Annotated in this window: 43 protein-coding genes (1 of these 43 running past the window's edge); 37 read left to right on the forward strand and 6 right to left on the reverse strand. The window is 52.0% G+C overall.

All coding sequences use genetic code 11. The features are described 5' to 3' along the window. Window positions 1-222 precede the first annotated feature (222 nt). The 12 genes from ACFQ2I_RS16475 (at window position 223) to ACFQ2I_RS16530 (ending at window position 15790) form a co-directional block, all read left to right on the forward strand. Window positions 223-1296: an AI-2E family transporter gene (locus tag ACFQ2I_RS16475; RefSeq protein WP_377566105.1), complete on the forward strand. Its 1074-nt coding sequence runs from the start codon at window positions 223-225 to the stop codon at window positions 1294-1296. Window positions 1297-1668: 372 nt separating this feature from the next. Continuing rightward, entirely contained in the window at window positions 1669-4302 is a 2634-nt protein-coding gene (gene alaS / locus ACFQ2I_RS16480) for an alanine--tRNA ligase (protein ID WP_377566107.1), read from the forward strand. A 53-nt stretch (window positions 4303-4355) separates the two neighbouring features. Further along, entirely contained in the window at window positions 4356-4619 is a 264-nt protein-coding gene (locus ACFQ2I_RS16485) for an IreB family regulatory phosphoprotein (RefSeq protein WP_377566110.1), read from the forward strand. A gap of 18 nt (window positions 4620-4637) precedes the next feature. Next, complete coding sequence (gene ruvX, locus ACFQ2I_RS16490; protein ID WP_377566112.1) at window positions 4638-5054, forward strand: Holliday junction resolvase RuvX; 417 nt, start codon at window positions 4638-4640, stop codon at window positions 5052-5054. An 8-nt stretch (window positions 5055-5062) separates the two neighbouring features. Then, the gene (locus ACFQ2I_RS16495; RefSeq protein ID WP_377566115.1) at window positions 5063-5359 is read left to right on the forward strand and encodes a DUF1292 domain-containing protein; all 297 of its coding nucleotides are present in this window, start codon (window positions 5063-5065) and stop codon (window positions 5357-5359) included. Continuing rightward, complete coding sequence (locus ACFQ2I_RS16500) at window positions 5359-5673, forward strand: DUF1292 domain-containing protein (RefSeq protein WP_377566118.1); 315 nt, start codon at window positions 5359-5361, stop codon at window positions 5671-5673. The genes ACFQ2I_RS16495 and ACFQ2I_RS16500 overlap by 1 nt, the downstream gene beginning before the upstream one ends. Window positions 5674-5814: 141 nt before the next feature. Then, window positions 5815-6933, forward strand: coding sequence for an endolytic transglycosylase MltG (mltG, locus tag ACFQ2I_RS16505; RefSeq protein WP_377566216.1), 1119 nt, complete (start codon window positions 5815-5817; stop codon window positions 6931-6933). A 26-nt stretch (window positions 6934-6959) separates the two neighbouring features. Continuing rightward, window positions 6960-7892 carry a peptidase U32 family protein gene (locus ACFQ2I_RS16510; protein WP_377566121.1) on the forward strand — a complete coding sequence of 311 codons (933 nt, stop codon included), beginning with the start codon at window positions 6960-6962 and terminating at the stop codon, window positions 7890-7892. A 38-nt stretch (window positions 7893-7930) separates the two neighbouring features. Further along, window positions 7931-9181 (forward strand): peptidase U32 family protein, encoded by a 1251-nt coding sequence (locus tag ACFQ2I_RS16515; RefSeq protein ID WP_377566218.1) that lies wholly within the window; start codon window positions 7931-7933, stop codon window positions 9179-9181. 95 nt (window positions 9182-9276) lie between these two features. Further along, window positions 9277-11352, forward strand: a complete 2076-nt coding sequence (locus tag ACFQ2I_RS16520) for a methyl-accepting chemotaxis protein (protein ID WP_377566124.1) — start codon at window positions 9277-9279, stop codon at window positions 11350-11352. A gap of 309 nt (window positions 11353-11661) precedes the next feature. Further along, window positions 11662-13758, forward strand: a complete 2097-nt coding sequence (locus ACFQ2I_RS16525; protein WP_377566127.1) for a methyl-accepting chemotaxis protein — start codon at window positions 11662-11664, stop codon at window positions 13756-13758. 154 nt (window positions 13759-13912) lie between these two features. Then, window positions 13913-15790: a peptidoglycan D,D-transpeptidase FtsI family protein gene (locus ACFQ2I_RS16530; protein WP_377566130.1), complete on the forward strand. Its 1878-nt coding sequence runs from the start codon at window positions 13913-13915 to the stop codon at window positions 15788-15790. On the opposite strand, the gene ytvI is transcribed toward ACFQ2I_RS16530, so the two are convergent. Then, on the reverse strand, window positions 15777-16919 hold the full coding sequence (gene ytvI, locus ACFQ2I_RS16535; protein WP_377566133.1) for a sporulation integral membrane protein YtvI: 1143 nt from the start codon (window positions 16917-16919) through the stop codon (window positions 15777-15779). The genes ACFQ2I_RS16530 and ytvI overlap by 14 nt on opposite strands. Window positions 16920-17073: 154 nt before the next feature. On the opposite strand from ytvI, the gene ACFQ2I_RS16540 reads away from it, so the two are divergent. Beyond that, complete coding sequence (locus tag ACFQ2I_RS16540) at window positions 17074-18486, forward strand: polysaccharide deacetylase family protein (protein WP_377566136.1); 1413 nt, start codon at window positions 17074-17076, stop codon at window positions 18484-18486. Between the two features lie 74 nt (window positions 18487-18560). On the opposite strand, the gene ilvD is transcribed toward ACFQ2I_RS16540, so the two are convergent. Continuing rightward, a complete protein-coding gene (ilvD, locus tag ACFQ2I_RS16545; protein WP_377566139.1) occupies window positions 18561-20246 on the reverse strand; it encodes a dihydroxy-acid dehydratase in 1686 nt (561 codons plus the stop codon). A 299-nt stretch (window positions 20247-20545) separates the two neighbouring features. Between ilvD and ACFQ2I_RS16550 the strand changes: the two genes are divergently transcribed. From ACFQ2I_RS16550 to ACFQ2I_RS16585, 8 genes are all read left to right on the forward strand, one after another. After that, a complete protein-coding gene (locus ACFQ2I_RS16550; protein ID WP_377566142.1) occupies window positions 20546-21250 on the forward strand; it encodes a response regulator transcription factor in 705 nt (234 codons plus the stop codon). Continuing rightward, on the forward strand, window positions 21240-22355 hold the full coding sequence (locus ACFQ2I_RS16555) for a sensor histidine kinase (RefSeq protein ID WP_377566145.1): 1116 nt from the start codon (window positions 21240-21242) through the stop codon (window positions 22353-22355). Before ACFQ2I_RS16550 ends, ACFQ2I_RS16555 begins: the two co-directional genes overlap by 11 nt. Before the next feature lie 107 nt (window positions 22356-22462). After that, complete coding sequence (locus ACFQ2I_RS16560; RefSeq protein ID WP_377566148.1) at window positions 22463-22933, forward strand: MarR family transcriptional regulator; 471 nt, start codon at window positions 22463-22465, stop codon at window positions 22931-22933. 195 nt (window positions 22934-23128) lie between these two features. Next, on the forward strand, window positions 23129-24196 hold the full coding sequence (locus tag ACFQ2I_RS16565) for a BMP family lipoprotein (protein WP_377566150.1): 1068 nt from the start codon (window positions 23129-23131) through the stop codon (window positions 24194-24196). Between the two features lie 67 nt (window positions 24197-24263). Further along, entirely contained in the window at window positions 24264-25763 is a 1500-nt protein-coding gene (locus ACFQ2I_RS16570) for an ABC transporter ATP-binding protein (protein ID WP_377566152.1), read from the forward strand. After that, window positions 25756-26829, forward strand: coding sequence for an ABC transporter permease (locus ACFQ2I_RS16575; RefSeq protein WP_377566154.1), 1074 nt, complete (start codon window positions 25756-25758; stop codon window positions 26827-26829). Before ACFQ2I_RS16570 ends, ACFQ2I_RS16575 begins: the two co-directional genes overlap by 8 nt. Then, entirely contained in the window at window positions 26813-27736 is a 924-nt protein-coding gene (locus ACFQ2I_RS16580) for an ABC transporter permease (RefSeq protein WP_377566156.1), read from the forward strand. Before ACFQ2I_RS16575 ends, ACFQ2I_RS16580 begins: the two co-directional genes overlap by 17 nt. A gap of 32 nt (window positions 27737-27768) precedes the next feature. Next, a complete protein-coding gene (locus tag ACFQ2I_RS16585) occupies window positions 27769-28494 on the forward strand; it encodes a nucleoside phosphorylase (protein WP_377566158.1) in 726 nt (241 codons plus the stop codon). Window positions 28495-28625: 131 nt separating this feature from the next. Here ACFQ2I_RS16585 and ACFQ2I_RS16590 read toward each other — a convergent pair whose 3' ends face one another. Next, window positions 28626-29246, reverse strand: a complete 621-nt coding sequence (locus ACFQ2I_RS16590; protein WP_377566160.1) for a 3'-5' exonuclease — start codon at window positions 29244-29246, stop codon at window positions 28626-28628. Between the two features lie 557 nt (window positions 29247-29803). Between ACFQ2I_RS16590 and ACFQ2I_RS16595 the strand changes: the two genes are divergently transcribed. The 10 genes from ACFQ2I_RS16595 to ACFQ2I_RS16640 all read left to right on the forward strand — a co-directional run bounded on the left by ACFQ2I_RS16595 (window position 29804) and on the right by ACFQ2I_RS16640 (window position 44168). Beyond that, window positions 29804-30487: a hypothetical protein gene (locus tag ACFQ2I_RS16595; RefSeq protein WP_377566162.1), complete on the forward strand. Its 684-nt coding sequence runs from the start codon at window positions 29804-29806 to the stop codon at window positions 30485-30487. A 623-nt stretch (window positions 30488-31110) separates the two neighbouring features. Beyond that, window positions 31111-32394, forward strand: a complete 1284-nt coding sequence (locus ACFQ2I_RS16600; RefSeq protein WP_377566164.1) for a DUF445 domain-containing protein — start codon at window positions 31111-31113, stop codon at window positions 32392-32394. Window positions 32395-32401: 7 nt separating this feature from the next. Beyond that, on the forward strand, window positions 32402-33739 hold the full coding sequence (locus tag ACFQ2I_RS16605) for a DUF445 domain-containing protein (protein WP_377566166.1): 1338 nt from the start codon (window positions 32402-32404) through the stop codon (window positions 33737-33739). A gap of 229 nt (window positions 33740-33968) precedes the next feature. Next, window positions 33969-35564, forward strand: coding sequence for a sensor histidine kinase (locus tag ACFQ2I_RS16610; protein ID WP_377566168.1), 1596 nt, complete (start codon window positions 33969-33971; stop codon window positions 35562-35564). A gap of 33 nt (window positions 35565-35597) precedes the next feature. Continuing rightward, window positions 35598-37907, forward strand: coding sequence for a response regulator (locus ACFQ2I_RS16615; protein ID WP_377566170.1), 2310 nt, complete (start codon window positions 35598-35600; stop codon window positions 37905-37907). A gap of 3 nt (window positions 37908-37910) precedes the next feature. Then, window positions 37911-38300 (forward strand): response regulator, encoded by a 390-nt coding sequence (locus tag ACFQ2I_RS16620; RefSeq protein WP_377566172.1) that lies wholly within the window; start codon window positions 37911-37913, stop codon window positions 38298-38300. A 30-nt stretch (window positions 38301-38330) separates the two neighbouring features. Beyond that, window positions 38331-39392, forward strand: coding sequence for an HD domain-containing phosphohydrolase (locus tag ACFQ2I_RS16625; RefSeq protein ID WP_377566174.1), 1062 nt, complete (start codon window positions 38331-38333; stop codon window positions 39390-39392). Window positions 39393-39493: 101 nt separating this feature from the next. Next, window positions 39494-41719, forward strand: coding sequence for a right-handed parallel beta-helix repeat-containing protein (locus ACFQ2I_RS16630; protein ID WP_377566176.1), 2226 nt, complete (start codon window positions 39494-39496; stop codon window positions 41717-41719). Window positions 41720-41854: 135 nt separating this feature from the next. Then, window positions 41855-42793: a VanW family protein gene (locus ACFQ2I_RS16635; RefSeq protein WP_377566178.1), complete on the forward strand. Its 939-nt coding sequence runs from the start codon at window positions 41855-41857 to the stop codon at window positions 42791-42793. A gap of 166 nt (window positions 42794-42959) precedes the next feature. After that, complete coding sequence (locus ACFQ2I_RS16640) at window positions 42960-44168, forward strand: YecA family protein (protein WP_377566180.1); 1209 nt, start codon at window positions 42960-42962, stop codon at window positions 44166-44168. Between the two features lie 100 nt (window positions 44169-44268). On the opposite strand, the gene ACFQ2I_RS16645 is transcribed toward ACFQ2I_RS16640, so the two are convergent. Then, window positions 44269-45354, reverse strand: coding sequence for a Gfo/Idh/MocA family protein (locus ACFQ2I_RS16645; protein ID WP_377566182.1), 1086 nt, complete (start codon window positions 45352-45354; stop codon window positions 44269-44271). 205 nt (window positions 45355-45559) lie between these two features. Here ACFQ2I_RS16645 and ACFQ2I_RS16650 point away from each other — a divergent pair, with 205 nt between their 5' ends. Both ACFQ2I_RS16650 and ACFQ2I_RS16655 read left to right on the forward strand, forming a co-directional pair. Then, entirely contained in the window at window positions 45560-46849 is a 1290-nt protein-coding gene (locus ACFQ2I_RS16650; RefSeq protein WP_377566184.1) for a class II aldolase/adducin family protein, read from the forward strand. A gap of 273 nt (window positions 46850-47122) precedes the next feature. Beyond that, window positions 47123-49684 (forward strand): glycosyl hydrolase, encoded by a 2562-nt coding sequence (locus ACFQ2I_RS16655; protein ID WP_377566186.1) that lies wholly within the window; start codon window positions 47123-47125, stop codon window positions 49682-49684. 173 nt (window positions 49685-49857) lie between these two features. Here the strand turns inward: ACFQ2I_RS16655 and ACFQ2I_RS16660 are convergent, their stop codons facing one another. Together ACFQ2I_RS16660 and ACFQ2I_RS16665 are read right to left on the reverse strand one after the other, a co-directional pair. Beyond that, window positions 49858-50796: an SGNH/GDSL hydrolase family protein gene (locus ACFQ2I_RS16660; protein ID WP_377566188.1), complete on the reverse strand. Its 939-nt coding sequence runs from the start codon at window positions 50794-50796 to the stop codon at window positions 49858-49860. Window positions 50797-50814: 18 nt separating this feature from the next. Next, the gene (locus ACFQ2I_RS16665; protein WP_377566190.1) at window positions 50815-51147 is read right to left on the reverse strand and encodes a hypothetical protein; all 333 of its coding nucleotides are present in this window, start codon (window positions 51145-51147) and stop codon (window positions 50815-50817) included. Window positions 51148-51309: 162 nt separating this feature from the next. On the opposite strand from ACFQ2I_RS16665, the gene ACFQ2I_RS16670 reads away from it, so the two are divergent. The 4 genes from ACFQ2I_RS16670 to ACFQ2I_RS16685 form a co-directional block, all read left to right on the forward strand. Beyond that, the gene (locus ACFQ2I_RS16670; RefSeq protein WP_377566192.1) at window positions 51310-52680 is read left to right on the forward strand and encodes a glycoside hydrolase family 140 protein; all 1371 of its coding nucleotides are present in this window, start codon (window positions 51310-51312) and stop codon (window positions 52678-52680) included. 23 nt (window positions 52681-52703) lie between these two features. Beyond that, on the forward strand, window positions 52704-54146 hold the full coding sequence (locus ACFQ2I_RS16675) for an L-arabinose isomerase family protein (protein ID WP_377566194.1): 1443 nt from the start codon (window positions 52704-52706) through the stop codon (window positions 54144-54146). Between the two features lie 13 nt (window positions 54147-54159). Continuing rightward, on the forward strand, window positions 54160-56622 hold the full coding sequence (locus tag ACFQ2I_RS16680; protein ID WP_377566196.1) for a hypothetical protein: 2463 nt from the start codon (window positions 54160-54162) through the stop codon (window positions 56620-56622). Window positions 56623-56708: 86 nt separating this feature from the next. Continuing rightward, window positions 56709-57671: the beginning of a glycoside hydrolase family 2 protein gene (locus ACFQ2I_RS16685; RefSeq protein WP_377566198.1), read on the forward strand. 1275 nt of this gene lie beyond the right edge of the window; 963 of the gene's 2238 nt are visible here — the first part of the coding sequence; its start codon is at window positions 56709-56711; its stop codon lies off the right edge, out of view.

Here is a 57671-nt window from a genome sequence, read left to right on the forward strand (position 1 = left end):
CTTGCTCATGATGTAATCCCCTCCATTGCTTGTTCCAGTATACAAAAAGGTACCCACAGTCCGCACACCTTTTTTCAAAGTGTCCAGTCTATGGGTACCAGTGTAGCAAGAGCCGTCTTCTTTTTTTTTGGATGATTCCCCTTGCATGTACATATAATGAAGAAAGTCTTGGGTCGTCGATGCCTGGAGCGGACTTATTGTGTGGGATTTGGGGGTGGTGAAATGGAGCGTTTTACGGACAAGCGATTGTTTGTATTGCTCATATATGTCATATTGTGTCTCATTGCAGTCTATTTCCTGTATATGCTCAAGCCGCTAATCGTGTCCGTTTATGTTTTTTTGAAGGCGGTGCTTGGGCCTTTCATTATTGCCATGATTATCTCCTATGTGCTGAATCCCGTCGTTACGCTTCTTCATGAGAGGAAAGTTCCGCGTACGATTGCTGTACTGCTCATCTATGCCGTGTTCTGTGTGGTCATTACCGTACTGCTTGTCAATATGATTCCGATGTTCATTGATCAAGTTCAGCAGTTGAACCGTCACTTGCCGGAGCTGAGCATGCGCGCTGAGAACTTCGTATCCGATATGAACAACACCTCATTCCTGCCTGACAGCTTCCGGGATGGCGTGAACAGATCGCTGGCGGCGATCGAGAAGCGGATATCGGAGACGCTGTTCCAATTCGTCAACAATATCGGCAATATGCTTGGCGCTGTCTTCATTGCGTTCATCATTCCATTCCTGGCTTTTTATATACTGAAAGATTTCGAAGTGTTCGAGCGGGCGATTATTACGTACTTGCCCAAGTCCCACCGGCAGAATACCGTCCGTTTGATGAAGGATATTGACCATGCGCTGGGCAGTTATATTCGAGGGCAATTTCTCGTCTGTCTTATCGTTGGCATACTGGCATATATCGGTTATCTGCTGATTGGGATGCCTTACGCGCTGCTGCTGGCGGGCATTGTCGCCGTGACCAATGTGATTCCTTATCTGGGACCGTTCTTCGGGGCCGCCCCGGCGCTGCTGATGGCATCCACCGTATCATTGAAGATGATGATATTGGTCGCTATTGTTAATACAACTTGTCAAATTCTTGAAGGGAATGTCATCTCACCTCAAGTGGTGGGCCGAACACTGCATTTGCATCCACTGCTTATTATCTTCGCCTTGCTCGTGGGAGGGGAGATCGCCGGTATTGTCGGCATGATTTTGGCTGTGCCGATCTTCGCCGCTTGCAAAGTCATTGTTCAGCATATGTTCGCCTATTATGTGCGCAGGAGAATCATTCGGTAGAAGGTGAAAAGAGATTTGACACGCTGCCGACCGCAGAGATATAATCTGAACATATATGTTAAAGCGTTGATGAAAACAAGTAGACCAAAGCCCGTCAGCCAGAGAGAGAGCTTCTTCGCGGGACACGCAAGTCCGTTCAGGACTTATGCGGCCGGCGTCGGTTGAGAAAGCTGTCATGTCGAAGGTTGGTCGAAAGCTCTTTTCGGAGTGTGAACGAACTTCATCGGCTGGACCCGTTATCGTCCTGCAAGGAGATTGTGCCCATCAGGGCCCAATAACCAGGGTGGTACCGCGAACTTTCATTCGTCCCTGTCGTTGACAGGGCTTTTTTTATGTCCATTTGTTTGCCTAATCAGAAGGAGGAAGACGTTTATGAATGCAAGTGAAATTCGTAAGAAATGGCTGGCGTTTTTTGAGAGTAAAGGACACAAAATTGAAGCAAGCGCATCGCTTGTGCCGCACAACGATCCGTCTCTGTTATGGATAAATGCGGGAATGGCGCCACTCAAGCCTTATTTTGACGGCAGGGTGAAGCCGGACAATCCGCGCATCGCCAATTCTCAGAAGTGTATTCGTACGAACGATATTGAGAATGTGGGTAAGACGAAGCGGCATCACACGTTCTTCGAAATGCTGGGCAACTTCTCCATCGGCGATTACTTCAAGGAAGAGACGATAAAGTGGGCTTGGGAATTCCTGACTGACAAGAAGTGGATCGGCTTCGATCCCGACAGATTGTCGGTAACGGTCTATCCGGAGGACGAAGAAGCGTTCAAGCTGTGGAACGAGGTGATCGGTCTGCCGGAAGAACGCATCTATAAGTTGGAGGAGAACTTCTGGGACATCGGTGAGGGACCTTGCGGCCCATGTACGGAGATCTTCTACGACCGCGGTGAGAAGTATGGGGATCTCTCCGATCCGGAGTGCTGGCCGGGTGGGGAGAACGAGCGCTTCCTGGAAGTGTGGAATCTCGTATTCTCCCAATTCAATCATAACAAGGACGGCAGCTACACGCCGCTGCCGAACAAGAACATTGATACGGGAGCCGGACTGGAGCGGTTCGCTTCCATTCTGCAGGATGTGGATTCCAACTTTGATACGGATCTGTTCCTTCCGATCATTAACCGGACATGTCAGCTCGCAGGCGTGACTTATCATCACAATGCGGAGCATGATGTCGCTCTTAAGGTCATTGCCGACCATATCCGTACAGTCGTCTTCTCCGTAGGCGACGGAGTAATGCCGTCCAACGAAGGGCGGGGCTACATTATAAGAAGGCTTCTGCGCCGTGCGGTGCGTTACGGCAAGTCGCTTGGCGTAGACCGTCCCTTCCTGCACGAGCTTACTCCTGTCGTGGGAGAAGTGATGGGCGTCTACTATCCGGAAGTGGTGGAGAAGAAGGAATTCATTGAACGCGTTATCCGCACGGAAGAGGAACGCTTCCATGAGACGCTGTCCGACGGCCTGGTGTTGCTGTCTCAGCTGGCGGAACAAGCGAAGCAATCGGGTTCAGCCGTCATCGGAGGCGATGACGCCTTCAAGCTGTACGACACCTACGGCTTCCCGTTCGACTTGACGGAGGATTATGCAGCGGAGCATGGCATGACCGTAGACCGCGACGGCTTCGACGCCGCCATGGAAGCTCAGCGCGAGCGCGCTCGCGCCGCCCGTCAAGATACGGGAAGCATGAACGTACAGGGCGGTCCGCTCGCTGATATAACGGATAAAAGCGAATTTGTTGGCTATAATGAATTGGTAACAGACTGTGAAATTAAGGCGATTGTGCTGGAGGATGCCACTGCTGAGTTAGCGGGCGAGGGCAGCCGCGTCGCGCTTATACTGGACCGCACGCCGTTCTACGCGGAAAGCGGCGGACAGATCGGCGACAAAGGCAAGATAGAAGGTGACGGATTCACAATTCAGGTAGAGGACGTCACGAAGGCGCCGAACGGGCAAAATCTGCACCATGCCGTCGTCGTCAGCGGAACCGTATCGACGGGGGCCGCGGCGAAGGCTATCGTGGATCGTACTGTGCGCGAGGATATTATTAAAAATCATACCGCTACGCATCTTCTGCACAAAGCGCTCAAGGAAGTGCTCGGCGAACATGTTAACCAGGCCGGCTCGCTAGTGGAAGCGGAGCGCTTGCGCTTCGACTTCTCGCACTTCGGGTCCATTACGGACGAGGAGCTGGCGGCGATCGAGCGCAAGGTGAACGAGCAGATCTGGCTTGGCACCGATGTGGACATTAGCCTGCGGTCGCTGGACGAGGCCAAGGCGATGGGAGCGATGGCGCTGTTCGGTGAGAAGTACGGCGACATCGTGCGGGTCGTGAAGGTCGGCGATTACAGCCTGGAGCTGTGCGGCGGCTGTCATGTAGGCAACACTTCACAGATCGGACAATTCAAGCTGCTCTCCGAGAGCGGCATTGGCTCTGGCGTCAGACGGATCGAGGCTGTAAGCGGGAAGCAAGCTTACAGCTACTACGAAGAACAGCTGGAGCTACTGAAGCAAGCGGCGTCCTTGCTCAAGTCCAATATCGCCGATGTTCCGAAGCGTCTGGAATCGCTGCTCGGGCAAGTGAAAGAGCTGTCGCGCGACAATGAATCGCTGCAAGCGAAGCTTAGCCGTATTGAAGCGGGCTCGTTGCTGTCCGCGGCAGTAAAGGCGGGAGACATCACGGTATTGTGCGCCAAGGTTAGCGCCCCTTCCATGGAGGCGCTCCGTGGCATAGTCGATGAGCTGAAGCCTCAGCTTGGACCAAGCGTGATTGTGCTCGGCGCTGTAGAAGGAGACAAAGTGAACCTGGCTGCGGCCGTCTCACAGGATTTGGTGAAGAAAGGTTATCATGCTGGAAAAATCATTAAAGAAGCGGCCCAGCATTGCGGAGGCAACGGCGGAGGACGTCCCGATATGGCGCAAGCGGGAGGGAAAGACGCTTCCAAGCTCGATGAAGCATTGAAACTTGTTCAAGAACTGGTGACGGGCGGAGCAAGTGTGATATAGTAGTGATATGTAACCAAAGTTAGAATGCGTTGTGGAAAGCGAGGTGCTGCCTGATGAGTGCAATGGACCAAACGATGAAGTTTAATGTGAAGGCGGAAGCGGAAGAGACATCTTCGGAAGACATACTGCTGAAGGTGCATGAAGCGCTGCTGGAGAAGGAGTATCATCCCATTAATCAGATTGTCGGTTATTTGTTGTCCGGTGACCCTGCGTATATTCCGCGTCACAACAACGCCAGAAGCCTGATCCGCAAGAAGGAGCGGGACGAGCTGATTGAGGAACTGGTCCGTTTCTATCTGCAGCACAAGAATCAATGACGCAAGGGGCCTACCGGGATGAGGATCATGGGATTGGATTACGGTGACCGCAAGATTGGCGTTGCGGTTAGCGACGAGCTGCGATGGACGGCACAAGGCCTTACCGTTGTCGAGCGGAGACGGGACAGCGGAGAGCTGGACCGATTGGCGGAGCTGGTTCGGGAGCATGAGGTGTCGGAGATCGTAGTGGGCTTGCCGAAGAATATGAACGGCACGATTGGTCCGCGCGGCGAGATAACGATTGCCTTTGCTGAGCAACTCGGCCAGCAACTGGATTTACCTGTTCACCTTTGGGATGAAAGGCTGACGACGGTAGCCGCAGAGCGGACACTGCTGGAAGCCGATGTAAGCCGCAAGAAGCGAAAGCGGGTTGTGGACAAAATGGCGGCAACGCTTATTTTGCAAAATTATCTCGATTCTATAACGAAAAGGTGAGGGTAAACATGACAAACGAAGAACTGAATTACGAAGAGCCGGAAATTATCTACATTCCGGACGATGAGGGCAATGAGGAAGAGTTCGAAGTCATCATGAAATTCGAGATGGATGATTCCGATAAGAAATATATGATGGTCGTCCCTCTCATTAGCGACAATGAAGAAGAGGACGAAGTATACGCGTTCCGTTACGAGGAAGACGGCGATGACTTGAAGCTGTACACCATCGAAGATGAAGAAGAGTGGAACATCGTGGAAGAGACGTTCAACACGTTGCTTGGAGAGATGGAGGAGCAGGACTAATGGTCCGTGAAGGACAAGCGGCGTTATTTCCTGCAGGAAGCGTTCTGAAGGACACCTTCGGCAACGAAGTGGAGTTGCACAGTGAAGACGGCTCAGCGCTTGTATTCCGCATTAAAGCGGAGTTACTGCTGGGAGCTGTCCGCTATGCCGCGCTACAGCGGGAGGATAAGCAGGACGAAGATGAGGTGGAGTTTTTTCGCATCGATCTCTCCGGCTCTGAGCCGGCACTGGAAAGCATTGGGGACGATGAAGAGTGGGAAGCGGTCTCGGAAGCGTACGACGATTTGTTTTTTGCAGACGATGCAAGACCTTGAATGGTCACAATTGTATACGCAAATGACAAGAGGGCGGCTGACAACCGCTCTTTTTGTCGAAATACGTCCTTTCCTCCGGGAAACCTGTTCATTGTTCCGGTGTGGTGAAACTTGAAGAAGAGGTGTGGAAAGTTGGATAAAGTGGAAGAGAAGGAGACACCGAAAAAGAAAAAAAAGAGCAAAGCAAAGAGGGGGCCAAGAGCATGGGTTGTGTCCTTCTGGGTCGCCCTTAGTCTGCTCGGCATTATCGCATTAGCGGCATGTGCCGTGCTGTTCTATTTGTGGAGCAATTTGCAGCCTTTGCCCGAAGGCGATCCGAAGAAGGTAACGATATCGCGAGGGATGTCTGCCAATCGTGTAGCGGATGCATTAGAAGAAAATGGAATTATAAAAAATGGGTTTTTATTCGGCTATTATTTACAGCTTAAAGATGAAGGCGCAAGATTCCAGGCGGGGGTCTACGAATTCCATCCCGGCATGGATAACGCTACGATTATCAATATGCTGAACACGGGTGATGTCGTGGAGGCGGAGACAGTGCAATTCACTATTCCTGAGGGATATACCGTGGAGCAGATTGCACAGAAGCTGGCTCAGGAAGGGCTGGTTGATTCCGCCAAGTTCCTTCAGCTTGCGGGCGAAGACCGCACATGGGGCGAAGCGGAGGCGGTATTGTCCATCCCGAAGGAAATGGAAGGAACCATACAGCGTCTAGAAGGGTATATGTTCCCCGAGACGTATGCGATGAAGAAGGACAGTACGGAAGAAGCGATCATTCAGCGCATGCTGCAAGAGACGGACCGCAAGCTGGAATCGCTGCCGGAGGGTTGGCAGGAGGTGCTGGGAGAATCAGGGCGTTCGCTTCATGAGATTATGACCATCGCATCTCTGGTGGAACGCGAGGTGGTCGTTGATGAAGAGAGGCCGATTGTCGCCAGCGTCATATATAACCGTCTGAAGCAGCCGATGCGGCTGCAGATAGACGCTACTGTGCAGTATGCGTTAGGGAAGCAGAAGGAGCGTCTGCTGCATAAGGATTTGGAGATTGACAGTCCTTATAATACGTACAAAATCGACGGCTTGCCACCGGGACCGATCGCGAGCCCGAGCATTGCTTCCATTGAAGCGGCGCTGTATCCCGCGGATACGGATTACTTGTTCTATGTCACGAAGAAAGACGGCACGCAGTCGCATCTGTTCGCCAAAACCTATAAAGAGCATCAGCGCAATATTGCCGCCAGCGAGAAAACGGCGGAGTAACGTCAGTGAAAGGAGGAGTCTTGCATATGAGCTACAAACCGGAACTGCTTGCCACAGCTTCCTCGCTGGAGGAGTTGAAGCGGTTAATGGCCGCCGGAGCCGACGCCTTCGTCATCGGGGAGTCGAAATATGCTACCAGGCCTGCAGGTGAATTCACCCAAGAGATGATCAAGGCTGCAGTCGAACTGGCTAAGCCGAACGGCGTTCGCATCTACGTCTTGATGAACCACTTGATCGACAATGCGTCTCTGGCGGACATGCCTGCTTACATCGCCTTTCTGCACGAGATTGGCGTGGATGCTATCGTATTCGGAGATCCCGCTGTCTTGATAGCCGCCAGAACGCATGCTCCGGGCATGGACCTGCATTGGAATACAGAAATGACCTCAACGAATTATATGACGGCAGACTATTGGGGTCGCAGGGGGGCGACCCGCTATGTACTTGCCCGGGAGCTGAATATGGAGCAAGTAGTGGAGACGAAGGAGCATACGAATCTTGAAGTGCAGGTGCAGGTGCACGGGATGACCAATATTTATCATTCCAAGCGTTCGCTGCTCCACAGCTATATGGATCATCAGTCGGAAGGCGGCAGGCTGGAAGGCTATGAGAAGGAGCTGGGCCTTTACTTGAAGGAAGCGGAACGACCAGATGAGCAGTATCCCATCTATGAGGATCTCAGCGGAACCCATATTATGAGCTCGGACGATATCTGCATGCTGGAGAATTTGCACGAGCTGCTGGATGCCAAGGTGGACAGCCTGAAGATCGAAGGCATCTTGAAGTCCGTCGACTATAACGAAGTGGTCGTTCGGACCTATCGTCGCATCATTGATACGTATATGGCCGACCCCGACAATTACGAGTTTCAGGACGAATGGCTGGAGCCTGTCGCTGCCGTGCAAGACCCCGACAGGGAGCTCAGCTTCGGATTTTTCTATAAAGAGCAAGTGTATTAATCGATAGAAGGCTAAGGAGGTGCAGCAAGATGAGCAACATGACGAAGGAGGCTCCGCGCTACAAGGGCAAGCGGCATCGGCTGGAACGGCCGGAGCTGCTTGCGCCCGCAGGCAATCTGGAGAAGCTGAAGTTCGCCATCCATTACGGTGCGGATGCTGTCTACATTGGCGGACAGAAATACGGCCTACGCTCCAACGCGGACAATTTCAGCTTCGAAGAGATGAGAGAAGGCGTAGAGTTCGCGAATCAGTACGGAGCGAAAGTGTTCGTCGCTACGAACATTTATGCGCATAACGAGGACATCGGCGATGAGTTGGAGCACTATCTGCGCAAGCTGGAAGAGGTGGGCATCGCGGCAATTATTGCGGCGGATCCGATCATTATTGAGACCGCTCAGCGCGTGGCGCCCAAGCTGGAAGTTCACCTCAGCACACAGCAGTCGACGATGAATTGGCAGACGGTGCAATTCTGGAAGGAAGAAGGATTGCCGCGCGTCGTGCTGGCCCGTGAGACGAGCTTCCAGGAGATCGCGGAGATCAAGCAGCATGTCGATATCGAGATCGAGGCGTTCATTCATGGCGCCATGTGCTCCTCGTATTCAGGTCGTTGTGTGTTGTCCAATCACTTTACGGACCGGGATTCCAACCGGGGAGGCTGCTGCCAGTCGTGTCGCTGGAAGTATGATCTGTTCCTCAACGACGCTCCCATGTATGAAGAAGATACAGACCAATTTACTATGGGCTCGAAGGATCTGTGCATGATTGAATATTTACCGGAGCTGATCGAGGTGGGCGTGGACAGCTTTAAGATTGAAGGACGGATGAAGAGCATTCATTACGTCGCCACCGTCGTGAATGCCTATCGGCAGGCGATCGACGCTTATTTCGCTGATCCGGAGAACTTCGTGCTGAAGCAGGAGTGGGTCGACGAGGTTCATAAAGCGGCCAATCGTCCGCTCAATACAGGATTTTTTCTTGACACGCCAGGAGCGGAGGATCACATCTATGGCCCCGAGGACAAGGCGGCGCCTTATGATTTTGCGGCGGTCGTATTGGATTATGACGAGGCGAGTGGGTTTGCTACAATTCAGCAGCGCAACCATTTCAGACCGGGGCAAGAGGTGGAATTCGTTGGTCCCGGTGGCAGGTTTTTTAAACAGACGGTGACTGAACTCCAGGATATGGACGGCAATAAGCTGGATGCCGCTAGACATCCTATGCAGCATTTGCGTATTCGAACTTTAAATCCGGTGAAGAAGATGGACATGATGCGAAAGAAGATTGGATAATATCGTTCAAAAGTCCTTAAAAAGACTAGCCTCTATGCCGATAATACGGAGAGGATAGTCTTTTTTTCTCATTCTAACAGGAGGCGGTGTGTATCATGAAGTTTGTCAATAAATCGGTTGTAAGCGCAACCACATCTATTCATCCGTTCAAATCTGTCGGGATGAAGCTATTTTTGATTATATTCGGAAGTATTCTGGCGTGCGTCATCACGATCGGCATGCTGGCATATTCCAAGACGAAGGATATCGTGGAGATGAAAGTGTCGGATGCCAGCTTTCAGACGATCAATCAAGTCGCGGATAATCTGAATAATGTATTCAAAACCTACGAGGATATTTCCATGCAGTTTCTGGTAGACAAGGACTTTCATGATATGACTGCCGTACTGCTCAATGCGGAAGACGAGTACTCCAAATTCGAAGCGACGAAAAAAATAACGGACATGCTGCAATACATATCGCTTAGCAACAGTTCGATCAAAGGCATTCTGCTTTTGCCCCTCCAAGAGCAATTAAAGCCGATCGCAGTCGGCAATGCGCAAACAGCGAGAGCGGCTGAATTGATGGAGATGGATTGGTTCAAAAAAGTGGTTGAACTAAATGGCGCCATACACTGGATTGAGCCTCACTCTACAGGGTTGGCGACAGCTAGTCCACTGCCTGCCCTCGGGCTGGGACGTCAGTTGAACAACAGCTTCACGAATAAGGCAGGCTATGTTCTTCTTATGGAAATTCCGGTGGAATTCATAAGCGAGCATTATAGTGATGTCGTATTGGGCAATGGCAGCGAGCTATCTATAATGGATATGCAAGGGAAGTATATTATATCAGAAGACAACGCGCTTATCGGCACGGATGCTGCCATCACCTTGCCCGCTGATCCGGATAGCAACGGTGCGGATAAGCTTGAGAAGCGCGACGGGGACGAAGTGCTTGCCGCTTACCGATCCTTGAGTGCGATGGAATGGCGTCTGGTAGGCACCATTCCGGTTCAGGAGCTTGTGGAGTCGGCCTATGTTATTCGGGATGTTACATTGGTGACGGCGCTTGTGGCAGTGCTCATCGCGATTGCCATCGGATATGTGGTCATATTGACGATCGCTCGACCGTTAGTGAAGCTCTCGGAACTGATGGAGGAGGGAGCAAGCGGCAACTTGACCATCCGCTCTACGATTAAGAAGCGGCAGGATGAAATATTCAAGCTGAGTGAGAGCTTTAACCGAATGATGATTCAAATCTCGGAGCTGGCGAATCGTACGACACAATCGGCCGAACAGGTGCTAGCGACTGCCGGCGAGCTTACGGAATCATCCCAACGTACCGCGTTGTCTGCACGAGAAATATCGGTCGCCACAGAAGAGATTGCGAAAGGAGCTACCAGTCTGGCGGTGGAATCGGAGCGGGGATCTGATCTATCCATACATATACAGAACCAGATGAAGGAAGTGATGATGGCGAACGAAGAGATGGTCCGTTCGGCCGGGGAGGTGGAACTGGCAAGCAAAAGCGGTACCGACCATATGGGAGCGCTCATGCAGAAGACAGAGCGAACGGAGAATATGACTCGGGAGATGGTGGAGAAGGTAGACGCTCTGAAGGATAGCACCACATCTATCGTGAAAATACTGGATGTACTCAATAATTTGACCAAGCAGACGAACATTCTGTCTCTGAACGCGACGATTGAAGCTGCTCGCGCCGGCGCTGCCGGCAAAGGGTTCATGGTAGTGGCGGATGAGATTCGACAGCTGGCGGATCAGTCCAAGCAATCGATCGACGTTGTTGCGGGCATTACGGAGAGAATCAGCGGTGAAATTGAAGAGACGGTGAATGTGTTGTCCGAGGCTTACCCATTGTTCCGCGAGCAGATCGAATCTGTAAAAGAAGCGAACGGCATATTTCTATCGGTACAAGGACAGATGGGCGGCTTCCAGCAACGGCTTGACGATGTGACGAGCTCAGTTGCAGAGTTGGAGAAATCACAAAATGTACTGGCTGAGGCGATGACCAACGTGAGCGCGGTAGCGGAGGAATCGTCGGCAACTTCAGAAGAGGTGGCTTCGCTCAGCAGCGAGCAATTGAATGTGAGCGACGGATTAGTCAAGCTGTCTGAGCAACTGGATGCCGTGTCCCGCGGGCTGAAGGAGACGTTGATGAAATTCAAAATATAGTATGTAGAAGAAGCCGACTTATCCCTTTAGGGAGGTCGGCTTCTTCTATGTGCGTTCGTAATTTGGTTTTATATTTTTGTACTTAAGCTATAATCAATTGGTCGTATTCAGTCGATAACATAATAGTAACTTTGTATGAATTTCTCAGTCAGTCGCCGCATAATTCTAATCGTTGCGGACTACATAATCATTACATACTATAAGGGCGGTGCCAGAAGCATGCTAGGTCGAAAGAAGCAAAAAGAACAACTTGTGCAAGCAGATGGGAAGAAATCAACGATTATGGAAACAGGAGTAACAAAGAATAGGATGAAAGCTGCCCAAATGGATTGGTTCGCGCTGATCAAACAGGCTGTCATCTCCAATCCGCTCAAGTCAGTCGGCAAGAAGCTATTTTTGATTATTCTCATCAGTATTATTGCATGTGTCTATTTCGTCAGCGCTATGTCTTACTCGCAGGCAAAACGATTGATTGTGGATAATGTATCCCAGGCCAGCTTCCAGACCGTTCAGCAAGTGGCCAATAACTTGGACGTCCGCTTTCGAACCTACGTCGACCTGACGCTACAGATAGTGATAGACAAAGTGATGAGTGAAAATCTCGATGTATTGTCCAAGACGAAGGATGCCTTCCAGAACTTGAACGCGAATCGGGAGCTTTCCGAGAAGCTTAACAATTATATTATGAGTAATGACAGCATATCCGGTGCGGCTCTTATTCCGATGAAAAGCGATGGAGCATTGGTTTTCGCCGGCGCATCCAGAGTAGTAGACAAAGACGTGGTCTTCAATAGCGAATGGTACAAAAAAACGGTAGAGCTGGACGGAAAAACAAACTGGATTGAGCCGCAGGAAAGCGGCATTATCGCATCAGCGCAGAGCGATTCCATTGCCTTAGCAAGAATGATTAAAAATATTCAATATAACGAAAACTCATATATTTTAGTCATTGAGCTGCCGCTTAACAAGCTTGTGGAAAATTATAGCGAAGTAAATCTTGGCGAAGGCAGCATGCTGACGATCGAGAGCTTGTCTGGACGGTATGTGCATCACCCCGATAAAGCCTTAATTGGAGAAGCTTCCGTCGTTGCATTGCCTGCCGAAGGAAAGGAAGCAGGCGAGGGAAGCATGGAACTGGAAACCTCCAACGGCGATGACGTGCTGGCGGTCTATCAGCAGTTCAGCGTTGTACCGGATTGGCGGCTCGTAGGCACAATACCTGTTAGCATGCTGGCCTCACAGGCAGATGTCATTCAGAAATCCATGGTCAATGCGGTAATTATCGCAGCGATACTGGCCATAGGGATCGGAATCTTCGTCATCATGACGATCGCAAGACCGCTTACGCAACTACGCAATCTGATGGTGGAAGGGGCGAGGGGCAATCTGACGATTCAATCGCATGTGCAAGGACGCAAGGATGAAATCGGACAGCTGGCGGATAGCTTCAATGAGATGATGAGTCAGATCAAGACACTGGCGGTGCATACGACTCAATCCGCAGCAGAGGTTATTAGAACGGCTAGCGAACTGACCGATGCTTCCAAGCAAACTGCCATTGCGGCAAAGGAAATCTCGATTGCAACGGATGAGATTGCCGGTGGGGCGACGAGCCTGGCGGTGGAAGCAGAGAAGGGCAGCGATTTGACCGGCAATATCGATACGCAAATGAAGGCAGTGATGTCGGCGAACGTACAGATGTCAGAATCCGCCGCAGATGTGGAATCAGCCAGCGAGCAAGGAACAGCCCATATGAACCAGCTGATCGAGCAGACGGGCGCGACTGAAGTGATGACAAGGTCGATGGTTGAGAAGGTAGAAGCGCTTAAGGAAAACACCAGTTCCATCGTGAAAATACTGGACGTGCTCAACAATCTAACCAAGCAAACGAACATTCTGTCGCTCAATGCCACTATTGAAGCTGCACGCGCAGGAGTCGCAGGGAAAGGCTTCATGGTCGTCGCGGACGAAATTCGTCAATTGGCTGATCAGTCCAAGCAGTCCATTGAAGTGGTCGGTCAAATTACGGCCAGCATTCAATCGGAAATCGAAGAAACCGTCAGCGTACTATCCGAGGCGTATCCGATGTTCCAGCAACAGATTAGCTCAGTGAAGGAAGCCAGCGGCATCTTCTTGTCGGTACAAGGACAGATGGGGCAGTTCAAGGATAAATTAGAGGTTGTGACGGATTCGATTCAAGATCTTGGTCATACCCAGTCCGTATTGTCGGAGACAATGACGAATGTGAGCGCTGTGGCGCAGCAGTCGTCAGCGACTTCGGAGGAGGTCGCGTCCTTAAGCACTGAACAGCTAAGCATTAGCGATAATCTGGTCGTCTTGTCAGGCAAGCTCGATTCTGTATCGAAGGCGCTTCAGGAGTCGCTTGCCAAGTTTAAAATGGAATAGAGACAGAATAGTCTATCGGAATAGGCTGCTCAGGCAAAGAAATGACGAGGTCATTTCGAACGCTTGAGCAGCTTTTTAGCGTTTACAGAATGGAAGGAGAGGAACAATAAGGAGGAGGAGATATCGGTTACCGGTCAATCAGGAGGACATAGACATGGATCACGGAAAGCGCATTAATCGCATAAATCGCATACTGGCCATAGCCATCCTATTCAGCTTAACGCTGTTGGGCTGTCTGGGAAGGCTTGCCTGGCTGCAACTGGCTCCTGGCGGTAATATGGCAAGGCCAGTCAATGTTCCCGCCAAGGACGGATGGAAGCGGTACGCGGTCACGCAGCGGCAACGGCAGCTTGTGCTTGATACGGGCAGAGGAGATTTCCTTGACCGCTACGGCAATCCCATTACGGGGGAGACGTATGATGCGCTTGCTTTCTTTCCCGTCTTTCCTTCAATTGAGGGCAATCGAACGGCATTGAGGCAGCTGGCTGAAGTGCTGCACACGGAGGAGGGAGTTATCGCGCGGTTCTGGGAAGGGCTTCATGAGCCGAAGTTTTGGCCCCGGACGGGGAGCGATAAGCCTATGCAACTACAGCAGGAGCAAGCGGATGCCATCAAGCGACTTCGGCTCGATGGCGTAAAAGTGCTGGCATACCGCAACAGGTACAGAAGCGAATTCGCGGCCAAGCACTTTATCGGCTTTACGAGTCAACATCCGGAATGGGTCGCTCTCCGCTTCCAGAAGGAGCTGGCAAGCGGAAAACATCACCTGACCGAACAGGTGGGCGGCACGGGGCTAGAGAAGTCGCTTGATTCCTATCTGCATGGAATCGGGCCGTTATCTATATCTTATTTCATGGACGGGCGCAATAAACCGCTAAGCGGTCTCGATATGAGGCTGATCGCACCTCGCAATCCTTATTATCCGTTGCAGGTCGTCACCACAATTGATCTGGAGCTGCAGAATAAGCTGGAAGCGTACGCCCTCCATAGCGGATTAAAGGAAGGGGCAATCGTCGTCCTGGATGCTGTGAGCGGCGATGTAACGGCGATGGTGTCGTTGCCTGAATTGTACCCGGACCGATTCAGCACGTCCGACGGGTCGGAATGGATCAATTATGCGCTCAAGGCGGTCGAGCCCGGCTCTATCTTCAAGCTGGTTACTGCAGCAGCCGCTCTTGAGGCGGTTGTAGCGGAGAGAGAGGAACACTTCCACTGCAGCGGGGAGTACGGTAAGTATGGGCTGTCGTGCTGGAAGAAGGGGGGGCACGGGGATATTACAATGAAGGAAGGACTCGCTCAATCCTGCAATATTGTGTTCGCCACGCTGGCGGAACGGCTGAAGCCAGCACAACTGGAGCGAACAGCGGCGAGTCTCGGGGTTGTGGGCCAAGTCGGCTGGTATAGCGACAAGCGAGGCGATCAGGCAGCCGCCAGACAGCTTCGATTACTAGAGGAGGAAGAGCCGGGCCGTATATTCCAGTCATCAGGCGCCCAGTATACCCCGGATGGAGGCGTGATGGCGCAGACAGGCATCGGGCAGCGAGATGTCCGCATCAGCCCTCTGCAGGCGGCGAATCTGATTGTTACGCTGTTGAACGGGGGCAAAGTGAGAGAACCGCGGCTGGTGAGTGAGATTCGCTATGCGAACGGCCAGAGTATGGTTGGCTTCCCCCGTCACGCCGTTAAGGGCAAGGGGCGAATTGGCGCAGAGACGGCATCATGGCTGATTCGACGAATGGAGGAGGTTGTCGATCGGGGAACGGGAATGTCTATTCGCAGCGGACACTGGAAAGTTGCCGGTAAGTCGGGAACGGCGGAGACGACGAAGGGCGGAGCCGCGCGCAACCATCAATGGTTCGCGGGCTTCGGCCCAGTGGAATCGCCTCGCTATGCAGTTGCGGTGCTGGCAGCCTATCGTGCGCCGGGCAGCTCGCATCTGGCCACACGAATGTTCCGTGAAGTGATGGACATCGCTGCAAGCCTCGAGACGACATCCCGCTCATATGTGACTGATCGGACTACCCGCCATTAATCGGCTTCTCGCTGGCCGGATTGTCGGGGGCGTCGGGCGTATCATATTCGTCGATAGGTTTGCGAATCCAGCTCTGCAGATAGCCTTGCGCATAGAGCGATTTGATCAGGATAACCAGAATTGGCGATAGAATAACTCCGGCGATACCGAACAGCGACAAGGAGATAATCATGGCTGACAGCATGGTGAAGGCCGATACGCCAAGGGAATCTCCTGTAATTTTTGGCTCCAGAATCTGTCTGGTCAACGTAACTACCAGCCATAGTACTGTAAGCCAGATGGCCAGCGAAGTTTTGCCCACAATGAACAGATAGATAATCCAGGGAATGAACAACGTGCTAACGCCAAGTATCGGCAGTATATCGAATATGGCGGCCACTAGAGCAATGATAAATGAATTGCTCACATTCAGCGCGATTAGTGAGATAAAAATCACGATAAACGTAATACTGATCATTTTGGCTTGAGCTTTAATATAAGTGGCAATTCCTTTGAATACATTGTCTCTAAGGAACAAAAAGGCGGTTTTGAATGTTTTCGGCGTTTTCTCCGATGCTACCTTCCGCCAGGAAATAATCTCGATGCTAAGGAAATAAGCCAATATAATGCCAATTGAAAAGTTGAAAATAAAAGAGGATACGGACGACACATATCCAACTAATCCGCCCAGAAAGGTCATTGCCACGTTTTTTAAGTTCTCTGAACTGCCTTTAATAAACTCTTGCATTCGCTCCGACAGCTCAAAGTCCGCAGGCAGTCTGTCCAATTGAAGCTCAAGTTCCTTCGTTATGAAGCCGATCTGCTTCGTTAGCGACTCCTGATATTTGGGGAAATCGTTAATGAGCTGCGTGCCTTGCTTCGTAATAAGGAAAGCTGCTCCCGAGAAAGCGCCGAGTATAAGGAGTGTGAATAAGACGACCGAGATGCCGGCAGCTATCGATTTTTTGACGCCCCATTTGTTCAGCCGTTTGGCGAGCGGTTCTATGAAAATGAATATGACAAAAGCAAATATGATGGGGGTTGCGATTTTATAAATGGAACTAAAAGCAAACATGATGAGAAAAACGGTTAGTATGATCAACCCGATGTCAAATGCAGTACGCCAATATTTCTTGTAAAATGGGAGCACAGTCATCTTTCCTTCCATTAATTGTTGATAACGGCAAAATGATAATGCGTTATTTTCTATAAGATTGTACTATAGTTTATACGGAATGTACCTATTTTTTATTCAAGTATGATACAATTAAATGAAAAAAACATATGCGGTGGGGAAGACAAATATGGAGAATTTTCTGCTGTGGGTATTTTATGTCATGACATTTTATGCGTTTCTCCCAGGTGTCATAAGCCGTACTTTTGGTTTTCGGGTGTTCAAGCGGGGAAGAGTCGAGAAAGAGATCGCTCTTACCTTCGACGATGGCCCTGATTCGCAATATACGCCACAGTTGCTCGACTTATTGAAGCGCTACAATGCGAAAGCTACATTCTTCGTTGTCGGCTCCCATGCGGAGAAACAACCGGGTCTGCTTCGCAGAATGAAGGACGAGGGACATGATATCGGTATTCATAACTATGTACACAAGTCGAACTGGCTTATGCGGCCCAAGACGGTGAGACGTCAGATTGAGAAGACGAATGCCATTATTGAGACCGCTACCGGAGAACGTTCCAACTACTATCGACCCCCATGGGGCATTGTCAACTTATTCGATTATTCCAATATGGGGTATTTGCAGATCATTCTGTGGTCGTCTCTGTTCGGTGATTGGCGCATTCGTGTCGGTGCGGAACGGCTGCAGCGAAGAATGATGAAGAAGCTGCGTCCGGGGGAAGTGCTGCTGCTGCATGACTGCGGGAAGACGTTCGGCGCAGATGAGGCTGCCCCGCACAATATGCTAATAGCACTGGAGGCTTATCTGAAGCAGGGGATGAAGCAGGGCTATTCCTTCGTTAACATCTCGCAGATGATCAGGCTGACGGATGCGAGTTGGAAGCCTTCACTGATGAAGCGAACCGTTATCTCGCTCTGGTTGCTATGGGAGCGGGCCTTCCACGCCGCCTTCCGCTTGAAGCAGGTGGGGGAAGGTGACAAGCCATCGTTCCATTATCGGGTGACCACCTATAACGGTCAATCTGTGGAATTCGCAGATGGAGGCGCCATCGGCAAGGGAGACGTTGTCGCTGAGCTTCACTTCGACAACGGAATGCTGTCTAGCATCGCCGCTCGGTACAAGTCGCCGCTTGCGGCGGGACTGCGGGTCATCCGAGAAGTGGAGCATGCGTTGCCGCAGCTGGCAAGGCAACTGGCGGAAGATCCCGACGCATCGAACATCAAGGCGGTGTATGGCGTAACGATGATACATCGCGGTGCAGATCGGCTTGGCTTCGAGGTATTCAACTTGCCTGACGGCTTGTTCGCTCGTTCCACCAATGTGTACTTGCGGCTGCTTACGAAGGTGCTCACTCCGTCTGATTCAGGGAATCGGCGTAAGGATCGCAACAAGCGGCTTAAGGAAGCGACATCGCCGCGCATGCTGCTAATGCCGGTGCACCGAATACGGCAATATGCGGCAGCGGGATTGGATAATCTGCAGGGAGGGAACGCCGACCTGCTTCGCGCCCCGATAGATCGAACGATAGCAGGGACCGGAGATGAGTCCGCAGTTATCAGCTCCAAGACAACAGCATTATAATATCATTATAGAACGAAGAAGAGGCGGCGCCCTTCCGTATACGATAACGGAGCGGGAGCCGCCTCTTATTGTCTTTACATCTTCATTACGCCGCCTGTGCTGGCGGATGTGACCAGATGCGCGTAGCGAGCCAAGTAGCCGCGCTTGATCTTGAGCTCGAAGCCCGGCCATTCTGCACGGCGCTTCTCGAACTCCTCGTCGCTGATCAGCACATCCATCGTACGGTTGTTCATATCAATCTCGATGATATCGCCGTCACGCACGAAAGCGATTGGCCCGCCTTCGGCAGCTTCAGGGGAAGCATGGCCGATGCTGATACCGCGGGATGCGCCGGAGAAGCGTCCGTCGGTAATGAGCGCCACCTTGGCTCCGAGTCCCATACCGACGATCTGCGATGTCGGAGCAAGCATCTCCGGCATGCCGGGACCGCCGCGAGGACCTTCGTAACGGATGATGACGACGTCGCCTTCCTTGATCTTGCCGTTCGCGATGCCCGCGAGCGCTTCGTCCTGCGAGTCGAAGCAGATGGCTGGACCTTTGTGATAGCCGCCGACCGACTTGTCGACCGCTCCCGTCTTGATAATTGCTCCATTGGGAGCCAGGTTACCGAACAGCACGGCAAGTCCGCCGCGCTCCGTATGCGGATTGTCGATCGTATGAACAACGTCGGTATTTTGAATCTCGCAGCCTTCCACGTTCTCGCGAAGCGTCTTGCCGGTGACGGTCATGCAATCGCCGTGCAGTGCGCCTTCCTTCTTGAACAGCTCGTGCAGAACGGCGCTTACGCCGCCGGCCTCGTGCACATCTTCGATATGGTAGTCGGATGCCGGTGCGATCTTGGCCAGATGCGGCACGCGCTCGGCTACTTCGTTAATGCGCTCGATGGGATAATCGATGCCAGCTTCATGCGCAATGGCAAGCGTATGAAGCACGGTGTTCGTGGAACCGCCCATCGCCATATCCAGAGCGAAGGCATTGTCGATCGCTTCCTCCGTGACGATGTCGCGCGGCTTGATGCCCAGCTCGATAATCTTCATCAGCTGGCGAGCGGCTTCCTTGACGAATTCCTTCCGTTCAGGGGACACTGCCAGAATGGTGCCGTTGCCCGGCAGCGCAAGGCCCAGTCCTTCCGCCAGACAGTTCATGGAGTTGGCCGTGAACATGCCGGAGCAGGAGCCGCAAGTCGGACAGCCGTATTGTTCCAGTTCCATCAGCTGGCTGTCGTCGATCTTGCCGGACTGATAAGCGCCGACGCCTTCGAATACGCTGGAGAGCGAGATGGAGCGTCCATCGGACGTCTTGCCCGCCTTCATCGGACCGCCGCTGACCAGCATTGTTGGAATGTTGACGCGCAGGGCGCCCATAATCATGCCGGGTGTAATCTTGTCGCAGTTCGGGATGCACACCATGCCGTCGAACCAGTGGGCGTTAACGACTGTCTCTACGGAGTCGGCAATAATCTCGCGGCTGGCGAGGGAATAGCGCATGCCGATATGGCCCATTGCAATGCCGTCGTCTACGCCGATTGTGTTGAATTCGAACGGGACGCCGCCCGCTTCGCGAATCGCTTCCTTCACAAGTTTGCCGAATTCCTGGAGATGCACATGTCCCGGAATAATATCAATATAAGAGTTGCACACCGCGATGAACGGTTTGTCGAAGTCCTCTTCCTTCACGCCGGCTGCACGCAGCAGACTGCGATGCGGCGCGCGGTCAAAGCCTTTTTTAATCATGTCAGAACGCATTTTCTTAGCCGCCATAAACCTTGTACCTCCTTAAAAATAGGAAGCGCTGTCGCGCTTCGAATACTTCAGCGCAGTAATCAAACATATTAACGATTCTATCATACTCGGCATAGGTTGGCTATAAATCATTGCATGATAACTGCGGCATGGAACGTTAAAAGTTGTTGACAAGCCCGCAAGAGACCAAAGTTTAAGGAAAACTTAAAATTGGCTTAAACATTATGAAGTTGGCCGCAGTCCGGTACCATTCCAGTGTTTCGTCATGTATATTTACCTACAGGGGCAATTGGTGTGCAGAAAGGGGCTCATTACAGATGGAAAGACGAATATTAATCGTGGATGACGAGCGAGAAATCGCCGATCTGATCGCTATTTACTTGAAGAATGAAGGATATGTGACGGAAATCGCCTCGGACGGCGAAGAGGCACTTGCCGCGTATAAGCGGCTGCCGGCCGATCTGGTCATCCTGGATATTATGATGCCGAAGTTGGACGGACTGGAGGTATGCCGACGACTAAGGAGCGACCAACACGTTCCCATTCTGATGTTGAGCGCCAAGACACAGGATATGGACAAAATTATGGGGCTGATGACGGGAGCGGACGATTATATGGCGAAGCCGTTCAATCCGCTGGAGCTGTTGGCCCGTATTCGATCCCTGCTTAGGCGGTCATATCAATACAATACCAAGCCGACTGAAGGCGGCGATGAGAGGGAGCAAAAGGAGCTGCGGCTTGGCCCGCTCCGTATCGACAAGCTTAGCCATTCCGCTGATGTCAACGGCAAACCGCTGCACTTGACCTCTACGGAATTCGGCATCCTGTACTTGCTTGCTTCCCAGCCGGGGAGGGTGTACAGCGCGGAAGAGATATTCCAGCAGGTGTGGAAGGAGAAGTACTTCGAATCCAACAATACGGTTATGGTGCATATCAGCAAGCTGAGAGACAAGCTGGAGCGGGAATTGGGCGAGAAGCTTATCGTTACGGTATGGGGGGTTGGGTATAAAATTGAAGGATAATATCGTTTCCAGGCTTGTGATCCGCTCCGCCCTGAATATTGTGTTCAGCGCGATACTGGCACTCATTGTTCTCTTGCTTGGCTTCTATGTGCTGGATGCGATAACGAGCGCGATGGGCTACTATGTCTACCGGAATATGTTCTCTGATATTGTAAGCACGAATCTGGGAATGCTGCTGGCTTTTTTCCTGTATTTGCTCATTGCCCTGTTCATCTTCTGCTTCCTGCAATGGACGGTGTTCCGCTACTTCGGATTAATTAACGAATCTGTCCGCGGCATCGCGGATGGACAGCTGGGCCTGCAATATCAGATCGGCGTGCGAAAGAGAAGCCCATTCGGGTTGCTTGCCCACAATGTGAACAGGCTGTCGCAGCGCCTCTCGCTGGCGCTGGAGGAGGAGCGGCGCTCGGAGCAGACGAAGAATGAGCTGATTACGAACGTGTCGCACGATCTGCGAACGCCGCTCACATCGGTGCTGGGCTATCTGGCACTGATCGAGCAAGACCGGTACCGCGACGAGGTGGAGCTGAGGCACTATACGGCGATCGCCTACGAGAAGGCGCAGCGGCTCCATGTACTCATTAACGATTTGTTCGATTATACAAGAATGAGGCATGACAGCGTGGCTATCAAGATGGAAGTCATGAATCTGGTGGAGTTTCTTGGACAGTTATTGGTGCATTACCATTTGCCGCTGCAGGAAGTGGGGCTGGAGGCGAGGCTGGACAGCAGGGATACCGTCGTTGCGATCCAAGCCGACACCAGTTTGCTTCTCAGAGTTTTCGAGAATTTGCTTACGAACGCGATGGTATACGGCAAGGATGGGAAGTTCATACACCTCGTTATAAGACGGGAAAAAAGCAGAGGAATGGCAGTTGTCGAGGTAATCAATTATGGAGATCCTATTCCGGCGCTGGACTTGCCGCATATTTTCGATCGATTCTATCGGGGGGACAAGTCGAGGACACAATGGTCCGGAGGTTCTGGACTCGGCTTGGCTATATCAAAGAATATCGTGGAGAAGCACGGCGGCACGATTGAAGCTTTCAGCAATATGGTGGAAACGAAATTTGTCGTCGCCCTTCCTCTCAACAGAGAAATGTAGCGGCATCAGCGGAACAGCATTTTGTTGAGCCTTTGAAATGATATGAATTGGTTTTTTGAGGGGTTTATATTATACTAATCTGGTCGGATTACATGATGGAGGGGGCAATGGCATTGGAAGAATGCCGGAAGGATAACCGGGCTTTGATGCAGCAGCTGGATGAGACATTCCGGGAGGTGCGCAAGCTGATCTTATCCGAGTGGAACAAGCAGAATCTGTACGGACTTGGATTCTCGCACGGCAGAATGCTGGTGATGCTCCATGAGCAAGGGCCTCAGATGCCGTCGGTGCTGGCGGAATGTCTGAATATGTCGGGCGGTGGAGTAACGGGCATTGCAGACCGGCTGATAGAGCTGGGGTTCGTCAGCCGCGAACGGAGCGAACGGGACAGGCGAATGGTTCTCCTGCAGCTTACAGCGGAAGGCGAGTCGATCGTAGAGCAGATTCATGCCAGGAGAGAAGCGTTAATGCTCAAGATGTTCCAGGGCATGACGCCGATGGAGATGGAGAAGGCAATTCAACTGTTCCTTCTGATGAAGCACAATTTGGAAAGCACGGATGTTCAGCCAGAGTACTAATCAATTGTTCGGAATAAAACCATGTTCTTGCCTACATAAGATATTGAATGTTCGGGAATTAGGGATACATTTTCCACATTATGGGCATATTTTGTTACAATATCGTGAAGTTTGCGCCTATTTAATTGATTCGGAATTAATTTGATGTAAAATGAATTCGAAATATGTCGTATAACAGCATAAGGAGAGATCAGATTGAAGAAGCAGTTTGCCTTACTACTTACTCTTGTATTAATGGTCGGCGTTATTGCGGCATGCGGTTCTAATGCGAACAACAACGGCACGAACAATTCTGCCGGCAATGGGGCGGAAAGCAACAATGCAGGAAATGATTCCGGCGGGTCAGAAAAGAAAAAAATCGCGCTCGTATTGCCTGAGCAAATCGGCGTGAACCCGTTCTATTCACAAATGGATGAAGGCTTGCAAAAAGCCGGCGAAGAATTCGGTATTGAAGTAAAAACGATTGAATCGACAGATATTGCAGCATTCGAGCAAAACCTTCGCACTACTGTAGCTGAGGATTATGATCTGATTATGACAGCTACCTTCAATGCAGTGGACGCGCTTGGCACAGTTGCTGCTGAAAATCCGGATAAGTCGTTCGCCATCATCGACGATGTGGTGGACCAGCCAAACGTGCGGAGCGTCGTGTTCCGCGAGTATGAAGCAGCTTTCCTGATGGGTGCGGCCGCTGGCCTCTCTACGAAAACAAATAAGGTAGGCGCAGTAGCGGCAATTGACGCGCCGATTATTCACAAGTTCACGAAGTCGTTCGAAGCGGGCCTCGCTCATACGAATCCAAATGCGGAATACGAAGTGAACTATGTGAACAGCTTCGTCGATACGGCGAAAGCGAAGGAAATCGCCATCCAGCAGCATGCTTGGGGCGCTGATTTCATCGCTGGCATGGCGGCGGTGTCCGATCTTGGCGTATTCGAAGCGGCGAAGGAGAAAGGCTTCTACACGTCCGGTCAGGACATCGACCGTACGGTGGAAGATCCGGAGCATATCGTGTTGTCCCAGCTGAAATTTACAGATACGGCTGCTTACGAGACGGCCAAAGCATTCGCAGGCGACAGCTTCGAATTCGGCACAGTGGATTACGGCTTGCTGGAAGAGGGCGTCGGTGTGACGTTCGTGACACATGAGAGCACGTCTCCGCTTAGCCCGTTCATCGGACAAGACGTTATCGATCAAGTGAAAGTCATTGCGGAAGAGATCAAGAGCGGCAAGCTTGAAGTGAAGAATCCGCTTGCCCAGTAGTCCCACATAAAGCGCTGACCGGCTGCTAATTGATGCAGCCGGTTTGCTTGTTGAAAGGAGCACCGGTATGCTGCTGCAAATGGAAAGCATGACGAAAACGTACGGTAGTGTAACTGCCAATCGCAATGTCGACTTCAATCTGCACAGGGGAGAAATTCATGCGCTGGTCGGTGAGAACGGAGCAGGTAAAACAACGCTTATGCGAATGTTGTACGGGATGGAGACGCCCACGAGCGGGCGGATTGTCGTTAATGGGGAGACCGTAGCATTCCATAATCCCACAGATGCGATGAAGTGCGGAATCGGTATGGTGCATCAGCACTTCATGCTGTTCCCTTCCTTCACCATCGCGGAGAACATCGTCATCGGCAGAGAACGGGTAAAGGGAATCGCGTTCGATCGCAAATCTGCTGCCGAGGAGACAGAGAAGCTGTCCAAGCAATACGGCATACCTGTCGACCCAGAGAAGAAGGTCGGGGAATGCTCGCTAGGCATGCAGCAGCGCGTCGAAATATTGAAGGTTCTCCATCAAGGGGCGGAGATCATCATATTGGACGAGCCAACAGGCGTGCTGACGCCGCTTGAGGTGAAGGAGCTGCTAGCCTCCATCAAGCGATTGAGTGCGCAGGGCAAGAGCTTCATTCTGATCACCCATAAGCTGGGCGAGATTATGGAGGTGGCCGACCGGATAACTGTGCTGCGCGACGGCGAGGTGACGGGTGTGCTGAACGCCGAGGAGACGGACGAGGAGCAGCTGTCGCGGTTAATGGTCGGACGAGAACTGGTGCAACTGTCAAGAGGTGCCGCCAATCGCGGAAAGCCGGTGCTGGAAGTGTCTTCGTTGTCGGTTCGCGGCAGCAAGACGAAGCCTCTCCTGGATAACGTGAGCTTCGAAGTGCACGAAGGTGAGATTGTCGGCATTGCCGGCATATCGGGCAACGGGCAGTCGGAGCTGCTGCAGGCGATATCCGGTCTGCTGAAGCCGGATGCAGGGACGGTCAGGCTGCTCGAGCGGGATGTGACGGGAGCGCCCGTCTCCATCGTGCGGGAGAGCGGCCTTGCCCATATTCCGGAGGATCGCTATCTGTGGGGCGTATCGAAGGAAGCGAGCGTGCTGGACAACGGATTAATGGGCCACACGGGCAAGCATCAGAAGTTGGGCGTACTGCAGGGAGGCCGCATCCGCAGGCTGGTGGCGGGCTGGGTCGATAAGTTCCGAATCAAGACGGGCTCCGTTCATACGAAGGCTCAATATTTATCCGGCGGCAATCTGCAGAAGCTGATTGTAGCGAGAGAGCTTGCACAGGAGACGCCGTTCCTGATTGCGGCGGAGCCGACCAGGGGCGTCGATGTCGGCGCGATGGAGATTATTCACGGCGAGCTGCTGGCGAGAAGAGACAAGCAAGGGGCGATTCTGCTCGTATCGTCGGAGTTGACGGAAGTGCTGAAGCTGTCGGACCGTATTCTCGTCATGTATGAAGGACGGATTGTAGGCGAGATGATGGCCGGCACGGCTACGGAGGAGAGGATCAGTTTGTTAATGGCGGGAGGAAAAGCGGTTGGATAAGCTGTCGGAAATATTGAAGTCGCTGCTGCAGCCCCTTGTTGCTATCCTCATTGGCCTCGCGGTAGGCGCCGTTGCCATACTTATTGTAGGCGGTTCTGTGACAGAGACTTATATTGAGATGTGGAAGGGCGCATTCGGCAATTTTTACTTCTTCACCAATACGCTTGCCAGAGCGACCCCGATCATATTGATTGGACTTGGCGTAGCGCTTGCATTCCGGGCTGGATTCTTCAATCTCGGCTCTGAGGGTCAGATGGTCATGGGCGCACTGTCTGCGGCATTGACTGCGATCTACCTGCCGGGTACGGGATGGATGAAGATGGTTGCGGCACTGCTGGCGGGCATGATCGCTGCCGGTCTCTGGTCTGCATTTGCTGGCTGGTTGGATGCCCGGTTCGGAATGAATCTGATTATGACGACTTTATTACTTAATTATATTGCAATCTTGTTCGCGGGCTATCTGGTAGCCTTTCCGCTGAAGGACCGCTCTGGCTCTGCTGCGATGTCCCAGACGGTGAAAATTGATAGCGCCGTATGGTTGCCGAAGCTGTTCCAAGGCATGACGCTGCATGCCGGATTCCTGATTGCGCTATGCGCTACGATTACGCTGGCTTTATTCATTCGATATACCGTGAAAGGATATGAGATCCGGATGATGGGCGGCAACCCGCTGTTCGCATCGTACGGCGGCGTCGACCGAGCGCGTCTGATGCTGATCAGCATGTTCGCCAGCGGCGCGCTGGCCGGCCTCGCAGGGTCCGTGGAAGTGCTGGGCTCTCAGTATCGCTATCTGGACGGCGCGCTTACTACGCCGGGATACGCGTGGTCCGGCATTATGGCTACGCTGCTGGCCAGCTCCAATCCGATCGGCACTGCCCTTGCCGCCATTCTTCTGGCCGCACTTCAGACGGGCGGAATGGGGATGGAGCGCAACACCGACGTGCCTCTGGAAGTATCGAGCATTATTCAAGCGGTGCTGATCCTCTTCGTATCTGCGAGAATCGCTTATTCCTTTATTACATTCAAACGAAAGAAAGCGGGGGCGAAAAATGGATCAGCTGCTTGACGTTTCGTTATTCGCTTCGGCGTTACGCATGATTACGCCGATCCTGCTGGCTGCGCTTGGAGGCGCGTTGTGCGCCCGAGTCGGCTTGTTCAATGTCGGTCTGGAGGGGATGATGCTAGTCGGCGCATTCTCCGGCATTGTAGGCAATCATATGACGGGAAATATATGGGCGGCGGTGTTGTTCGCCGTGATGTGCACGATGATGTATTCCTTGTTATTCGGTTATATGAGTATTCATTTGAAGGCTAATGTCATCGTAGTCGGCATATCGCTGAACTTTCTGGCGCTAGGATTGACGACTTTTGCGCTGCGCGCGATATTTGACGTGAAGGGCGCCTATACGAACAGTCAGATGACTGGCCTGCCCAAGCTGCAGATTCCGCTACTGAAGGATATCCCGTGGCTAGGCGAAGTATTGTCGGGCCATACAGCGCTCGTGTACCTGTCCATCTTCATCGTCATCGGGCTGCAATATTATCTGTTCCGAACGGTGGGCGGCTTCCGATTGTTGGCAGCCGGCGAGAATCCTACTGCCGCCAGAAGTCTGGGAATGAATGTCGCGTCCATTCAATACAAGGCGGTGTTGCTGTGCGGCGCGCTGTGCGGCTTGGCGGGAGCGCAGCTGTCGCTGGGCAACGTCACGATGTTCTCGGAAGGAATGACGGCTGGCCGCGGCTTCATTGCGTTGGTTGCCACGATGCTGGGCCAGTCCAATCCGATCGGAGTGGCCGCATCTAGCGTGCTGTTCGGGTTCATGGACGCACTAAGCATTCGTCTGCAGGGGGTGGCGCTGCCGACACATTTCACATCCATGCTGCCATATGTCGTCACACTGGTTGCGTTGTTCTTCTTTAAGGACAAAGGCTATATGCAAGAGGCTCGCAAATCGAGCGGAAGCTCGCGTTAGACGCTATCTACATTCAAAGGAGCGGATCATACATGTATTTGCCAATCTTACAAGTGCAATCGGAGGAACTTCCGGATTACGCCATCGTCTGCGGCGACCCCAGGCGCGCAGCCGCGATCGCGGAGAAGCTGACGGATGCGAACGAATTGGCGTTCGCTAGGGAATATCGGACCTTCGTCGGGGAGTACGACGGGGTGAAGCTTGCCGTCGTCAGCCATGGCGTAGGCTCGCCAGGTGCGGCCGTATGCTTCGAGGAGCTGATCAAGGGCGGCGTGAAGACATTGATTCGCGTCGGTACGGCAGGCTCCTATTCCGCAGAGCATCCTGCAGGCAGCTTGATTGTGAGCACTGCAGCGGTAAGGGCGGAAGGCCTTACCTCCCAGCTGGTGCCAAGCGGATTCCCCGCAGTGGCTGACAGCGATGTGACGTCGGCGCTGTATGAATCAGCACTTGCTGGAGGAGGGATCGTGCAGAAAGGCATTACTGTAACGCTCGATGCATTCTTCAGCGGAGTGGTGGACATTCCGCATAAGCAGTATAAAGCGGCTGGCGCCCTTGCGGTTGAGATGGAGATTGCAGCGCTCTATATTGTAGCGACGCTCAGAGGCGCTCGGGCTAGTGCGATTGTGGCGATCGACGGATTCGCTGACGCCGACCTTGCGGCGGAGTACGATCCGCATACTGACGCCGTCACCAAGGCGGTGGAGCGCGAGATCGATGCCGCGCTCGGCGCGATTGCGAAGCTGGCGCGCGCTTAGAAGAGCGGAATCAGTCAAAGGCAGACGATCTATTAGATTGCCTGCCTTTGTCGTTATCGCAATAGCTGGCAGTCAGCTGTTATGGCAGGCATGTATTGCCGTTCCGGTTCTAATGACAGCTCGCAAGAGAACTATCGCGCATACTTCAATTGAATCGGTTCCAGCTCGGCATGAGGCGGGCTCCAGCGCGGAGGACCGTATTTGCTCAAGTAGCCCAATTTATTCAGATGTTGCTGCACAGGAGCTTCCTCGTCCAGCTTCCGGAACAACTCCCAGCAGGCGATGACGTCGTTCAATGCTCGGTGGCCGCCAATTAGCGGAATATGATATCGGTCGCACATATCCTTCAGCGTATGTGGATAGGCATGACGTTCCCTGCTGATCGTGAGCGTGTCTATGAAGGAGTTGTGGAACGATCGACCAGCGAGTCGCATGAGTGTATAGTGAAGGAAGCCCAGATCGAACCCGGCATTATGGGCGATCAGAATATGATTGCCGATCATCCGGTTCAAGATGCGGAAGGCGGTATCCTCATCCATTCCCCCTGCAGTCATCTCGTCGGTAATGCCTGTAAGCTCCGTAATTTTGGGAGACAGCTTGTCGTCATATCGAACGAGTGTGCTGAACTCACTGACAATTTCACCGTTGATGCAGCGAATGGCGGCGATCTCGATGACCCGATCCTTTATGGGATCAAGTCCGCTCGTTTCGAAATCAATAACTGTATAACCGTTTGCGTAAAGTTTGCTCATTTCATTCAACACCACATTCCATTATGTATTTGACTCGTTTCGCAATGACCCAGGCTGTTATACGATCAAATACTTATTCTATAAAAAATGCGGTAATCCTTGTTCGAAATAAACAAAAACCCCCGCCGGTCGGTTCTTAGCCGAGGGCAGGGGTTTTTGTCATTCCTCATATAAAGCTGTATTAATGGTTGTTGCCTGAAGCGTTGCTTTTTTTGTCGGATGATTTCGTTTTCGTATTTTTGACGGCATGTCCTTGTTGTTTCGCCATAATGTTATTCCTCCTTCCCACCATACTGGATCATTAGTTTGAAGCAATATCTTGCATGATATTCATAATCCTTACAATGGTGGATAATGGATTGCAAGGTGGCCCAATTGATCACGCTGTGGTTGATCGTTTTTATAATTGCAAAAATAATGGTGGACAAATGCAATGAATATGAAATATTGGAGATAGTAACAGGGAGGCACAAGATTAGAAAAGGAAGGTGTGTAAACAATTGATGGAGACACATAAGTATTGTGAAGCAAGAAATCGGAGACAAGGCAAAATTGGAATGAGAACAGTGAAGTTAATGGGATTTACTGTTCTGATGGCTGCATTATTAATCAGCTTTCCCATACAATCTCTTGCTAGTGGCAAAGATGCGCAAGCACCGGATGCGTTATGGAAAGCAACAATAGGAACAGAAGTGGAAGAAGCTGTGGGCGATGGCGTTGGTGGTAAAGGCGGAGGAACAGGGGATGGTGCAGGCGGTCAGGGAGCCGGGAAAGGCGAAGGGATTGGCGGAGGAGGTATGAAGCAAAAAGCCCGCATGGAAGAAAAAGGCGGAGGAATCGGTGAACAGGGCGGCAACATGGGCAAATCCGGCGCAGGCAGCGAGGGCGGCAACATGGGCAAATCCGGCGCAGGCAGCGAGGGCGGCAACATGGGCAAGTCCGATGTAGGCAATAAGGGCGGTAATATGGGCAAGTCCGATGTAGGCAGCGAAGGCGGCAACATGGGCAAGTCCGGCGCAGGCAGCGAGGGCGGCAACATGGGCAAGTCCGATGTAGGCAATAAGGGCGGTAATATGGGCAAGTCCGATGTAGGCAGCGAAGGCGGCAACATGGGCAAGTCCGATGTAGGCAATAAGGGCGGTAATATGGGCAAGTCCGATGTAGGCAACAAGGGAGGCAACATGGGCAAGTCAGGAAACAGTGGCGGTAAAATGAAACCTAAAGGAAAAGGCAGCCGCTGATCTTCGAATTTATTAAATACAAAAGGATGCAGACCAGGCAAACGATCGCTTGGTCTGCTTTTTGCGTGCCAGCTTGGGCGCCCAAATGTGGGAGATTGTACGAAAAATCGTACAAATTAGCGCAAACAAGGCCCGAAATGCAGAGGTTTGTACGAAAAATCGTACAAACGCAGCAGCTTGAGCACCCAAATGTGGGAGATTGTACGAAAAATCGTACAAATTAGCGCAAACAAGGCCCGAAATGCAGAGGTTTGTACGAAAAATCGTACAAATTAGCGCAAACAAGGCCCGAAATGCAGAGGTTTGTACGAAAAATCGTACAAACGCAGCAGCTTGAGCGCCTAAATGTGGCAGATTGTACGAAAAATCGTACAAAGTAGCGCAAACGAGACCCGAAATGCCGAGGTTTGTACGAAAACTCGTACAAACGCAGCAGCTTGGGCGCCCAAATGTGGGAGATTGTACAAAAAATCGTACAAAGTGGGGCCAGGGAGTAGCTGAAGGGGCGAGATTGTACGAAACAGCATACAAACGTACCGACGCAAGCCCGCAAAAAGTGGATGGGTGAGAGGAAAAAGGTTACACTATCACTATGCCACTCTAGCAACGAATGGAGAATGCAGATGAAGAAGCAAAAGATACGTGCGGGAGCGAACATTACGCTGATATTGTCAGCTGCAGGTATATTGGCCGCTTTTCCGTTCCAGCATACGTTCGCGGGCGGGCTGTTGTTTGCCGCTTTTAGCGCCGCGACGATCGGGGGGCTTGCAGATACCTTTGCGATTAACGCTTTGTTCGGTGATCCTTTGAAAGTAAGGTGGCCAAAATGGATGGGCACTCATATTATTGCTAGAAATCGTGAGCGATTAATAGATGAACTGGTTGATATGGTGGAGAACGAGCTTCTGACCGTTGACGCTATAAAAGAACATTTGCAATATCACAATTTGGCGGAGGTTGTCGCACAGTATTTGCTTCGGCATGGCGGTTCGGTCAATGTCAAGGAGATGGCAGAGAAGCTGCTTGGGGAACTGCTGGAGAGGACGGATGCAGCCAAGCTGGCAAGAAGCATAGAGCGCTTCCTCTCTCAGCACGACGATGCGCTTCAGCTATCCGATATGCTGGCAGACATCGGAGATTGGTCTATTCGCAATGGATACGATGACAAGACATTGTCATTCCTGTTCAGACAGCTCGCGAAGATTGCCGCCACGCCCCAACTGAAAGTTATAATCGGGCAATTCGTCCATTCCGCCATTAAAGCATACGAAGGCGACAAGTTCAGACGGAGACTGGTGGATTTTACAGCCGGATTGAATGCGGATGCCATTAGCGAAAAAGCGCAAATCTGGATTGTCACTATGCTGGAAGGGTTAGCCGACGAGTGTCACCCACAGCGAACGAAGCTGAAGGAGTGGTTAATCGAAACCGTAAAACGTCTGAAGGACGATGAAGAGCTGCGATTGCGTGTGGAAGGAACGAAGCGAAAATTGATGGATGCAATCTGGCCACATATCTCGCTGCAGCCCTACCTGTCTCGTACGTTTGACCATTTCCGAGAGGCGCTTGCACAGGAAGGAAGAGCGGATGAGGAAGCCTTCAGCGTAAAGATGTGGCTGCACAGGCAGCTGGATGCGGCGATGGATCAGTTGAAGGATGCGGAACGTCTGGAACGGCTGGATGCGGGACTGAAGTCGGCCGTCTTGACATTGCTGGAGCAATCCCATGCCGCAATCGGGCGAACTGTCAGAAGCAAGCTGAATACATACACCAATGAAGATCTCATCGAGCTGGTGAAGGAGAAGGCGGGTCACGACCTTCAATTTATCCGGTTGAACGGTATTGTAGTCGGCGCACTGGTCGGTTCCATTCTCTATATGCTTACGTTCTGGATCGGAGGGGTGTAGAATGTCCATGCGACGAAAAGCAAACTTGAGTCTGGCCGTGTTGGCCGCTGCATTCACAGCCGCGGCTATCTGCCTCTATTATTACCCCGGGCAGTGGTGGTCCCGGCTGCTGTTGTATACGGCGGAAGCGGGGCTTGTTGGGGCGTTGGCGGATTTATTCGCCGTGACAGCGTTATTCCGACATCCATTGGGATGGAAATGGGTGCCGCATACCGCAATTGTACCGAAAAATCGGGACAAACTGGTCGACGGCGTCGTTCATATGGTGGAAGAACAACTGCTCAGCAAAGGGATGTTAAGAGAAAAGCTGAGTCGCATCCGCATCGTAGAGACGGCGATCTCGCTGATAGATCGTACAGCGGGAAAAAGAGCGGTTGCCGAGCTTGGCTGGAAGCTGATCGTCACCTGGCTTAAGGGAGCGGATACGGGCAAGCTGTCCGTAAAGCTGGACGCTTACGCCCGTAATGGACTGCAACGGCTTCATCTCGCTCCATATGCCGGAGCGGCGTTAAGATGGGTGCTTGACAAAGGTTATATGCAAAAGTGGCTGGACGGCATCGTGGATTATGCGGCCACCCGGACAGAGGGAGATGATGTCAAGCAAGCCATCGTATCCATGCTTCGCAAGGAGAAGGACAAATTCGTCAATGAGGGCGGCTCCATTGCCCGCTGGTTCAAGCAGAAGCTGTTCGATCTGGCTGAAGCTTCCGACGCAGTCAATCTGGAAGAAGCGGCCGATACGTTGCACCGGGATTTGCGCTCCTTCATCGAAGGGATGCGCATGCAGGATCACGAGCTTCGCATCTATCTCCAGCATAAGATGTATGAGCTGGCCGATACGCTGGAATCCAATGCGGACGTCTCCATTGCGATAGATCATTGGAAGCGGAGCTTGCTGAAGGAGATCTCCTTCCAGCCGTCCATCGCTGCGCTTATGCAGTCGATTGTCCGAATGGTGACGACTGACAGCGGCGTAAAGTACATCGTGCACGATAGCAGTCAAGAGCGCTTAAGCCACGAGGCTGTGAAGATCTGGGTTACCCGGCTGCTTTCCGTCTATTGGAATTGGTTCAAGCAGGATGAAGCGGCAAAATCGCTGCTGGAGCGGCATTTGCAGCATTTTCTGTCTCGTATCATCGAAAGCGAGCACGCGGTAATTGGCGAGATCGTCAGACATACACTTGACCAGTTCACTGAAGAGCGTCTCGTCCAATTTATCGAAGGGAAAGTGGAGAATGATTTGCAGCGTATTCGCTTGAACGGCGCATTGATCGGCGCTCTGGTTGGAGCGCTGTTATATACTTTTTTACATGGCATATACGCTCCACTACTGGCGTTGCTGTAATCCGAATATCACATCGACTGCCAATCCCGGCCTGATCAACAGGTCGGGATTGATGCGTGAAAGGTATAAATGAAACTGGATTTATTCATGAATTTGGCAATTGAGCTGCCGGTAGGAAGGAACAAACTTAACAAATGTCGAATGATGTAAGAACGCATGATGTGGTCTGTTCATAACGGCAAGGCTTCAACGCAAACGGAGATTAAACAAGTTCGGGGGCGAGCGCGTCATGGATAATGGTCATATGAACATACATGGGACTTACGATTCGTTATTGGTTCTCTTCTCGTATGTCGTAGCAGTTGTCGCTTCCTACACTGTATTAGACATGGTGGGCAAGATCAGCGAGACGAAAGGTCGGAATCGCGAACTCTGGCTGCTGTTCGGCGCATCGGCTATGGGGATGGGCATATGGTCAATGCACTTCGTCGGCATGCTGGCGTTCAAGTTGCCTGTTCCGGTGGCGTATGATTTCATGTACATCTTGCTCTCAGTGATTACCGCGCTTGTCGCATCCTTCATAGCACTGCGAATTGTAAGCGGAAGCACACTGACAATTCGCAGTCTCCTGCTTGCAGGGGTGCTGCTGGCATGCGGCATATCCGCGATGCATTATATCGGGATGGCAGCCATGCAGATTCACATCACCTACGATCGTTTCTGGTTCACCGCTTCAATTGTAATCGCTTTGGCAGCATCTATTTTCGCACTTTGGCTTGCCCTTTATTTCCGCAAGGGGGGCGAAGGAAGCGGACGGTGGAAGAAGCTAGGGAGCGGTCTTATAATGGGAAGCGCTATTGTCGGCATGCATTATACAGGCATGTGGGCTGCGAACTTTCACTTGAGTGACTATAACGTCTCTTCTTCCAGTATAATGCTGGAGCAGGAACTGTTAGCTTATCTAATTGCGGCCGGAACGCTGCTCACTCTTGGCTTGTCGCTGCTGAGCATCGTCATTACGCGCAGAATGTCGCATAAGGATTCCGAGATCGAACAGAAGACCGTCCAGATCTATGCCCAGAACGAACAGCTGAGCAAGCTGAACGAGCACTTGGAGGAGCTTGTTGTCGAACGAACCGCTCAGTTGGAAAGTGCAAGGGACGAAGCTGTCCGGGCCAATCAATTCAAGAGCCAGTTCCTGGCCAATATGAGCCATGAGCTGCGCACGCCGCTCAATGCGATTATCGGGTACAGCGAGATGATGATGGAAGATGCGGAGGAGATGAAGAATTCTGAATACGTAGAGGATTTAGCGAAAATCAGACATTCCGGCAAGCATCTGCTCGCAATCATTAATGACATTCTGGATATTTCGAAAATCGAAGCGGGGAAAATGGAACTCTATCTGGAAACTTATAGCCTAGAAGAGATTGCGCAGGACGTATTGACGACGATCAAGCCGTTAGCGGAGGGCAGCGGCAACGAGCTGCGGTGGTCTGTCGCAGAAGGACAACTGACAACAGATTGTATGAAACTCAAGCAAATTCTGGTTAATCTGCTTAGCAATGCGAATAAATTCACCGAAAAGGGCGCTATTGAGCTGCACATTCGAAGTCAGTCGCGAGACAATCGTAAAGGCTATTGCTTCCTGGTGAAAGATACTGGTATCGGAATGACAGCTCGGCAACTGGAGAAGCTGTTCCAGCCGTTCACGCAGGCAGACGCTTCGACGACTCGCAAATATGGGGGGACAGGTCTCGGACTTGCGATCAGCCATAGCTTCTGTAGCATGCTGGAGGGAGAATTGGAAGTGGATAGCGAGGTTGGACATGGCACGACGTTTACATGCTGGATTCCAAATGCACAACGTCTTTCAAGTGATTAAGTTAGCCTGCTTCATTAGGCTGGAGAGGAGATTATGATGTTAACGGACCTAAAAGATATGAAATATGCTTTGTCTGCCTTGGAACAATCTTCGATTATTTCCATAACGGACGCTAGCGGCAATATTCTCTATGTAAACGAACTGTTCTGCGAAATTTCACAATACGAAAAGTCTGAGCTGATCGGCAAGCCCCATTCCATTGTAAGCGCAGCATTTCATTCGGTGGAGTTCTATCAGGAGATGTGGCAAGCGCTTGGTGAAGGGCGAGTATGGAAGGGTGAGCTTAAAAACAAGGCTAAGGACGGCAGCACTTACTGGGTAAATTTGACGATTGTCCCGTTCGCTAACGATGCCGGCATAATCTATCAGCACGTTGCCTTCGGCACGGATATTACAGTCAGGAAAGAGAATGAATACAAGCTCATGGATACGATGGAAAATCTGAACGATATCGAGAATGCGCTTGACGAATCTTCGATCGTTGCAATTACTGATGACAAAGGTGTTATTACTTATGTCAACGATAAATTTTGTGAAATATCGAAGTACGAACGCGAGGAACTGCTGGGGAAAACACATCGTGTCATTAATTCCGGCTATCATCCCAAATCGTTCTTCAAAACGATGTGGGACACCATCCGTTCGGGAAAGGTATGGCGCGGGGAAGTGAAAAATCGGGCAAAGGACAGCAGTGAATATTGGATGAACACGACGATCGTCCCCTTCCTTGACGATAAGGGCAAGCCGCATCACTTCATCTCCATCCGCACAGATATTACAGATCGAGTGCGGGCGGAAGCGGCGCTTGCGGAACGAACGAAGCAGCTTGGGCGCGCGAGGGACGAAGCGATAAAGGCGAACATGATCAAGAGCCAATTCCTTGCGAATATGAGTCACGAGCTGCGAACGCCGTTAAATGCAATTATCGGATACAGCGAAATGCTGATGGAGGATGCCGCGGAACTGAGCGATCCTGACTTCGCTGAGGACTTGGCGAAGATCGGACATGCCGGCAGGCATTTGCTCACTTTAATTAATGACATCCTTGACATCTCAAAGATTGAAGCGGGCAAGATGGATGTGTACTACGAACACTGCAGCCTTCACAGCATCGTGGAAGATGTGGAAGCAACCATTGCACCGCTTGCTCTGCAGAATGGGAATAAGCTGATACTCTATCCGATAGACGGAGAGATATGGACCGACATTACGAAGATGCGGCAAATATTGCTTAATCTGCTCAGCAACGCCAATAAGTTCACACAGGGCGGAGAGGTGGAGCTGAAGATCGAAGCCGAGAACAGAACAGGCCAGCAGGGTTACAGCTTCAAAGTGAGGGATTCTGGAATCGGAATGACGAGCGAGCAATTGAACAAGCTGTTCCAGCCGTTCTTCCAGGGGGACTCCAGCACAACAAGGCAATTCGGCGGCACCGGACTCGGTCTTGCGATCAGCCGCAGCTTCTGCGAGCTCCTGGGTGGTGAGATTGCGGTGGAAAGCCAGTCAGGAGTTGGGAGCTTGTTCACGTGTTGGCTTCCTGCCAAACCTCAGCAAAACATAAATGAGCGCATATGGGAACACAGTGATATCGCTATTACCGCTCAGGGCGACGAATCTGTCCGCATACTGCTCATAGATGACGAACCGTCGAATGAAAAGCTGCTGCGTCATTACTTCAGCAGTGAAGGCTGGAAGCTGGCCTTCGCCGATAGCGGAGAGGAAGGACTCCGGCTGTCCCGCGAGCTGCAACCGCATGTCATTCTGCTAGACATTCTCATGCCCGAGATGGATGGGTGGAGCGTTCTGACCAGACTGAAGAATGATCCGGTGTTAAGGGGGATTCCCGTTATTATCGTATCGATGACCGATGACAAGAAGCAGGGATTCTCGCTCGGCGCCTCCGAATTCATACTGAAGCCTGTGGACAAGGCGCAGCTGGTTGCTACAATCGACCGTTATATCCCGAACCGCAATGCGCAGCGGGTGCTGGTCATAGAAGATGATGCGACGACGAATGAAATGATGGCCAAGCTGCTGCAGAAGGAAGGATATCAGGTCACTCAGTCTTATAACGGCGGGAGTGCGCTCTCACTTATGCAGTCGGAAATGCCGGGATTGATTTTGCTGGACCTGGTGATGCCCGAGATGGACGGATTTCAATTCTTGGCGGAGCTGCGCAAGCGAGACGCCTGGCGAAGCGTTCCTGTTCTTGTCATCACAGCCAAGACAATCACGGTACATGAGCGATTGAGACTGAAAGGTTACGTAAAGGGATTCATGCAGAAGGGGTCGTTCGATCATAAATCCCTGCTGGCCGAAATACATCAATTGATTGGGGAATAAACGATGTGTAAGACGATATTATTGGTGGAAGACCATGAGATGAATCGAGATATGCTGAAAAGGCGGCTATGCCGAAGGGGATTTCATGTCTTGACGGCTGTAGACGGACAGGAAGGCATCGATACGGCTGTGCTGAAGCAACCCGATATTATTCTGATGGATATGAGCCTTCCTGTCATGGATGGCTGGGAGGCTACGAAGCGGCTAAAAAGGAAGGAAGAGACGAAGCGGATTCCCATTATCGCTCTTACCGCTCATGCGATGTCCGAGGATGCTGCTAAAGCTTATGACGCAGGCTGTGACGATTTCGATACGAAGCCCGTCGATTTCGAGCGACTGCTTGGGAAAATCCAGAAGGCGCAGAATGCTTTGGAGAAGGCCGATCTGCAATAGATACATCGTAGTAAGGAGTGTACTAGTGCTATGGGGATGGAAACGGACGGCATGGAGTTTGCCGCTCCTCTGACGGATGCCAGAATATTAATTATCGACGATCAAGAGTACAATATCAGTCTGCTGGAGAGGATGCTGAGACGTGCTTCCTTCCATCAGCTAAGCAGCACGACCGATTCGTTGCAAGCAGAACGTCTTCTTCGGGAGTTCGATCCAGATATCGTTCTGTTGGACTTGCATATGCCGGGGATCGACGGGATGGGGGTGCTGGCTAAGATCAGACATATGATGGGAGACAAGAATTATCTTCCCGTGTTAATGCTGACTGCGGACGTTACGGCAGCCACGAAACAGACGGCGCTGCAGGCTGGTGCGAACGATTTTCTGACCAAGCCGCTAGATCGAACCGAGGTTATTCTCCGTATGAGCAATTTACTCAAAACGAGATTTCTCCATAAGCAATTGCAGCATTATAATGAAACGCTGGAAGCGAAGGTGGCGGAGCGAACGGAGGAGCTGAACCGGACGAAGCTGGAAATACTGGAACTGCTGGGCCGCACATCGGAGTATCGCGACGACATGACAGGTCAGCATACGCAGCGAGTAGGACGGTTGTCGGAGTTGATTGCGCTTGAGCTGGGGTTGCCGCAAGAGCAAGCGTCAATGATTGCGAAGGCTGCGCCACTGCACGACATCGGCAAGATCGGCATCTCGGACCAGCTGTTGCTGAAGCCGGGTCGTTATGAGCTTGATGAATTCGAAGCCATGAAGAAGCACACGATTATCGGAGCGGACATATTGGAAGGCAGCAGCTTCGATGTATTGAAGATGGCCAGCATTATCGCAAGATGGCATCATGAGAAGTGGGACGGCAGCGGATACCCCGACGGGCTTGCCGGCGAGCGTATTCCTATAGAGGCAAGGATTGTAGCGCTTGCTGACTTTTATGACGCGCTCACTCATGATCGTCCTTACAAGCGCGCCTGGACTTCAGGCGAAGCGCTTGATGAAGTGAAGCGCCAGAGCGGCAGGCATTTCGACCCTGCGATAACGAGAGTTTTTGTAGCTTTAATTGAACGGGATTGGCAATAGATCCCGTTCAATCATTGCCTAGGTGTTCTTTATAGAGAATATTTTGTGTTATAGTGAGAGGAAGTGAAGTTGCTGTATAAGCGTGAATAGAGAACGGAAGGATGATGGAGACAGTGATGAAGGTGCTGATTAATTTGCTTTGGATGCTGCAACTGGCCATGTGGCCGCAATTGCTTGCATCAGGCAATGAGACGAGCGTGAAGCCGCTAAGCCTCACGGCAGTCATTCAACAAGGGAAGGCTGCGCTAGGCGCAAGCGAGTCGCATAGCAACGGTGAACCGGCAGGCGCAATGAATGCGAGGTGGCAAGGCACACCTCTACAGATTGATATTGGGAGATGGGGCATCAGGAATGATGGAACCGCTCCTAAGGAGACGACGAGCGGCTTGAACAGAGCTCTGGAATGGGCTCATTCGACCGGAATTGACGCTGTTACACTACCTCCCGGGAACTACTCGATCGATAAGGACAGCCATATTGCAATGGTATCTAATATGGTATTCCAGCTACCTGACGATGTTGTGCTGCAAAAGGAGACGAACGGCAAAGAAAATTATGAAATCTTGGTCGTCGGCTATGGCGTGAGCAATGTTACCCTTCGAGGAGGCATCTACCGCGGCGATAAGGATATGCACGATTATTCCGGCAAGGACCATCCCTATTCCGCCGGAACGCATGAGGGTGGACACGGCATAGCGCTTAGAGGAGCTAGCGCTGTTACAATCGAAGACGTGAAGGCGGAGCAATTTACGGGTGATGGGTTGCTTATAGCGGGTACAGGTACGATGACGAAGGACTTGTACGAGAATCACTTCGAAACCGGGGGAATAGACGACAAAGGGAAGCCTGTCGAGGCCGCCGGGAAGATCAGGACGAAGGAACCTGTCAGCCTCCAGCACGACATTTTCAAGGAACAAGGCGTGTTCGAGCTGTCTAATGCGAAGCATTTGAACAGAAGCTACGATATTTACTTCTATAACGGAACCGGTAAGCTGCTGCAGAAATTAACGGACAAGAAGGTAAGAGATATGATGGCGATTCCCGATGGGGCAAGCTCCTTTCACCTTGTATTCAACCAGTCGGAACAAAAGAATGCCTATATTGAAGTATGGAACAGAGTCGTCAGCAGCGATGTTGTCGTGAAGGATTCCGAGTTCGCTTATAACAGAAGACAGGGCATATCAGTCGTAGGTGGGGACGGGATATTGATTGTGAACAATGAGCTGCATCATATGAAAGGAACGATGCCCCAATCCGGCATCGATCTGGAGGGCGGCTTCGGCGAGAATGGTCATCGCAACAGCAATATTATTATCAGGAGCAACCGATTTCATAACAATGCTTCCTACGATCTAATTCTCTATGATGGCAGGGATGCGCTGGTGGAGCACAATTATATGGGCTCCAAGGGGGCGATCGGACTTGCGGTATCTGAACCTTTCACCGGCGCGCTTATACGGAACAATCATTTCGACGGAACGCGCATTATCGCCTACCATGATGTTGTGTTCAAAGATAACCGGTTAAATGACAGCTATACGACCTTGACAGGTCCCAACATTGTTATAGACGGTATGTCATTGACAAACGCGACATTGTCCATCGCCGCCTCTGAGCCGTTCGGCGTACGGGCTTCAGATGTGAACATCCGCATCACGAATGCGGAAGCGGAAGCTGGGCTGTCGCTATGGGGCAAGCGGATTAGGCTCGACCGCATCACGATTGAAGGGACGCCCAAGCTTCGTTCCGTGCAAGGTGGTATTGAGTCCGGAAGCATCATCAATGATCTGCGAGTCGTCGGCTTCAACTCCCAATACGGGGTATCTTTGCCACCGGCTACTTACAATCGATGCTATCTCGAAGGCGCGGAAGGGGAGAGCTTCGGTTCGATCGGCGTAGGCGGGAGAGGCCCATATAGGTTCAACGACTGCACATTCGTCTCAAGCAAGACAGCGAGCGTTAATATGACAGCTGGCCATGCGGATCTGGATCTGACGATCAAGCATTCCACGTTCCGGCTCAGCGGCAATACCAGCGCTATTACAATCGATGCGGCCAAACAGCTGTCGTTGTTGAACAACACCATTGTTGCCCCGTCGCTCACCTCCAACAAAGTGGAGCTGATCAGGCTGAACAATTACTGGCACCGCGAGGAGCCGCACGACATTCTGCAGGCGACAATAACAGGCAATACGTTGGAGACTAACATCGATGCGGTCGGTATCTCGACCTTGTACGCAGGTACAGGCGCGCCTCCCTATGTGGTGAAGGACAACGAGCTTGGAATTGCCAGGTTGCAGGTGAAGGCCACTGATGTGACGGAATGAATAATCCCGCCATGAGAAGCTGAATCTTATCGTTATCTAATGGATAAGGCCAAGACTAGTTGGTACTGTAGGCATGTCTGTCCTGACATTCGCACATACTAATCCAGTTACTTCAAGCTGGGGAGTTGATGGAAGATGGGATGGAAGATACTGTTATCGCTTCTACTGCTTGGACAAGGAGGGCAGGCGCTGCATGCGGAGCCGCTCGACATCCGGCATGAGGGCAATACGTTGCTTAAAGTGAACGAAGAGGAAATTGTATACCCGATGAGCGGTGTCCCGATTCTGTTGGAGGAGCGAATGGAGAAGCTGATGAAAGAAGTTGCGCCTAAGGTGGAGATCGCTCCCGTCAATGCGACGTTGAACAGCGCCGGAGGAATTATACCGGAGCAGACGGGCTCTATATTGGACAAGAGAACGTTCCAGGAGTTGATATACGGTTATGTCTACGAAGGAGAGCCTTCCATAGTCGATGTGCCGACCAGAGTAGTCTATCCCAGAGTGGACAGTGAAGTGCTATCCGCTATTAAAGTAAGGAAGATCGGCCAATACGCCACTTACTTCAACAGTCGCAATCAGAATCGTTCTCATAATATTGATTTGGCGGCGAAGGCCGTCAATAATGTTGTCGTATTTCCAGGAGAGCGATTCTCCTTCAATGCGGTTGTTGGAAAGCGAACGAAGGAGAAGGGATACTTGAAAGCGCCGGTTATCGTGCGCGGCGAGCTCTATGAGGATATCGGGGGAGGGATTTGCCAAGTGTCCTCCACGCTGTTCAATGCAGTTGATCGGGCCGGCTTGACCATTGTCGAGAGATACTCCCACAGCCGGAGAGTCCCTTATGTACCTGCCGGACGAGATGCGACTGTAAGCTGGTACGGACCCGATTTCGTCTTCGAAAATCCGTACAATCAACCTGTTCTGATTCGAACGTTTTACGGCTACGGACAGGTCAGTATTGTTATCTGCTCTTCTGAATTGATCGAGCTTCATCCAAGGCAAGTGCCTAGCGCCTCCAGACGGCTGCCGGAGGAAGTTAAAGTGGATGAAGCCAATGCGCACAGCATCCAATAGCGAAGCGTCCCTGTCTTGGCAGGGGCGCTTTGTTATAGAAGCGTACCTGTTCCTTCAGAGACGGGATATGCATGGCTGCAAGCACCCGAGGCGTCCTAAGTTATGTTATAATGGGGAACGTTAATGGATAAAGACGTGTACGGTGTGAAAGGAGAAAGTAATCAGGATGTTAGCATTACAACAAGAGAAAGCACATGCCGGGCTTCAGGAACAAACGGCATTGGCGACCAAGCTAATGAAGATGAGGGGGGACAGTGAGGATAACAAGCGATGGCGCACTATCGACACGCCTTTAACCTTGCAAGAGGGCTTGTCCAGGCTTACGAAGGATGAACTGACCGTCATTCGCACTCGTTACGGTATTGAGAATGCAAGCAGGCTCAATAAGTCAGCTTTGGTTGATGTCATTGCGCAGACAATCGCCGAGAGACTCTCGGAAGTTCTTCATTCTCTGTCGCTGAAGCAGTATCAGCTGCTGCAAGCGGTGGTCCGGAACGGAGGACACACGGAGATGGAGATGAACTGGGAGAGCGAGCTCGATCTGCTATTGCTTCGAGGGCTGCTATATACTGGAAAATGGAACGGCAAAAATTCTGTTGTAGCTCCTCAGGAAGTGCTGGAAACGTTCTGTAAGCTCGATTCAGCGGCCTATGAAGCGGTCATTCGCCGTAATTGGGAATGGATCAGAATGACCAGAGGTATGCTGTATTACTACGGCACTTTGAAGACTTCCAATCTGTACGAGTTATTAAGCCGCATGGAGGAGCAATCACTGGCGACAGAGCGGTTGACCGCAGTGCTGGTAGATGACATAGCGTCGAATGATGGCATCATGCTAGATGAAGCGGGCCTGTCCAATGAGCGGGTATTGGATTCAAGAAGGGTACTGAATGAGCATAAGCTAAGAGAATCCGTTCCCTTCCATTCCTTCACCAGGGAAGAGTTGCTGGAAGCGGGTGAACCCGGCTTCGTAGATCGTAACGCCAGCTACCGCACGTTCGTCAGTGAACTGGTCCGGCAATACGGACTAAGTGTGGAGGAAGCTGATGAATTGGCGGAAGAATGCGTTTATGCGACCCGTATCGGGGAGCCGATGCCGAACATTGCCCATTATCTGGGCGATCAGTTGGATATGGAGTCCGGCGATCCGGTGCCGTTGATCGAGAAGCTGGTGGCGCTAATGAACGGTACGAGACAATGGTTTTTGAAGGGGTATGCTTCCGATCAATTGACGGATAGCGGCAGCCGTTATAACGGTCCGCTGCTTGTGAACGGCGGCAGCAAGCAACAATTGGCTTCCGCCAAGAAGGTAGGTCGGAATGAGCCGTGTCTGTGCGGCAGCGGCAAGAAATACAAGAAGTGCTGCGCCAAATAACAGCAAGGGGTGTCGCTAACGAGGGTTTCCTCATTCGCGACACCCCTTTGTATTTTTCTATGCCCCGTTAATCGATGGAAAGCAAGCCCGGCTCAAGGAGCTACAGATGGGATGGCAGATCGATATCTACTTCTTTGTTAATGGCTGCTGAGCGGAGAATGCCGTCAATAATGGCTTGATTGTATAGAATCTCTTCCGCCGGAATTGGCGCAGGCTCATCTTCCCGGATCGCACGCACGAAGTCCTTCACCTTCTCCTCGAAGACGTTCAGACTATGTTGTATACGCGGTATCGGGGTATGCGTATGCTGCCCCATCATATCGTGGAACAGCGTCATGCTGCCGACCTGACCGTCCCACACGCCCGACCACGGTCCTTCGCCATAAGGCGTCACCTTCAAGCCAGCGTCGGTGCCAAGGAACATCGATGCGCCGAGTGTATCCATATGCATCGCCCACGAGATCTTGAACTGCAGGACGATGCCTCCTTCCAGACGGATGAAGGCCGAGCCGAAGTCCTCGACATCGAAGCGGGACGCTTCCGCATGATAAGCCGGATTGCTTCCGAAGTAGTTGGACGTCATCGCGGATACGGTGAGCGGCTTGGGATACCCAAGCGCATGCAACGCAAAGTCGAGCGAGTAGCAGCCAATGTCCGCCATCGCGCCGGCACCGGCCAGCTCCTTGCGAATAAAGGTGCCTCCAGGCATGCCGCGGCGTCTGCCGCCTCCCACTTCCACATAGTAAACCTTCCCCAGCTTGCCGCCCTGTACAACGTCGCGAATGAGCTTCGTATTAGGGTCGTAGCGCGGCTGGAAGCCGACCGACAGCATTAGCCCCGTGTCCTTCGATACTTGCACCATGTGCACAGCTTCCTCTAGAGTGACAGACATCGGCTTCTCCAGCAACACTTTCTTACCGGCCTGCAGCGCGTCGATTGTCGTGCCGTAATGAGACACGTTCGGCGTACAGATGCTTACTCCGTCCAGCTCCAATTCCAGCAGCTTGCGGTGATCCTCGAAGGCGGTTGCATCATGCAGTCCTGCCTCATCCAGGAATTGCCTCGCCTTCCCGGGCACGATGTCCGCAGCCGCGGCTATTTCTACATTGTCCATGGCTTGATAAGCTCTCAGATGGCCGGCTGCGATGCCTCCGCTTCCGATGATGCCTACTCGAATTTTTCTCATATGTGGTCATCTCCTAATATCAGACTTCGTGCTTCCCTTCATTCTAACATTCCGATATTGAGCATAATAGTGCGTCATTGCGACATATCCGGGTGAATGACATATTCTATGGTGTGTGACAAAAATCTCACTGCTTCTGCTTTCAATCGGTTATAATGAACAAAAACAAACAATCATAATCGGAAGAAAGTAGAGGTAAATAAACATGAAAACAGAAATCATGCATCCCGCTGATCAGCTGCTGCTGTATATGAATCGCATTTATGAATATGGCATGACAACGACATCCGGCGGCAATATCTCCATTCTGGACGACAATGGAGATATCTGGATTACCCCTGCAGGCGTGGATAAAGGCACGTTAACCAGCCGCGATATGGTATGTGTCAAAGCGAACGGCGATCTGCATGGGATCCATCGGCCGTCCAGCGAATTGCCCTTTCATCGTCTCATCTATGCCGCTCGCCCGGATCTGAAAGCGATAGTTCACGCCCATCCGCCCGCTCTGGTCGCGTTCAGCATCGTTCGGCAAGTGCCAGATACAAGATTGCTTCCTTACGAGCGTCAAATATGCGGCCCGATCGGCATGGCGCCGTATGCGCTACCCGGCAGTGAGGAACTTGGCAAAAATATTGCGGATGTGTTCAGGCAAGGCATGCACTCGGTCATGCTGGAGAACCACGGCGTCGTGGTCGGGGCCGAGGATTTGTTCAGTGCGTTCCAACGCTTCGAAACGTTGGATTTCTGCGCTAGACTGGAAATTGAAGCACGACGGGTAGGAAAGCTGAAGCTGCTGACAGACGAAGATTATGAGACAATGCGCAACACAACAAGTCATTCCATCGAAACGTTCCGGCGGGACGGCATGACCACCTACGAGAAGGAAATCCGCCGCGAGCTGTGCAGACTTATTCACCGTGCCTATAAGCAAAAGTTGTTCACCAGTACACAGGGCACGTTCTCTTGCAGAGTGGAGGGCAACGATTTCTTGATCACGCCGTATGGCGCAGATCGTAACTATATTCAGCCCGAAGATATGGTGCTGGTCAGGGACGGGAAGGCGGAGGAAGACAAGATGCCAAGCAAGTCCTTTCAACTGCATCAGTCCATTTATGAGAATCAGCCGCACGTCAATGCGGTTCTGATCGCTCATCCGCCTCATATTATGGCTTTTGCCGTCACGGACACCGAGTTCGATTCGCGCACGATACCGGAGAGCTATATCCTACTAAGAAGCACTCCCAAGCTGAAGTTTGACGCCGTCTATCAGGACCCCGTTCGAACTTCGGAGACGTTCACGCCTTCCACACCGATCGCAATCGTGAACAACAACTGCGTCATTGTGGCGGGGAGAAGCCTGCTGGAAGCCTTCGATCGGCTGGAGGTAGCCGAATATAGCGCCAAGTCCGTTCTCGCGGCAACAGCGCTTGGCGACATCGTTCATATCGACGGGGACAGAATAAAAGAGCTGGAGGTAGCGTTCAAGCTGAATTGACGGCTTATGCGGCTGAAGGTGGAAGGAAGACCTCCGGACAGTCGAGTTTTCGACTGGTCGGGGGCTTTTTCCATTCTGAACAATGAAGTTAACAGAGGATAATGAAGTAGAAAATGAACAAGTTCCATCATTTCCCGCCGATGGTACGATGAATGTGTTCCCCCAATCTGCTGTTCTTGCTGGGAGGTGTTAACGGGTACCATTAGGCATCGGCTTGTATCGCGAATCAAGCAAGTTTGAAAGCGTTTTACTAAAAAGAAGGAGAGAGAATTTATGCGAATGAACCTGAAATCAGTCCAAGTGCTGCTGTGTATGTTGCTGCTTTTGCCGTTGGTGTTCGTCAAACCGGTGCAGTCCAAAGCGCAAATCGCTGCTGCTACCATTACCGTCGACCAAGCAGATGTTATCAACCCGGATTTCCTCGGAATCGGCGCTGAATACGATCCGTTTGCGTACATGGAGGAAAGCCTGGGAGACGGGTTCAATGACAACTGGTGGGAAATGGAGAAGCACCGGATAGCCAAGCTGAAGCCTGATATCGTGCGCGTATGGTACCAGGTCGACTGGATGGAGCCCGCGAACGACAACAATGACCCTGCTGTCATCAACTGGTCGGGTATGCAAACGAACAGCTCCAAAATGCAAGCGGTTTACGAGGTGCTGGATTACCTGAAGTCACAGGATATTGACGTTATGCTGATCGCAGGCTTGGCTATGACAGAGGAGAACCAGAGCTGGCTGGGGTTTCCGGGACTGCCGCGGCCGGAGCTCAGCGCGCCAACCGATCTGGCCGAGTGGGGCGAGTGGGTATCAGCCACCTTGCAGCATCTGATCAATACCAAGGGGTATACCAATATTAAGTACGTGATGTCCTACAACGAGCCCAATCTCGCTAGCTTCGCTACCCCTGCGAATGTAAGCAAGCCGAACTATTACAGGGATATGTATCAAGCCATTCACAATCGGCTTACAGCCGACGGTATCCGCTCACAGGTCAAACTGATCGGACCCGACGAGTCCGGCGCCGCGAACTGGACGCAGTACGCGGTTCAGCAAATGGACGGTGTGCTCGACATTTACGATGGACATGCTTACGGACAGGATTATGCCACGCTTCAGAGCTGGTTGACGACACGCTTGAATTACGTTAATCCCACCGGGAAGCCATTCATGATCACAGAATTTGCAGGTATTGCAAGCCCCGACAGCCGGAAGACGTATCAATACGGCGTTAGCGTAGCGGACCTGATGGTGTCCGGTATGAGGAACAACGCTTCCGCACTCTTATACTGGCGCTTCGCGGATCAGCGTCTGCCGGAGCCGCTTGATTTCCTGGACAATAACGCCTACGGGCTGTACCGCTGGATGCCGATCACGGCTACGCCGAACCCGTCCTACTACGCATTCGGTTTATTCTCGCGTTATATTGAGTCTCACTCCGAAGTACTGTCCACGGAATCGCCCGATCCGGATCTTCATGTCTCTTCGGTCCGCTTGCCGGACGGGAACTATTCCGTGTTTGTCGTGAACAGCAGCAAGACCGTAGACAAAAATGTGACGATTAACTTTACGTCTGCGATCAATAAATCGGTGGAGCGTCATCTGTATTCAGAGGAAGTAGTGCCGTCGGCGAATGCCAACCTGCTTCCGGCCGATAAGCGATGGGCACAGGTAGCGAGCCAGTTCAACGATGATCTGCTGCCAGCCAACAGCGTTGCCGTGTATACAACAGTCCCGGATGAAACGCAAATCGAAATTATGTCCGCGGACCAATCGGTGACATGGGGAGAAAAGATCAAATTCAAAGCTTGCGTCCTAAACGGAATTGGCGGTGTGAAGTGGTCGGTGCTGGGGGGGCCGGATTACGGCACAATTAGCAACGGCGGCGTGTATCATGCTCCATCCACTATGCCGGCGATGCGACAGGCGATCATCAAGGCAACGAGCAATATAAATCCCGATGTGTACAGCTATGCGGTAGTTCGATTCGAGGCAGCCGGCTTGACCGCATCAGGTGAAGAGGACATGATCGTACTGAACTGGCTGCCATCCGCAGGCGCGACGGGTTATACCGTCAAGCGCAGCATAAATCCGGGCGGTCCCTACACGGCTATCGCCGCCGAATTGACGGAGACAACCTATACCGACACCGACGTGAATGCATCTACCCGCTATTATTATGTCGTGTCAGCGGAGAATGCCGTTGGCGAAATCGGCAATTCCCGGGAGACATTCGCCAGCCCGCTGTCGACTTCCATGCAAGACGAGTTCACAGGCCATGCGGTGGATACGAGCAAGTGGACGATCGTCAATCAGGGACTTCGCTCCACATCGGCCTCTGCGTTAACGGCTTCTGTAGCGGACGGAACGCTGAAGCTTGCCGGAACGACCGATATCGGAACCTGGGCGGGCAAGTCGTTGCGCAGCATCCCTACCTTCCGGGCAACTCCGGAAGCGCCGCTGACCGTAGAGGTCGACCGGGTGTCGCTTGATGGATCGGGAGTCGGATTCCGCAGCGCCGTCTGGTTATATGTGGGCCCGTCGCAATATATCCATTTCGCCCAGAGCGGCGAGTATAACAGATGGGTATTCAACAAGGATGGAAGCAGTGATAATCTGGTCTGGAACGACGGCGACCGGGGCAATCACCGTATGAAAATGGTTCATGACGGCAGCACAGTGAAATTCTACATTGACGGCGTTGAACGTGCCAGCACGGCAGTCACCTGGCATACAGACATTAAGATCATTCTGACAGGCGAGGCTTGCCTGATTGGCGACACGGTAAACGCGGAGTTCGATAACCTCTCCGTATATAAAGGCAGTACGCCTTAACCAGGAAACGAATGCGAAGCCAAAACGGGAGGACTAGGACTGCTGCAGGCAGTCTAGTCCTCCCGTTAGTAGCTTTGACCTGTTAGGATGCTATATTCCGGTGAGGAGTATTTCATGGCTGGATTGATGCCACAGTGACATCGATTACGTGCGTCCGTTTGTTCGGAAGGACGTTAATGGTTGGACCGATTCAGCTTCATAATCTCCTTGTAAAATAATGCGGCAATTAACGTATGCCCGTCGGCATTGGGATGAACAGTGCCTTCCGGCAAATGGAGCGAAGAATTGCCCCGGGTAGACTCATACAAGTTTGCGCAAGCTACACCCGTCTCCCTGCAAGCCTTCAAGACTCCGAACGCCTTGGCATCGTTTTGCTCCTCCGTATAGTAAGTGTTATAAGGAATGTTGGACACAATGAGTTTGGCCTGCGGCATTAGCTCTTTTATTTTCCAAATTCCTTCAAGCAAAGGCTCGTAGGGATCCCCATCGTTCATGCCGGCGAGCCACAGAATCAGGTCGGGATTCCGGGGCGCGGCAACGGCATCAAGAACAGTCGTGATCCTGCTTATGGGAGCGCCGGATAAGCCGTGAATGCTGACGGGAGACGACAGCATCGCCTGAAGCTTGCGCCCGAACAACTGCTGTGGTCTGTCCTCGACGTTCGCGCCAAACGTAATGGAATCGCCGATGCATACGATTTGGCGAATCGTTGCTGGCTCCGGCCGCGCGAATGCGGCCATTAAATAGTCGATAGTAATGGAATAAGCGGAGGACAGCGGATGCTTCCTGCCGCTTTTTCGTATTTCCACCGTATGGAATCCGGGGCAGATGTCCATTGACATGACGCATACGCAATCGTTGTTATCCTTGTCATACAGATCGATAAAGGAGCGGAATTCATCGTCGATCCATATTTCGGCAATACCCAGGGCTGTCCCGGTAGAAGCATAAAGCTGTATAGCGCTGAAGTAGCCCTCCCAATGCGCAGTTGCTGGAGTGTTCCTCCCATGACATGATTCGTGCCGGCTGTCGAGACTTGCTTGTTCATCGTGCAGCACGGTCCATGAGCCTTTATAGGTTAAAGCCATATTTTCAATTTTACTTACAGTCAAGCTGTTTCCTCCTCATCCTCATATCGGCACAACCCAAATGGTCCAGCTGCCTTGGAGCTTTGGCGCTTCCACGATTAAAAATCGAGAGGTATCCCGGAGTACGTAAGAGACGCTATCTTTAACGCCTGAAAGCTTTGCGTGCTCACTGATTTCATCTAGATACGGTCCTGCTTCGTTCGGCGCACCTTTCATGATGACGTCTATTTCGCCTGCATCTCCGGATGCCAGCAGATAAATCCGGCAATTCGAACAACCGCCCATATCCATCGGGTTGCTTTGCGATGTATTTGCGGTGGGCAAATAAATATGCGCTTGCGGCGGAGCCGGCGCGTTCCGTTCATAAGCAGTCATTTTATTCTCCTCCTCTCATGCGTTCATTGTATATCAGCCCTAAAAGGGCGGCCTAGGAGACTTTTTTAACTCCGTTGCCCATTTTCAACCACTTGCTTCGAAGGTATTGTAGGGAGTCGTCGGATTCGATACTGTAGGGGCATCGGAAGGAGGTCTTGAACATTGGGCGTTACGATGCAGAAGCTTAAAGTGAGCGATTCCGGGAGATATCTCACGTATGAAGACGGCGCCCCTTTTTTTTGGCTGGGCGACACAGCATGGGAGCTGTTCCATAAGTTGGATCGCGAGGATGCCCGGCATTATTTGGCATGCCGGGCCGAGCAAGGCTTTAATGTCGTGCAGGCGGTAGCACTTGCAGAGCACGAAGGACTGACGATGGGAAATGCCTATGGCCGACTCCCGTTATTTCAGGATGATGCGGGGAAGTTCGACCCGACGAAACCTGATGAGAACGGGGAGTATTCGTATTGGGACCATGTTGATCATATCGTGAATACGGCAGGTGCGATGGGTATTTACATTGCAATGCTGCCGACCTGGGGCGATAAATTTAATGCGCAACATAGTAAAGGTGTGGAAATTTTCACCAAAAACAATGCTTACGAATACGGCAAATGGCTGGGCCGGCGTTATCGAGACGCCCCTCATCTGATCTGGGTGCTCGGAGGCGACCGCGGGCTGCATACCCGGTCACACTTCGAGATTGTGAATAGCATGGCTTGCGGTTTAAAAGAAGGCGATGGCGGCCGCCATCTAATGACGTTTCATCCCAAGGGCAGCTCCTCTTCGTCTTATCATGTTCATGGCGAGAAGTGGCTGGACTTCAATATGCTTCAATCCGGGCACGGCGAGATGGAACCGGCGAACTATCGGATGGTAGCAGCCGACTATGAACGTGTACCGGTGAAGCCTGTATTGGACGGGGAGCCTTGTTATGAGGATATTCCGCGGGCATTCCATCCTCGTAACGGATATTTCGACGAGGCCGATGTGCGTCGCGCTGCTTATTATGCGATATTCTCAGGGGCTTGCGGCCATACGTACGGCCATCATTCGGTATGGGCGATGTGCGACGGGTTCTACGATTCCGTAAGCATGAACGAGTCCGGCGTTTTTTTTATTATGCATTGGAAGGACGGGCTGCATAGGCCCGGAGCCGGCCAAATGCGCTATTTGAAGGAGCTGTGGCAGCAATTCAGCATGGAGGGAAGCGAGCCAGACCAGCAGTTGATTGCGACGAATTTCGAAGGAGCGAATTATAGGACGGGACTGAAAGGGCGGAACGCTTCCATGATCTATTGTCCTAACGGGTTATACGTCGACGTCTCTATGGGATGGATTGGCTGGGAGAAAGTCCATACTTCATGGTTTAATCCGAGAGACGGAAGCTATACGGATGTAGGAACCTTTCCGGGAGAGGGAAAGCGCAGATATGTATGCCCGTCAAGCGGCAGAGGCAACGATTGGGTGCTGGTCTTAAGCAAAGAGTCCTGCCCGAGCCGAACGATAGAAGAAGATGGAATAAAAACTTAATTATGAAAAAGGTGGAATCTGCGATGAGTTTGACAGTCATCAGGAAAAAAGCGCGAGTCGGGGTTATTACGGTCGGTCACGAGCCGTATTGGGGGCAATTCGCAGGCTTGAAGGAGGAGCTGGAAGGGAACGGTCGGGAGTTCGAGGCGATGCTTAAAGAAAACGATGTCGAAGTTGTGTACGGAGGTTTCGTCGATAATATCGACAAATCGTTTGAGGCCGCTTCTTTCTTGAAGGCACAGGACGTGGATTTTCTGTTTTGTTATTTGAGCACATATGTCACGTCCTCTTCGGCGGCGACCGCCATTCTTAACCTGAACGTGCCAACGGTGCTGGTCGCGTTACAGCCGCTTGAGCGATTGGATTACCGGAACACGACGACCTATATGCAGCTCGCGAACGATAATATTTGTTCTCTTCCGGAGATTGGGGGTGTTCTCGTTCGGGCTGGCAAGCCGGCAGCCGGCATGATCGTCGGCACGCTTCATAATGATCAGCGGGCTGCTGCTGAATTGAAGTCCTGGTGTCAGGTCGCGAACGCGCGCAAAGCGTTCAAGCAGGCGAAGATCGGTTACCTGGGACATACGTACGAAGGCATGTACGATATGAACTCGGACCCGACTGCATTCACCGCTGCTTTCGGTTCCCATATACAAATGCTGGAGATGTGCGATTTGGCGAAATTAGTGAATGATGTACCGGAGCGTGAAGTGAAGGAGAAAATCGAGGAAATTCAAAGCGTCTTCACGATCGCCGATCCGTTCATCGACCCCGTGACGAGGCCGATCAAGCGAGAGGATCTGGAATGGTCTGCCAAGGTTGCGGTCGGTCTCGACAAGCTGGTGTCGGAGTTCGGATTGACAGGGCTGGCTTACTATTACAGGGGTCTGGATAACAATGAATACGAACGGATCGGTTCGAACATGGTTCTAGGCAATTCGTTGCTGACCGGCAAGGGAATTCCGCTTGCGGGAGAAGCCGATCTGAAGACTTGCGCTGCGATGTTGATAATGGACCGGCTGGATGCGGGGGGATCGTTCGCCGAGCTTCATCCTTGCGATTTTGTAGACAATGTTGTGCTCGTCGGGCATGACGGTCCGCATAATATTAAGATTGCGAACGGCCGGCCGATCATCCGGGGTCTGGATTTGTTTCACGGAAAATCAGGATCGGGGATCGGCGTCGAGTTCAGTATTAAGACGGGTCCCGTCACGCTGCTCGGCATCTCGCAGACGGCCGACGGCCGCTACAAGATGATCGCGTCGGAAGGCGAATCGATACCGGGTGAAATTCCGCAAACCGGAAATACGAATACGCGCTGCAGCTTCAACTGCTCCGTAGCCGAATTTATCGAGAGATGGTGCTCGGCGGGACCAACCCACCATTTTGCACTTGGCGTTGGCCATGTGAATGCAAAAATCAAAAACGTCGCCAAAATAATGGGCATTGAACTGGAAATCGTATAAGGAGGCTTCGGAAATGAGCAGCGTGAATGGGAAGAAAATGTTGAAGCGGGCTACGCTGGAGATGAGCTTAAAGCCTTTCAGAAGCCTTGAACAGCAGGCAATAGACGAAGTGTGCACGGAAGCGCTCCTTCAGTGGAAGTCGCTGATTGCAATGGCGGAATCCGCCTCAATGCTGCTGTGGATATCCGACGGTAGCGAGATTTTGACATGGAACGGAAGGCTGGAGACTTCTTTTGAATGGGCGAAGTATATCGGCTTCGCCAATGAAGAGTATTTCAGCCATATTAAGGATAAGGACAATCCCCGCATTGCCCGGACGTATACGGATGCCCCCGTGGATATGACCTACGCTGACTTAAAGCGCATTGTCGCATCGTTCAAGCGAATCGCTCGCGAGCGGTTCGATGTACAACTGGAGGTCGGCGCCACGTTCGATGCCGGACCGGAGTTCGCTTATTCGGATTTTAAATACAAAAAGCATCCGGAGATGAATCGTGCCGAGCTGGGCGGGCGGTTCATTGCGCTAAAGGCTGACTACACCGTCGTCTGTACCTGGTCCAAACTTAAGCAGGACACGTCTTCCTATGCTGCTTACCCTAGCGGTATCCCGGAAGGAACACCGTTTGGCGAGTTCCTTGGCAAGCAATGCGCAAGCTTTCTGCCTGAGCTCGGGTTCGATTATATATGGTTTTCGAACGGCTTTGCTTTATCGTATTTCCCCTGGACTTATCTCGGCGCCAACTACGACGGAACGAGCATGCCGCTGGCCGATCAAGCCGAACTGTCTGCAAATGTCATGTCGTTCTGGGATTTGTTCAAGCGGGAATGTCCGGATTATCGCGTGGAGATCAGAGGAACCAACTATGGGACGGGTATGGATCTGGCCAAGGATTATATCCCGATGCTAGCGCTCTATGACAAAAAGTATCTGGAGTACCCTGCGCCGAATTCGCCATGGGGCGCGCTGAACTTCGACTTCGGACTGGAGATGACCGGCTATATGTCTCGTATCGCAGAGCTTCCGGGCGATACCTATCCGTACCGCTTCTATCCGAACGACCCGTGGTTTTGGCAAAACCCTTGGTTTGACCTGTACGACAGAGAGCCGCATGATATTTATTGCCCGCTGTCCGTCGCCAGGTTGAACGAGAACGGGGAGGCGGAAAGTCCGGGCATTATCGAGATTCTAACGATCGATACGGAATATGGAGAATTGAACGAAGAGGGACCAGCGGAGATTGTGCCGCATTTCAAGCGGGCGCTAGCCGACCGTCCTGACGGTCCCGGCATTCTGACCTGGCTGTATCCGTTCTGCGAGCTTCATGAAGCGGTGGAGGCGTCGAATGAGAATTCCGGCGCCGCGTTCTTCCATGACTGGTTCGTGCGCAATGCGATTAACGAGGGACTGCCGCTCAATACGGTTATCGGAACCGATGTCTATTTCTCGATGAGCGCAGAGGCTCGTAGCAAGCTGAAAGATACGATCCTGCTCGTCTCGACTTGCTGGCTGGAAGGGGACAAGGCAAAGGCCATCGCAAGTTACGTAAAGGAGGGCGGCAACGTTCTGCTATACGGTGCGGCTCGCGACGAATGTCTGCTTGAGTTGCTCGGGCTTCGAATAGCGGAGCCGCTTGAGGGCGAATTCGCATACAAGCTGTCTGGCGAAGCTGACATGCTGGAACTTGAGGAGACGCAGGCGCGCAAGCTGCGCCACTATGGAATGATCGCAGACGGCGGCTTCGCAGAGACATTGGCAGAGGCTCCGAACGATAACGGCACGATCATAGGCGAAGTGCGGCAAGACGGGCAGAGCCGGATATTCGCGCTCAGTCGCTCACTGCCGGAATGGAACGGAGGCCGTGTCGGCTGGGTGCGGGGCTCGCTTCCATTCGAACCGTCCGGCGTTACGCATCTGCCGGTCCGTCAAGCTGCGGAATGGGCCGATGCAGCTGGAGCCGTCCGCGTCGTGCTGCAACAATTCGGTTATACGATCGCTCAGAATAAATTCGAGCAGAGCTCTGCTTCGGCGCTTATGTTCATAAAGCGACATGACAACGCGTTTTTCTTTGTCGGTTGCAAGAAGGATACGTCGGTGTCGTTCCGCTTGCGCTTTCCGGACGGCGAACCGGTCATTACCGGACAAACAACGGTCGTCGGGACGGGTCATGCAACTTATGCTTTGGACCGTACGTTTCATGACGAATGCCGCGTCTTCGTTCTACAGGAGTGCAAGTCGCAAGTATGGTGCAGGGAATTAAGCGCGATACCGACCCGGACGAAACAATCGGTTCGCCAGCTTGCGATTAGCGGACTCATAGATGCCGCCTTGACGCTCTACCCTCCTTTTGCGGCGCTTGAGGCTGGTCTTGTCGAGCTTCGAGTCGAGCATCCGGACGGAGATTTAATTCCATGCGAGCGGCAAGGCAATAAGATCATTGCTCGATCGGTTAGCGGTACGGTCAGTGTAACCTGGTGACAGCCAATTAGCGCACGGGAAGTGTCGGAAGGTGCTATAGATATGAGGTGCCATGACAATATTCTATTCTGGGAGGAGGTTCGAGCATGACAAGCAAAAAGGAGCTCCGATGGGAAGTCGGATGGAGCAATGGTGTGCAGGAAGCTCCCGAACGGTGGGTGAGCGCTTCAGTGCCAGGCGCCGTCCAGTTGGACTGGGCGCGCGCGGAACAATGGGAAGACCATACCTATGGCAATAATTGGCGACAATACGAATGGATGGAAGATAAATATTGGACGTACCGGGCTCGAATCCCCGTACCTGTCATAAAGGAAGGCGAAAGACTGATCTTTGTCTCCAAAGGCATCGATTACAGCTTCCACGTCCGAGTGGGCGGCAGTATCGTGTGGTCGCAGGAGGGGATGTTCACCCCGGTCGAGGTGGACTTGTCGGAGCATGCAGGGAAGCGTGACGGGATTGCATTAGAAATTATTATTGAACCGGCGCCGAAGCTTGCAGGAGCGACGGGGAGATCACAGGCGGCGCATTCCTGCAAGCCGGCGGTCAGCTATGGATGGGACTGGCATCCCCGATTAATTCCGCTTGGCATATGGGATGAGACCTATCTCGAGGTACGGGCGGCCGAGCATATCGTATCTGCGGAGGTCCGATACGAGTTAACCGATCGGCTTGACGCGGCGACTCTGTCTCTGAATGTACGCCTGAACGCGGATAATTGCGCACCAGGCGAGCTGGTATGGAGGCTATCTGACCCTGAGGGCGTCGTTATGTTCGAAAAAACGGTTTCTATTATGGGGAAGACCGTTCGTACCGAGGCTTCAATCGAAAACGTGCGTTTATGGTGGCCGCACGATCATGGAGAGCAGCCGCTATATACATCCGAGGTTTATTGGGATGGGAGCGGGCACTCTGTAGTCCATCCTCAAAAAATTGGATTTCGCAGAGCGAAGCTAATTGTCCATGAGGGAGGCTGGAAGGAGCCTTCCCAGTTCCCGAAGAGCAGAAGTCTTCCTCCGATTACGATGGAAATAAACGGGAGGGCGATCTTT

It is taken from the genome of Paenibacillus chungangensis, from assembly GCF_042675905.1.
In the GTDB taxonomy this organism is placed as follows: domain Bacteria; phylum Bacillota; class Bacilli; order Paenibacillales; family Paenibacillaceae; genus Pristimantibacillus; species Pristimantibacillus chungangensis.

Excerpts from the sequence above, each read along its gene's own strand:
- ACFQ2I_RS16475 (WP_377566105.1), top strand. The coding sequence starts at position 223 with ATGGAGCGTTTTACGGACAAGCGATTGTTTGTATTGCTCATATATGTC.
- alaS (WP_377566107.1), top strand. The coding sequence starts at position 1,669 with ATGAATGCAAGTGAAATTCGTAAGAAATGGCTGGCGTTTTTTGAGAGT.
- ACFQ2I_RS16485 (WP_377566110.1), top strand. The coding sequence starts at position 4,356 with ATGAGTGCAATGGACCAAACGATGAAGTTTAATGTGAAGGCGGAAGCG.
- ruvX (WP_377566112.1), top strand. The coding sequence starts at position 4,638 with ATGAGGATCATGGGATTGGATTACGGTGACCGCAAGATTGGCGTTGCG.
- ACFQ2I_RS16495 (WP_377566115.1), top strand. The coding sequence starts at position 5,063 with ATGACAAACGAAGAACTGAATTACGAAGAGCCGGAAATTATCTACATT.
- ACFQ2I_RS16500 (WP_377566118.1), top strand. The coding sequence starts at position 5,359 with ATGGTCCGTGAAGGACAAGCGGCGTTATTTCCTGCAGGAAGCGTTCTG.
- ACFQ2I_RS16510 (WP_377566121.1), top strand. The coding sequence starts at position 6,960 with ATGAGCTACAAACCGGAACTGCTTGCCACAGCTTCCTCGCTGGAGGAG.
- ACFQ2I_RS16515 (WP_377566218.1), top strand. The coding sequence starts at position 7,931 with ATGACGAAGGAGGCTCCGCGCTACAAGGGCAAGCGGCATCGGCTGGAA.
- ACFQ2I_RS16520 (WP_377566124.1), top strand. The coding sequence starts at position 9,277 with ATGAAGTTTGTCAATAAATCGGTTGTAAGCGCAACCACATCTATTCAT.
- ACFQ2I_RS16525 (WP_377566127.1), top strand. The coding sequence starts at position 11,662 with ATGAAAGCTGCCCAAATGGATTGGTTCGCGCTGATCAAACAGGCTGTC.
- ACFQ2I_RS16530 (WP_377566130.1), top strand. The coding sequence starts at position 13,913 with ATGGATCACGGAAAGCGCATTAATCGCATAAATCGCATACTGGCCATA.
- ACFQ2I_RS16540 (WP_377566136.1), top strand. The coding sequence starts at position 17,074 with ATGGAGAATTTTCTGCTGTGGGTATTTTATGTCATGACATTTTATGCG.
- ilvD (WP_377566139.1), bottom strand. The coding sequence starts at position 20,246 with ATGGCGGCTAAGAAAATGCGTTCTGACATGATTAAAAAAGGCTTTGAC.
- ACFQ2I_RS16550 (WP_377566142.1), top strand. The coding sequence starts at position 20,546 with ATGGAAAGACGAATATTAATCGTGGATGACGAGCGAGAAATCGCCGAT.
- ACFQ2I_RS16560 (WP_377566148.1), top strand. The coding sequence starts at position 22,463 with ATGGCATTGGAAGAATGCCGGAAGGATAACCGGGCTTTGATGCAGCAG.
- ACFQ2I_RS16570 (WP_377566152.1), top strand. The coding sequence starts at position 24,264 with ATGCTGCTGCAAATGGAAAGCATGACGAAAACGTACGGTAGTGTAACT.
- ACFQ2I_RS16580 (WP_377566156.1), top strand. The coding sequence starts at position 26,813 with ATGGATCAGCTGCTTGACGTTTCGTTATTCGCTTCGGCGTTACGCATG.
- ACFQ2I_RS16585 (WP_377566158.1), top strand. The coding sequence starts at position 27,769 with ATGTATTTGCCAATCTTACAAGTGCAATCGGAGGAACTTCCGGATTAC.
- ACFQ2I_RS16590 (WP_377566160.1), bottom strand. The coding sequence starts at position 29,246 with ATGAGCAAACTTTACGCAAACGGTTATACAGTTATTGATTTCGAAACG.
- ACFQ2I_RS16595 (WP_377566162.1), top strand. The coding sequence starts at position 29,804 with ATGAGAACAGTGAAGTTAATGGGATTTACTGTTCTGATGGCTGCATTA.
- ACFQ2I_RS16600 (WP_377566164.1), top strand. The coding sequence starts at position 31,111 with ATGAAGAAGCAAAAGATACGTGCGGGAGCGAACATTACGCTGATATTG.
- ACFQ2I_RS16605 (WP_377566166.1), top strand. The coding sequence starts at position 32,402 with ATGCGACGAAAAGCAAACTTGAGTCTGGCCGTGTTGGCCGCTGCATTC.
- ACFQ2I_RS16610 (WP_377566168.1), top strand. The coding sequence starts at position 33,969 with ATGGATAATGGTCATATGAACATACATGGGACTTACGATTCGTTATTG.
- ACFQ2I_RS16615 (WP_377566170.1), top strand. The coding sequence starts at position 35,598 with ATGATGTTAACGGACCTAAAAGATATGAAATATGCTTTGTCTGCCTTG.
- ACFQ2I_RS16620 (WP_377566172.1), top strand. The coding sequence starts at position 37,911 with ATGTGTAAGACGATATTATTGGTGGAAGACCATGAGATGAATCGAGAT.
- ACFQ2I_RS16625 (WP_377566174.1), top strand. The coding sequence starts at position 38,331 with ATGGGGATGGAAACGGACGGCATGGAGTTTGCCGCTCCTCTGACGGAT.
- ACFQ2I_RS16630 (WP_377566176.1), top strand. The coding sequence starts at position 39,494 with ATGATGGAGACAGTGATGAAGGTGCTGATTAATTTGCTTTGGATGCTG.
- ACFQ2I_RS16635 (WP_377566178.1), top strand. The coding sequence starts at position 41,855 with ATGGGATGGAAGATACTGTTATCGCTTCTACTGCTTGGACAAGGAGGG.
- ACFQ2I_RS16640 (WP_377566180.1), top strand. The coding sequence starts at position 42,960 with ATGTTAGCATTACAACAAGAGAAAGCACATGCCGGGCTTCAGGAACAA.
- ACFQ2I_RS16645 (WP_377566182.1), bottom strand. The coding sequence starts at position 45,354 with ATGAGAAAAATTCGAGTAGGCATCATCGGAAGCGGAGGCATCGCAGCC.
- ACFQ2I_RS16650 (WP_377566184.1), top strand. The coding sequence starts at position 45,560 with ATGAAAACAGAAATCATGCATCCCGCTGATCAGCTGCTGCTGTATATG.
- ACFQ2I_RS16655 (WP_377566186.1), top strand. The coding sequence starts at position 47,123 with ATGCGAATGAACCTGAAATCAGTCCAAGTGCTGCTGTGTATGTTGCTG.
- ACFQ2I_RS16665 (WP_377566190.1), bottom strand. The coding sequence starts at position 51,147 with ATGACTGCTTATGAACGGAACGCGCCGGCTCCGCCGCAAGCGCATATT.
- ACFQ2I_RS16675 (WP_377566194.1), top strand. The coding sequence starts at position 52,704 with ATGAGTTTGACAGTCATCAGGAAAAAAGCGCGAGTCGGGGTTATTACG.
- ACFQ2I_RS16680 (WP_377566196.1), top strand. The coding sequence starts at position 54,160 with ATGAGCAGCGTGAATGGGAAGAAAATGTTGAAGCGGGCTACGCTGGAG.